Consider the following 57,671-nt stretch of genomic DNA (forward strand, 5'->3'; position numbering starts at 1 on the left):
ATCATTCGCGGCGGATGAGCGCTGCCTTGACCGACGCCGAGGAGGCCGCCCATTCCTTGCTCGGCTGCCGTGAATTCATCGATAACCTCAATATCCAGCTCCAATTCCGCCGCAAGCTCTTCCGCATAGGAAGCCAGCCTCTCCGGGGTCAGTTCATTGCCTGGCATATGAACCAGATCGCGCGCGTAGCACACGCTATCCGCAAGCAGGCTGCCGTGTCGGATGCCTTCCTTCCATGCTTCCTCATCCCCGAGAGCTCCGTTCTCCCGCTCCTCGTCCGACACAAACAGTACGTCGTCAAGCTCGAATCGAACGCTCTCCTCGCGCTTAAGCGGCTTTCGGTCATAAAGTGCAAGACGCATCCCCTCGACAAGCGCTTGAGCGGATGCCGAAGCTCCTGTCTCTATGAAGTCTGCGCCTAGCAAATCCTCCCGAAGCACCACGACGGCTTGCCGGGCTTTGATTGACTTCAGCGCTTTCGCAGCCGCAGAAGCCGCGATTCTCAATCCGGCAGCGCCGGCGCCCGGCTCATATCCCGCAAAGACGAGATAGGCGGCAGCATACCTTCCGAGCGTTGGTAGCACATAGATTTGCTCTTCTTTCCCGACAAACACGCCCTTCTCGCATTCGCTTCTAAGTCTATCGCGAATTTCAGGCTGTTCCGCGAATTGTTCATACGCCTTGCCTTCCTTAAGCTCAGCTTCGCCAACCAAAATGACCATCGCTTCATAGCCTTGGTCCTTCTTCCATTTGCCATATGTAAATGATGTCATCTTCCGTTCCTCCCGCTTCAAGAAAAATAAAAAACCGGGGCAATTAACCCCGATTCGATTCTAAACCTTTATTCGGCCAATGGCAAATAAATGACAAATTCCGTGCCGCTTCCAACCATGCTGTCGACGCGTATCGTTCCGCCGTGATTTCGTATAATGCGATAGCTGACGGACAAGCCAAGTCCCGTTCCCGCTTGCTTCGTCGTGAAGAACGGATCGAACAGCTTGCTCATGGTAACCTTGTCCATTCCTTTGCCGTTGTCCCTTATTTTAATCTCAACATACTGTCCGTCGCTGTTCAGCGAAATATCGATTTTGCCTCTTCGCTCGGCCTGCACCTCTTCCACCGCGTCCAGAGCATTCTTGAGCAGATTGAGAATCACTTGTTTCACTTGCTTAATATCGATAGACACGATAGCTTCCGATTGGAACGACTCGACGCCGATTTCGCAATTGCGCAGCAGAGATTCGCTTTCGGTGAGCATAACGACCTCTTTGATCAGATGCTGAATCGAGGTGGATTGCTTCATTGGCGCGGACGGCTTGGAGGAGTTTAGAAACTCATAAATAATATCATTCGCCCGGTCGATCTCGGTAAGGATAATTCTGGCATACTCTTCTTTCCCGACCTCCAGGAGATACGGCCTGAGAAGTTGAATGAAGCCGCGAATGCTTGTAAGCGGATTGCGAATTTCATGCGCGATAGCCGCCGCTATCTTTCCTAGCATCGCAAGCTTGTCATTCTGCAATGCGCTCTGTTCAATATGCTTGTATTCCGAGACATCCTTCACGCTGAACAGAAAGTCTCCATCGAGCTGATCGCCGTAGGTTACAGTTGCCAATAAATGTTTTCCGTCCTTCTGCTGAAATTCATAATAACGATTCCGCTTCAGAAACATCTCTTTGTACAAGCGCAATATCGTTCTTTTCGTCGACAAGCCAAGCTGCCCATGCAGCAATATTTCGCGAATATTGCAGCCAAGCAGCGTCTTGCGCGGAATGTCCATCAGTTTCGCCATCTGCACATTAATGAAAGAGAGAATGCCCTCGCTGTCGAATAAAGCAATCCCGCTGTCCATATGCTGAAGCACGTTCTCATATTTATTCTTAACCTTTTCGAATGAAAGATTCGATTTGAAGAGCATTTCTCTCATTTCCGAAAAACGCTGTTCTTCCGCAGACTTAACCATTTCTCCATTTGCGGCTACTTCCATTTTGAAACGACAAGCAACCATCAGTTCCATAAGGAAAACAAAAGAACGATGGTAGATTTGAACGGCCTCTTTGGAATTCACGTTCGCTGCCAGCGCTTGTATGCAATCTTCGTGAACAGCAATGATATCTTCAGGATTCATGCCTTGCAATTGCTTTCCCAGTTCGTTTGCTTGATGAAGCGACGCATCCTTTCCACCCCGGATGTAATCGGCAAGCGCCGGGAAATAACGCTTTCGAATGGCTTGCATTGCATACTCCTCCCCGGCAACAGCTACGGCGACAGCCATTTGGATCTCCATAATTAATCATAGTTTTCAATTGTAAATTCTGTCAATCGGAAATCCTGTCGAAATTTGAAAGGTTGCGCCTGATATTTGCCGTTTGGGAAGAGGAGCACTAATTTCATGACCGATTAAAGGAGTTCGGCCAGTTTCCCCGGCTTCCGGAGTCGTTTCTCCCCGAGTCGTCCTCCTTTTTTCGAGATCGATCATCGCTGCCGGTATTCGCTTTCCACGGATATCTCTGACTGTCTTCGTCATCCCATCGCGCTTGATCCGGCTTCCTTGACTCATTCGATTTATTATTATTGCTTTTATCATCATTGCTCTTATTGCTGCCATTGTTTATGTTTCCTTTATTGCCTTTATAATCCTCTTCCTTTTCGTCCGCCTTCTGATTCTCATCCTTTCTTTGCTCGTTGTATTGCTTCCATTGATTTCGAGCTTCTTCAAGCTTTTCTTTTATTTTTTGCTGCAGCTCTTGTTCCATGCTTTCTTTATTTTGTTCCCAATCCTTGGCGTAGGACTGCCATTGCTCCAAAAAGTCTTCAGAATTTCCGCCAAATTGCCATTGCCGATCATCATCGCCGCGGCCATTGTCATTCCCTTTGCCGTTGCCTTCAGGCTTTTTACTTGGCTTTAACGAAGCTCCAGGTGTGATGCCTGGCTTTAAACTTGGAGCAGTACCGTGCTTGTCCGTCGGACGAATCGTCGGCGACGCGGTCGCCGGTTGAGTTGGCTTGCCCGATGCTTTGCCAGGATTTTGCGAAGCATTTGTCTGGCCGTCCTTCTCCTGATCCTTTTCTTTTTGCGCCTCCTTGGCTTCCTTCTCCTTCTTCTCTTGCTCCAGCAGCTTCTGAAGCTTTTGTTTGATATCCGAATCATCCGATTGCTCGATCAAGGTTTGAACACCGCCGATGCTTTCCGTTACGGTATCGATGGATTGTTCCTTAAGCTGATCGAGCGTAATGCCGTAGCCCTCGCTTTTGGCCATGAGATAGACAGCCATCTTCCCGGAAGAAATGCCATAGGCGTCAGCTTCCGCGCGCAGCTCCTCCGGAACGGACAAGCTTGTAATCGTAATATTGCTCGCAGAAGAAGCATGTCCGCTCAGCCACTCCTTAAGATACTGATTCAGATTTTCGGTCAGCAGATTGTCAAAGTCGGGCGCGCTGCTCTCCAGCATCAATCTCGTAATGACGATATCCCGGTTCGGCGTCTCCATGTAATGCGCTTCTCTTGCGGCTTCGAACAAGTCGGTTGTAACCGTTTCTACACGCTTCCCCTTATACGTCATGTCTTGAATCAGCTTTAGCCCGTCATCATTCAATCCTCTAAGCTCAACAACGCGTTCGGAGCTGTCAACGGCGATTTCGACGCTTGGATTGATATCGAGAGTCACATAAGCCACCACCGGATTGCCTCTATTGAAGGCGTACAACAAACAGCCTATAAGCATGATCATGACAATGGCCGCAATACTGGCGTAACGGTAGGAGAGTTTATGATAGCGCAGCTGAGGTCGCTGCTCCTCTTCGAACAGCAGCTCTTCGCCAATCTGGGCCGCACCGCTTAGCGGCGCCTTCAGGAATTGACCGTCAGACGTCATAACTACTGCATGATTCTCTTGTATGCTCATTACAATTCCGCGCTTCATTTGCTCACCTCCCTTACATTCGCGGAAACCTTGCGATCAATCCGCAAATAATCATTCATGAACGGATAGGTTCCGGATAGAATTACCGCAATCGAAATAATATATTTGCGATTTCGTTCCAACGTTTTACGGGAAACGCCGCAGGCTTCCATCAGTTCCTTGATCGGCAGTCTCTTCTTCTGTTTCACTTGTTCCATCAAATCTACGCTCCCGGCAAGCTCTTGCGCGATGGAAATAAGCATCTGCCTCGAGTCCGAGTGCTTTGGGGAGTGCTCGACCAGCTCGGCGAATGTAATTTCGTATCGACTTAATTCTCTGCTGAGCTCTCCAATTTCCATTCGTCGTTCATAATCCGTTTTCTCGAGCTCATGCGCTTCGAGAGCTTGCTTCGTCTCCAGAATATTGTATTCGGATTGATCATCCGTTTCAGAGTCGAAGGAGCTGTAAGGCACGGCTTGCAGATGCCTTTGTTCTTTTCGGACATGATCAATAAGCCTACGTTGCATCACGGTTTTGGAAAATCCCAGGAATGATGCGCCAGCCCCTTCATCGAAGCCGTCGATCGCTTCGTTAAATGCCAGCAGCGCAATACTGAATTCATCATCAATTCCCGGCTCTATGTACCGTTTGCAAAATTTGCTTGTTTGTTTTGCGATATATGGATAATACTTGGCAATCAGCTGCTCTCGCAGTTCATCGTCGCCTTGTCTAATGCGGGAAATCATCTGCTCAGGTCCCAACTCAGCTTCCCTTGAGCGTTTCTCAGCGGGACCTGGTTTGTGCAGAAATCGTTTGAATAGGATCAGCAGCAACTGTTCCACCTCACTACTCATAAATTCGTATGTATCCTTCGAGATTGAAGGGGTGTATATTAAAATATTTTAATGGTAAAAAAAGAAAGCCCCCGCAAGGGAGGCTTATATAAACGTTAAACGGATGATCGGCGACCAATCAGCTTATTTCGTCTGCTGTTCAAGATTTGAAGACGTTTCTTGAGTACCAGCTGCCATTCCTTATCCCCTATTTGCTTGGCAAAGCTGAGCAAATCAAGCGCCATATCAATCTGACATCCCACAACTTCCATCGGATCTTCATTCTCATGATTCACACAATTCTCAATTAACGCGAGCTCATCTTGATCGACGTAATCCTCGAAATCAACCTCTGTCGCCCCGTCTCCATGTGCATAATCAGCCAGAATATCATATTCGCTCTGAGCCAAATAATGAATATTCACGCTGTGGCATACGGGACAAAACGTAATTGGAACATTGTGGATATTTGTCCGATAATGCTTTAACGTCCCCTTCGTTCCAATCATGCTCGCTCCACAACAAAAGCTCATCGCGATAACCTCCTGTCCTATGACCATAGTGGCATATCCAAGGTGAAACGGCTGCGCCGTCCTTTGGCGGGTTACATTAAATCTATTCGCTATGCCAAGACCAAATTCCTGCTTGGAATAAATGTTAGCTTATGCTTAAAACGAATTTTGTCGAAAAAAGCATAAAAAAGACAAACCCGCCCATAAAAGGGAGAGCTTGTCCTTCTCATTGCCGGATGAAAACTGTAAACCAGCTTATTTCGCTACAAGATGACTTTGACCTGGCTTCCAGTTAATCGGGCAAAGTCCGCCGGACTGAAGCGCTTGAAGCACGCGAAGCGTCTCTTCAACGCTGCGGCCAACATCATTGTGGTTAACCACTTGATATTTCACTTCGCCTTCCGGATCGATGATGAACAGACCGCGAAGCGCGATTCCTTCTTCTTCGATCAGAACGCCATAATCGCTTGCAACGCTCTTCGTAATATCCGCCGCAAGAGGGAAGTTCAATTGACCAAGCCCGTTATCGTTAACCGGCGTGTTGATCCATGCGCGGTGGCTGTGCATGCTGTCAATGCTGACGCCAAGAATCTCTGTATTCAAATCCTTGAACTGATCCGCGGCCAGGCTAAGCGCCGTAATTTCAGTCGGACATACAAAAGTGAAGTCCAGCGGATAGAAGAACAATACCAACCATTTGCCTTTATAATCGGAAAGAGATGCCTTTCCGAAACCCTTTCCGTCACCTGTCGCGGTATCCATCGAGAAAGCTGGAGCCGGACGACCTACCAAACGTTCTGCCATAATGAATTTCCTCCTTCATTCCATCGATTGAAATATGATGAATTGTCACTTTGTCCTTGTGACTTACTAGTAAATAGTATCATCACTTAATACTAAAGTCAATTTAATAATAAATATTTAATGATAATAATTATAAACTACTTCTTCATCGCATTAATAATTAAATCGCCCATTGCGGTTGTGCCAATCGCCTTGCTCTTGTCTACGGCGATATCTCCGGTGCGATGTCCCGCATCGAGCACTTCCTTGACAGCCGCTTCGATGGAAGCCGCCGCTTCATGATAGCCGAAGGTCAAACGGAACATAAGAGCTACGGAAAGAATCGTAGCAATTGGATTGGAGATGCCTTGACCGGCGATGTCGGGCGCAGAGCCATGAACCGGCTCGTACAAGCCGAAGCTTCCTTCGCCAAGCGATGCTGAGGACAGCATGCCGATCGAACCTGTCAGCATGGCGGCTTCATCGCTCAGAATATCGCCGAACATATTCTCGGTAACGATCACATCGAAGGAGGACGGACGGCGGAGCAATTGCATCGCGCAATTATCAACGAGCACATGCTCCAGCTCAACCTCCGGATATTCGACAGCAACGCGGTTCACAACCTCGCGCCATAAGCGGGAAGTCTCGAGTACATTCGCTTTGTCCACGGAAGCAAGACGCTTGCCGCGAGTCATCGCGATATCGAAGGCTTGGCGCACGATGCGTTCAACCTCTTGCACGTTATAGACGCAAGTATCCACCGCTTCCTCGCCTTGCGCGCCCTCACGACGGAATTTCTCGCCGAAGTAAATGCCTCCGGTCAGCTCGCGTACGACGATTAAGTCCGTGCCTTCCAGAACTTCAGGCTTAAGCGTGGAAGCTTCCTTCAAGCAGTCGAACACGGTAGCCGGGCGAATATTGGAGAAAAGTCCAAGCGCCTTGCGGATGCCCAGCAGGCCTGTCTCAGGTCGAAGCTCCTTCGAATTATTGTCCCATTTCGGACCGCCGACAGCTCCGAGCAACACCGCGTCCGCGTTTTTGCACAGCTCCAGCGTTTCCTGCGGCAAAGGAGTTCCCTTTTCGTCGATGGCGATTCCGCCGAACAGGCCGCTTTCGGTTTCGAACTGATAACCGAATAACTCCTCGGTTTTCTTAAGTACCTTTAGAGCTTCTCCAACAACCTCAGGGCCGATACCGTCGCCGCCGAGGACTGCGATTTTTTTCACTTCCGCTGTCATCTTCTTAACACTCCTCATTATCATTCTCAGTCTATTATCATTTGTACCATAAATCTGACGCTAACACAAAGATATAAAATCTATGAGCTTTATAGGTTTCAACTATACTATTATTATTGAAGAATGAAGAAATGGCAATTGTCTCCGCAGAGACAATTGCCATCCATGATCAGGACAAAAGCTGAATTACTTCTTGATCCAGTGCATCAGCTCGCGCAGTTGCTTGCCTGTTTGCTCAATAGGATGAGCGGCTTCGTTGCGGCGAGTAGCCGTAAGCATAGCGCGGCCGGATTGATTCTCAAGAATGAAGTCGCGTGCGAAACGGCCGGATTGAATATCCTCCAACACCTTCTTCATTTCCTTCTTCGTCTCGTCGGTAACGATACGAGGTCCCGTTACATAGTCGCCGTATTCGGCCGTGTTGGAGATGGAGTCGCGCATTGTCGCAAGTCCGCCTTCATACATCAGGTCAACGATCAGCTTAAGCTCATGCAAGCACTCGAAATAAGCCATTTCAGGTGCATAGCCAGCTTCAACCAATGTTTCGAAGCCCGCTTTAACAAGCGCGGATGCGCCGCCGCACAGCACGGCTTGTTCGCCGAACAGATCCGTTTCTGTTTCTTCTTTGAAGCTTGTTTCGATAACGCCGGCGCGTGTGCAGCCGATGCCCTTCGCATAAGCGAGACCGATTGCTTTCGCATTGCCGGTAGCGTCTTGATGGATAGCGATCAAGCCCGGCACGCCGAAGCCTTCTTGATACGTGCGACGAACCATATGTCCTGGCGATTTCGGAGCAACCAGGAATACGTCCTTGTCCGCGCTAGGCACGATTTGTCCGTAGTGGATGTTAAAGCCGTGCGAGAACATAAGCGCCGCGCCTTGCTTCAGGTTTGGCTCGATTTCTTCCTTGTATACTTTCGCTTGCGTCTCGTCCGGAAGCAAGATTTGTACGACGTCTGCCACTTTTGTCGCTTCCGCAACTGTCAAAACCTCGAAGCCGTCTTTTCTTGCTACGTCAGCCGATTTGCCTTCGCGAAGACCGATGACAACCTTGAGTCCGCTGTCGCGAAGGTTTTGCGCTTGCGCATGTCCTTGGCTTCCATAACCGATTACTGCGATTGTTTTGCCTTGCAGAACGCCTTGTTCAGCGTCTTTCTCATAATACAATGTAACTGCCATGATTATTATTGCCTCCTTTAAGTTAACCCATTTGAGCGGGTGTTTAAGCGGAGAACGGCTTGCCAGAGGTTGTTCAAAAAATCCACTTTTGATCATGAACGGACTATTTGAAAACGAACTATTGGCGGCATTCCCCTCTTAAACTCCCGCTCAAAGACGGGATTTTATCCTATGGATTCGTCAATTCCAATCTATCGCTATTGCTTCACGTTGCCGCGATTAAGCGCCGTAACGCCGGTGCGTGAAAGCTCGCGGATACCGTAAGGCTTAAGAAGCTCGGCCATTGCGTCAATCTTCTCCGTATCGCCGACAACTTGAACAATCAACGAATGCGTGCCGATATCGACAACGGCGGCGCGGAAGGTTTCCACAACGCCCAGAATCTCGGGACGGGAAGCCGGCTCCGCTTGCACCTTGATTAGCGCGAGCTCGCGGGCGACCATTGGATTCGAGCTGATATCCACAACCTTAATAACATCGATAAGCTTGTACAATTGCTTCGTAATTTGTTCAAGCGTATGGTCATCGCCGGAAGTGACGATAACCATACGGGACAAACCTTGCTCTTCGCTGGTTCCTACCGTAATGCTTTCAATATTGAAGCCGCGGCGCCCGAACAGACCTGATACACGCTGCAGAACGCCTGGCTGATCATTCACCAGCACGGAAATCGTATGCTTCTTCATTCTGCATCCCCCATGATCATTTGATCGATAGTGCTGCCCTGAGCAACCATCGGATAGACATTCTCGTCGCGTCTTACCACGAATTCGACGACTGCGGGTCCCGGATGCTTCAGCGCTTCCTCCCATGCCGTACGAGCCTCTTCCTTGTTCGTCGCGCGGAAGCCTCTTACGCCGTAGGCTTCGGCCAGCTTTACGAAATCCGGACTTCCCGCCAGATCGATGTGACTGAAGCGATTCTCATGAATAAGCTCCTGCCATTGTCTAACCATGCCGAGCACCTGATTGTTAATAATCGCAACCTTGACCGGAATATTGTTGATTGCGCATATCGCAAGCTCCTGCGCGCACATCTGCATGCCGCCGTCGCCATTAATCGATACGACTACGCGATCGGGATTGGCCATTTGCGCGCCGATTGCGGACGGGAAACCAAAGCCCATTGTTCCGAGTCCGCCCGAAGTTACCCACGAACGCGGTTTGTTGAATTTATAATATTGCGCCGCCCACATCTGATGCTGACCGACATCGGTCGTTACGACAGCATCGCCGTTCGTTGTATCATGAATCATCTCAATGACCCATTGCGGCTTCAGCTCCGTCTCGGAATCGATATACGTGAATGGGTATCGCGCTTTCGATTCTTGCAGACTCGCTCTCCACTCGTCAGCCTTATCCGCTCTTACCGCAATCTTGTTCACAAGCTGAAGCACGGTCTTCACATCGCCGACGATCGGAATGTCTGTCGGCACATTCTTGCCAATCTCTGCCGGATCGATGTCGATATGCACGATCTTGGCATGAGGCGCGAATCCAGCCAGCTTCCCGGTTACGCGATCATCGAACCTCGCGCCGATATTAATGAGCAGGTCGGCGCCCTGCAGCGAATTATTCGCCGTATATGTGCCGTGCATGCCCGGCATGCCGAGCCAAAGATCATTGCCGCTTGGGAAGCCTCCGAGTCCGAGCAAGGTTGTCGTGATCGGAATTTCCGTCTTCGTAACGAATTCAAGCAATTCCTCATGAGCTCCCGAGTATACGACGCCGCCGCCGGCGAGAATAATCGGCTTCTTCGAATCCCGAATCGCTTGAACCAGTTTGTCAAGCTGAAGCTTATTAGGCGTTACTGTCGGATTATAGCCGCGAACATTGACCGCTGTCGCAGGCTTGAACAACGTTTTCGCCGCCGACACATCCTTCGGAATATCGATCAAGACCGGCCCTTTGCGGCCTGTATTCGCGATATGGAAGGCTTCGTGAATAATGCGCGGGAGCTCCTCCACATTCCGCACCAGGTAGCTGTGCTTTGTAATCGGCATCGTGATGCCCGTAATATCCGCCTCTTGGAACGCATCTGTGCCGATCAGCGTCGAGATAACGTTTCCTGTAATGACCACCAGCGGAACCGAATCCATGTAGGCCGTAGCGATCCCCGTAACCAGGTTCGTCGCTCCCGGACCGGATGTCGCGATGCATACGCCTACCTTGCCGCTCGAGCGGGCATAACCGTCCGCCGCGTGAATCGCTCCCTGTTCATGTCTCGTAAGCACATGATTGAAGTCCGGATTGCCATGCATTGCATCATATATATAGAGAACCGCTCCGCCCGGGTAGCCGAAGACACAATCAACATCTTCGAGCAATAAGCTGCGAAGCAAGATCTCCGAGCCGGAAATCACCTCGGGCTTTGCGAGCTTCTCCATTAATTGTTCCTTAGACTTTAGATCAATACTTTGTGTTGTTGCCACTGCAGATTCCTCCTCTCAAGGTGAAACGGCGGTTGTCGCCGAAAGAGCGACTCGCGCGAGTTTCATTCCGGAACATTTGAATTGGACATTCAAGCTTAGCAGCCATTCAAATGCCGAAAAAACAAAAAAACCTTTCGATCCCTCAGCTTATGCAAGCTGACAGGGACGAAAGGTATATCTTCCGTGGTACCACCCAGATTCGTTATACATTTCGCAATGTACAACCTCCATAGGTAAGAACGCTGTGCACATATCGACGTTCCACCATTGGCACTTTAACGCTTGCCCTGCGATGCTTCCTAATAGGCAACAGAATTGCTTTTCAGAAGGATAGCTCCGAGGTGAGCTCGTAGAAAAGGGGTATTGGCGTCGGTTGCAGCTGTTCCGAGCGCTCTCTGAGCAACATGGCCCTTAACACTTCGTCCTCATCATTGCTGATTACATAATAGATACGACTTTTCATTATTATATTCCCAAACTTCACATCCGTCAAGAACCATAATCATGACAATCGCTTTAAGCGCGAGAGCAATATTCCCTCTTGCAACATAGAATAGTGTAGCCCTATTCGGGCAATCTCATGCAGGCGATGACAGTTCATCTCTGCGGAAAGGGATGCTGGACATGATTCGAGCAAGAAATTCCCGAATTGACGATAAGGAGATGGTTCGCCTCATTCAAACGGAGCTCATTCCGATGTCGCATACGGCAAGGCCGCTTGACGCGCACATGATTAGCGAGCTCCCGAGGCGCTTCAGGAGAGGCGTTACTTATGTAGTCTCCGAATCCAGGCAGTCCAAGCCGGTCGCTTTCGTGCATCTGGAGAAATGGGGCAGCGAGTTGCTTATTGACATGCTGGTGACGCATCCGCAATATCGCGGCATGCATTACGGCAGCGCGTTAATGGCTAAAGCGGAAAGCTACGGCAGGTCTCAACAATGCCTCTCCGCCCGGCTTTATGTCGATGACATCAATGACAGAGGCCTCCGCTTCTACACGAAGCTCGGCTATCTGACAACGGGTTATATCGCCGGGCTAAGATGCTATGAATTAATCAAGCCGCTCGTCCCGCGGCCGCAGCAGCTTTTCCGATACGAGGGAACCGCCCTTTCGCGACGCTCAGATGGATTTGCCGCGCCGTTCCCACACTTGCCCTCTGCAGTTTCCTTGATGGAATTTGATTTTCTCCGACCTTGGGATTCTAACGAAGACTCATAACGTTAAACGCCTGAATCTCAGGCCTGCATGTATCTAACGAAAATGGGTATCGTTATTTCATCAAAACGAGCATGTTCGCTACCCGAAACCATGAAATAAGACGATAGATCTTCGATAGCTTGGCATAGGATGCCTTTTTAGGGTCTTAACGTTATCAGGCTTCGTTAGCGCTCCGCCTGTCTCCATCAAAGCCGCTTATCGAGATCCTTCCGTGATAATCAACCTGCAGCTTTGTAAGCATCTTATAGCTTATATCGCCTAAAAAGTCATGTTTTCGTTACTCAAAATAGTATACGCTGTACTTGCAAAAAAGCCTCTTCCGGCTCCGCTTAAGCTGCGCGGATTCGGAAGAGGCTTTATGCTGCGCGCGGCATGCGACGATGCTACGCGTTGATTTTTTGTTTGGCGATGCCTGCCAGGGAATTGAACGAAGTCAGATCGTTCACTGCCAGATCAGCCAGCATCTTGCGGTTCACTTCAACGCCCGCAAGCTTGAGGCCGTGCATGAATTTGCTGTAGGACAAGCCGTTAATGCGAGCAGCCGCATTAATACGAACGATCCATAATCTGCGAATGTCGCGCTTCTTGTTGCGACGATCGCGGTAAGCGTACATTAAGGATTTGCCTACTTGCTCCTTTGCCGTTTTAAACAGACGGTGTTTCGAACCGAAATAACCTTTAGCCAGCTTTAAAATTCTTTTGCGACGACGAGTGCGGACAAAGCCGCCTTTGACTCTTGCCATGAGTGGAAACCTCCTGTAGGTTGATTATTCTTATCTTTACGATTTATTTCATGTTGGAAAGGCCTTGCTTCAAACGGCGAACATCGCCCGCTGCCATAAGCGGCTGTCCGGCAAGAACGCGCTTTTGGCGGCCGGATTTATGCGAAAGCAGATGATTTCTGTAAGCTTTGTAGCGTTTCACTTTACCCGTACCGGTAATTTTGAAGCGGTCTTTCAGACTGCTGTGCGTTTTCATCTTTGGCATTTCAGTTATCCTCCTTATTGTTTATCCGCTAGTGCTAGGTGTTGCTTTTGGGTGCCAAAATCATAATCATGCTCCGGCCTTCCAGCTTTGGAGCGCGCTCGACATTGCATATTTCGGCAACTTCCTTGGAGAGACGATCAAGAATTTTCTGTCCGATCGAAGCATGGGTAATCTCCCGGCCCCGGAAACGGACGGATGCTTTGACTTTATCGCCCTCGTTCAAGAACTTAACAACATTCTTGTACTTGACTTGATAGTCATGCTCCTCAATATTGGCGCGGAACCATACTTCCTTCAGATCCACGATCTTCTGATTCTTGCGCGCTTCCTTCTCTTTCTTCTGCTGCTCGTAACGGAATTTGCCGTAATCCATAATCCGGCATACCGGCGGCTTCGCCGTCGGCGCAACGTTCACCAGATCCAGATTGAGGTCAATTGCAAGCTGCAACGCTTCTCGAATGGATTTAATGCCGATTTGCTCGCCTTCCGCGCCGACCAAACGAACCTCTCTGGCCCGGATTTCATCATTGACTTGATGTTCTCTGCTAATAACGTGCCACCTCCAAATGGGAATACTTGCTTATACACACAAAAAAATGCGGATTCTCACGAACCCGCATCTCATAACCGCTCATTGATTCTGCTCATGTCAATCCATACGATTGATCAGCATACCATTTCGATTATCGCAAACCAGTCAGCAAAGCCGAAAGGTGAGAAGCGGGTGCTTCTTCTTAAGCGTTAATAAACATAACACTAAACGACTATACCATATGCAAATAGGCAATGTCAACAGCAATCAGGTTTGTTTGCTTTGCACTTCTTCAATCCGAACCACTCGCGTATGCTGCGTATGGCTCCATGTCTTGTTATTCTGGGTGAAGAAAGCGTAGAACGTAATCGGCCACCAAGATACAAGGAAGAACGGCAGCGTCAGGAAATGCGCGTACATCTTCCAGGATTTCACTCTCTCGATGATCAGCGCGGCAGGGAATTGCAGTACGGTCGCGGCGGCGGCAACAGCGATCAGCCAAACGGGCAAATAGCTGTAAAGCGAATGAATGGAATCCCCCGTCGGCAGCGCCATATCGACCCACATCACCGCGGTCAGCACGAAGCCGAGCAGCGTGTTGTAGACCGAGAACGAATAAATAGCGGCGTCGAATTTCACAAGATTGCGCTCCTTGATGCTCGCCCACAGCAGCGGAAAGAAATAATTGCGCGCCACGTTGAAGTGGCCCTGCATCCAGCGCAGCCTTTGTCTGGCCGAAGCTCTGAACGAAACCGGCTTCTCGTCGTACACCTTCGCGTCGTAATTCAGTATGGGATTAATGCCGCGCTTGATACAACGCATCGAGAACTCCAAATCCTCCACCAAGCTAGTCGCGCCCCAGCCCATCTCCTTCAGCAAACCGGACTCGAGGCACATGCCGGTGCCCCCGAGGAAATTGCTCATCTTCAAATTCGTGCGCGAGAGCTGCCATAAGCGGTTGCAATACCAATACGTAATCGCGTATGCGGCAGTAACCCACGAATCATCCGGATTTTTCGTATCGAGATACCCTTGAATCACTTGATGACCTTCGCACAGATCGTCATTCATCAGCGACAGGAAATCGGTGTTCACCAAATTATCGGCATCGAACATGACGACCGCGTCGTACTGGCGCGGCATGCCCCACAGCTCCTTCAGCATCCACTCAATAGCGTAGCCTTTGCCGCGCAGATGATAATCTGTTCTCTCGCAGGCGTGAACGCCCATGCTCCGGGCGATCGATGCCGTTCCATCCGTGCAATTGTCGCAGATGACGAAGATATCGAAGAGCTCCTTCGGATAATCCAGCCTCTTCAAATTCTCGATCAGCGCCCCGACAACCTGCTCTTCATTGTGCGCCGCGACAAGCACGGCGAAGGACTTCTGCGGCGCATGACGTTTCCGGCTCTTGTTCTTCATGAATCCGAACATCGACAAAGCGAATTGATAGACGGCGACTGAAGCGAGAACAACCTGAAACATAATAAACACAATACTAAACAACATTCGGTGATGCCCCCTTTTTGAAACCCTTTTTAACCACATAAGAATTTATACGTTTTTTCAGGAAACGAAACATAAATTCCTATTGGCGGTAAACCTCCCGCTGCGCGGTTTTCTTTTCCGGCATCTGCTCTCGCTGACTTAGATCCCGCGAGGCGGCCGATTTTTTTAGTTAGTTATGCGGGATTCAATTCACTGATTTTCCTCTGAAACCCATTCTTTTGTCAAAATCAGAAATTGACTCAATAGCGCTTAATTCCGTCGGAAAAACGCTTGTATGAACGGAAAGGAATCATTTCCCCTCCTTTTGCTTCTCTTCTTTCTTATTCTGAGCCAAATCCTGCATTTTTAGCACAATCGTCCCGCATTCTTCCCCGACTATTAATTTTATTTAATTTGTCGCATATCCGTATGGCTCTTGCGCCAGCCGGAAGGCTGACAAGAACGAACGCAAGCCGCAAGGAGCTCCTCGAAAATTCGGCTCCAGGATTGCTCCAAGCTGTGCGAATGGGCATTTCGTCCAAGCTCAAGCAGCTTTGCCGGATGTTTGTACGCATCCTCCAGCGCGGCGCTGAAGCTTTCCGCATTGCCGGTCTTGCACAAATAGCCGTTCCAGCCGTCCTTCACCGTGTCCAGCACACCTCCCCGATCCGCGCAAATGACAGCTGTGCCGCATGCCATCGCTTCAAGCACGACATTGCCAAAGGTCTCCGTAGGAGACGGGAACAGCATGACGTCGGAAGCAGCATACCAGCGTTGCAATTGCTGCGGAGACGCAAAGCCGACAAACCGCGCATCGATCCCTTCTCTTCGACATTTCTCCTTCAAAGCCGGAGCCGAAGGACCGTCTCCCGCAATAATCAGCACAGCCTCCGAACATGTCGATTGCTGGAATCGGCGAAACGCATCAAGGGCAGTCTCGACATTTTTCTCGGGAGCGAGCCTCCCCGCATAGCTGACCAAAAACGGGCAATTCCCGAGCCCGTGCTGCTCCAATTGCTCCTTTCGATTCACAAGCGGGTGAAAGATGGTTGAATCGACGCCCCTGCTCCAAATGCCAAGGCGCTCGATGTCCCAGCCGCGCAGCGCCAAATCGCTGAACGTATTCCGGGAAGGAACGAATATTGCCCTGCAATCACGATGAAACCATTCCATATACCTCCATAACAGCTTTTCCATCCATTGCAGATTGTAAAACGACAAGTAGTGATCAAAATTGGTGTGATAGGAGGCAATAAGCGGTATCTGATATTTGCGGGCGTAGTGAATGCCGCATAGACCGAGGTTGAAAGGAGTGGCCACATGGATAAAATCCGGCTTGAACAATTGAAGCTCCGTGCGAATATGTCCAAGTCTCGGCAACGCAAGCCGACATTCCGGATACAGAAAGAAGGGAAGGCTCGCAAATCTCTCTACCGGGCTCGCTTGGGGAGTCCTCTGCCCCGATGTCGCAGGCTCGGGCGCGAATACCTTGCACGCAATGCCTTGACTCTGCAAATAGTCCGTCCATCTGCCCAGCGTTCTCGCAACGCCGTTGACCTCCGGCGCGTACGTATCCGTAAATATCGCTACTCTCATCTTTTTCGCCTCCGATTCGCCGGGAGCGCGCTTCTCGCGCAGATCTCCGAAGCTGATAGCTTCATCATAGGGGGCATATGTTTTCCGGATATTATCCGTTTATGAAGCATTCATTAAGAGGGATTGTTTAATATGGATTTATTGCTGCGTTAACTCTCCCGCAATAAATCCATGTTACAATGAAGGCAAGAGAGAGAGTCATTCAAAACTTCAGGCTTCAACACGGGGAAGGATGATTGATTATGGATCGAATGATCTCATGGATGAGAACGAGGGAGCAGCGCATGCTGATTTGGGCCAATCGCAGATTGCCGGGCCGCAGATGGCATCGCGTGACCGATAAATGGCTGAGCACGGTAACGCATATGGGCGGAGCCACCTTCACCTTGCTAAGCGCAATGCTGCTCGCACTGCTGGCTCCCGCTCCATGGAGCACCGCTGGCTGGCAATGTTTGACCGCGGTCATCATCAGCCATATTCCGGTCGCCATCGTGAAGCGTCGATTTTCCAGACTTCGGCCTTATCAGGCTATCCCGCAAGTGAATACATGTCCGAAGCCGCTTCAGGATTCTTCATTCCCTTCCGGACATACTACGGCTATTTTCGCATGGACCGTCCCGCTCTTGCTCTCGGGAGCGATGATGCTGGCTTTGCTGGCTCCGATTGCAGTATTTCTTTGTTTGTCGGTTGGATGGTCGAGAATGTATCTCGGCCTGCATTATCCTTCCGATGTCGCCGCGGGCGCGATCGTCGGGTCTTTAACGGCCTATGCCGTCAAATTTTTCTGGATGGCGCCATCCGCGCTCTAAGGTGCAGCAATAATAATCATTCTATTACAAAAAGAAGGAGCGATAACCGACTCTGCTCGGCATCGCTCCTTCCCTCTGTACGGGCTCTCCATAGGGAGGAGACCGCATTCAGACTTGCTCTTCCTCCGGTTGCGCGTCATGCCGATCGGCTTCCGCTTCTTCCTCACGCGACGCGTTCTGCTTTCCTTCACGATGCCGTCTCAACGCCTCTTCTCCGATGACGGCCTCCACCCGATAAATATTCTCTCCCCGCTCCATGAACTTCATCTCGTATTCGGTGAACACCAGATCCTCACGCGGAGCATCCTTATGAAGATGAAGCGAGATATTCCGCATCACAAGCTCCATGTCCGCAAAGCTGTTCAGCGAAAATTCAAACAAGGACTGTGAGTCCGTCTTGAAGTGAATTTCGCCATTGCCGTTTAGAATCTCCCTGTATTTGGTCAAGAATCGCCCGTGAGTCAATCTTCTGCGGGCATGCTTGGCCTTCGGCCATGGATCGCTGAAGTTCAGATAAATACGCTCCAGCTCCGCGGGCGCGAACATGCTCTCAATGCCTTCGATATTCGCGCGAAGCAGCGCCAGATTGGGCGGCGAATCCACGCCCTTCTCTTCCCAGGCATCGCGCGCTTTCTCGCTTGCCCGGCGCAGCAATTCATCGTACATATCGACGCCGATGAAGTTAATATGGGGATTTCGCACGCTCATCTGCGAGATAAACCTTCCCTTACCCATTCCGAGCTCAACATAGATGGGATTGTCGTTCCCGAAGAACGCGCTCCATTTGCCGCGATGCAGCGTCGCGTCCAGCACAACCAGCTCCGGCTGGCCCTCCAGACTCTCGCGAATTCCTTTTCTTCCTCTTAAACGCATATTTAATAGCTCCTCCGTGTTTCGATCACTGTCCTTCAACCTAATCAGTCCTTATTGTGCCCAACTCGCCGCGAATTGTAAAGAGCAAACTGCCCAGGATTGATTCCCGCTTCTTGCACGCAAAGAAAAAGCCGCAGTCCCGCAGACCGCAGCTTCGTTATGTTCGCATCTTATCTCTGATGAACTAGTTAAGCAAATCGTATGGAATCGGCCCGTCATCGTTCAAAGCCTCGCGCTTGTATGCATCCTCGAGCACGGAATTCAGCTTCTTCTTCGCGGATATTCTTATCTCATGGCCGGCATAGAAGTGCAGCCCCGACAACGCCATTAATTCCTTCACAGTCAGCTCAACGGTTACTTTCTCATCGCCATGCGGAACCTTTGTTAAATTCATCTCACATCACCTCATCGATTTGATAGTTTGAATTTCCAATTAATCGACATTTCATGTGTGCGGTTACAAATAGGCTATGTCAGGTATATTCATTAATTTGTCGCACTTTTAATTTAACACATCATGTTAGGTATTGCAAGCCCAAAGCTTATATTTTAATATTTGATTTCCAGTTTTCCCGGATTCCGAACAATCCTTAACGACTTATCGAGAAAACATGGCTTTTCACCTTCATTTTCGATAAAATGAAGGTTGAATGTTTGGAAAGAAGGGAAATTCATGATTGTGCCAAATGCTTCATCTTCGCCAGATAAGACCCCCCTCCTCTGGGGAGACAAAAAATTTCATACATGGAACTACGAGATGCGCGAGCAATTCGGCGGAAAGGTGTTCAAGGTCATGCTTGACGCCGGCTTTACCTGCCCGAATCGAGACGGCTCCATCGCCAAGGGGGGCTGCACGTTCTGCAGCGCGAGAGGATCGGGAGACTTCGCGGGCCGCAGACGGGATGATCTCGTAACGCAATTCAACACGATTCGCGACAGACAGCATGCGAAATGGCCGCAGGCGCGATATATCGGCTATTTCCAGGCCTACACGAACACCTACGCGCCAGTCGAAGAGCTTCGCGAGTATTATGAAGTCATTCTGCAGCAGCCGGGCGTTGTCGGCTTATCCATCGCCACCAGGCCCGATTGCCTGCCCGACGATGTAATTGACTATCTTGCCGAGTTGAACGAACGAACCTATCTCTGGCTTGAGATGGGGCTGCAAACCGTACACGAATCCACCTCCGAGCTGATTAACCGCGCGCATGACACCGCCTGCTACGAGGATGCTGTAAGAAGACTGCGGAAGCGGGGCATCCGCGTCTGCACGCATATTATCCACGGCTTGCCGCAAGAGACGCATGAGATGATGCTTGAGACGGTGAAGGCCGTATCGCGTATGGACGTGCAGGGTATCAAGATTCACCTGCTTCATCTCATGAGGAAGACGCCGATGGTGAAGCAATATGAGGCTGGGTTGCTGCGCTTCCTTGAACAGGATGAATACGTGAAGCTTATCGTCGATTCGCTCGAGCTGCTGCCGCCCGAGATGATTGTTCATCGCTTGACAGGCGACGCCCCGCGAGATCTTCTGATCGGCCCGATGTGGAGTCTGAAAAAATGGGAAGTGCTGAATGCGATCGACGATGAGCTTAATCGCCGCCGCACCTGGCAGGGCCGCCTCTGGCAGGGGGAGGCTTAGGGCCTATGGGATTCTTATCGGTGCTGAGCATGGCGCATAAGTGGATTGCGGAGCGCGTCGCGGCGGGAGACGCCGTCATCGACGCCACGGCAGGCACCGGCGTAGATACGCTGAAGCTTGCCGAGCTTGTCGGCGCGAAGGGAACGATCTACGCCTTCGATGTCCAGCAGGAGGCGTTGGAGCAGACAAAAGCCAGACTGGACCGGCAGTTGGAGCCGGACAAGCATCCGCAGCTTTATCTGCTGCTGCGCGATCATGCCCTTATGGTGGAAGCGTTGGATGACGCGCTGTTCGGGAGAATAGCCGCCGTCATGTTCAATCTCGGCTACCTTCCGGGAGGCGATGCATCCATTATGACGAAGCCGGCCTCTTCGATTCAGGCGCTGGAAGCGGCGTTGACGCTTCTGCGAGCCGGGGGCATCGTCACCTGCGCGCTCTATCCCGGACATGCGGGCGGCGATTCGGAGGCCGCCGCCGTTGAGGCATGGGCGGCAGCGCTGCCCTCGGACAGAGGGCAGGTCGTGATGTATCGGCAATTGCAGCGAACAACCGCGCCGTATCTCATCGCGATCGAGAAGCGAGGATGACGGAGCGCGAACAAACCATTATTTTTTTCAAAATTGGAGAGGAGAATGAATGATGGCCGTAAGCAAAATTGAGCATCTGGGCATTATGGTAACCGAACTGGAAAGGTCGATCGCCTTCTACACAGAGGTGCTCGGCATGGAGCATACCTACACGCTTCCTCATACGAACGGCGTGATCAAGCTCGCCTTCCTGTCCTTCCCGGGCAGCACGGAAACGGAAATTGAACTGATTGAGAATTACAACGGCAATCTTCCCGCGGAGGGGAAGGTACATCATGCTGCGTTCACGGTGGATGATATCGAAGCCGAATTCGAGCGAATCCAATCGCTTGGAGTTCCGCTGAGGGATACGGAGATTACAACTTTGCCTAACGGCGCAAGATATTTCTTCCTATACGGACCCGACGGCGAGCTTCTGGAGCTGTTCCAACCCGGCAACAAAAAATAGCTTCATTCAAAAAACAGATAGAATGGGAGAGAAACGCGATGACAATCAAGCCTTATCCATTGCAGTTCAAAGCGGAAATGAAAGAAAGAATCTGGGGAGGACGCGCGCTCGAGCAATTCGGACTGGAGCTGCCCCCTGGCGTGATCGGCGAAGGCTGGATGATCGGCGATCATCCGAACGGCATTACGTCCGTGATGAACGGCCCCCTGTCAGGGAAGGGACTCGATGAAATCCGCGAGGGATTCGGCAAAGAATGGTTCGGCGAGAACGGTTATAAGGAGAACGGACGATTCCCGCTGCTGATCAAGCTGCTCGATTGCAACGACGATCTGTCCATTCAAGTGCATCCTACGGACAGCTATGAAGGCTTGCCTCCAGGAGAGCTTGGCAAGACAGAAATGTGGTATGTGCTTGACGCAAAGCCCGGCGCGAAGATCATCTACGGCTTGAAGGACGGCATCGACCGCGGCGCCATGGAAGAGGCGATTCGCGAAGGCAGGGTCATGGATACGATGCAGGAGGTTCCCGTTGAAGCAGGCGACGCCTTCTACATCCCCGCCGGCACCGTTCATGCGCTTTGCTCCGGCGTATTGGTAGCCGAAATTCAACAAAATTCGGATACAACGTATCGGCTGTTCGATTATAACCGTCCCGGACTGGACGGCAAGCTGCGCGAGCTGCATATCGAGGATTCCTTGAATGTCATCGCATACGAAGGCGCAGGAGCGGCCCGCATGAAGACCGATGGCGTGAAGCCTGGCGAATGGCTGACGATCGCCTCCTCTCCGTATTTTATCGTTGAAAAGGGCGTTGTCGAAGGAAGCTTGAAGCTGTCTACAGCAACGGATAGCTGCGTCATTCTGGTTATCGCGGAAGGCGAAGGAAGCTTGAACTGGGAGGGTGGCAGCCAGACTGTGAAAGCAGGAGAATGCTTCCTCCTGCCTGCGACGCTCGGCGCGTATGAATTAGACGGAAGCATGACCGTTCTTCGGAGCGTCATTCCTTCCCCAACTGCGTAACCCGCATCCTCCGGCGAACAGCCGGGTTGCTTCATGAAAACAGAGAAGGCTGCGCATCATTCCGGCAATCGGAAGATGCGCAGCCTTTATATTTGATTTGCTAAGAGGATTTTGAATTTGCTCCGGGTTCGTTTTGCATGCTGTAGAAGAACTGCGTGTAGCGTTGAAACCACATCCGCCACTCCTTCTCTCTGGATTCCAGTTGCCCGCCGTCCAGCAGCGTTCCAATCACATCCAGACATACATGCCAACCGGCCAAATCCTTCGGCGTATGATCGGTAATCTTGTCAAGCTTCTCGACGAATATCAGATGACAGCCCGCTTCTCTTCCATATAACTCGAATCTCACCAGATCCTTATCCCAAGTGAATTCCAGCAGGGAGCCCTCCGCATAATCGACGATATCCATGTTCATGGAGGTGCCGTCCTGCATCTGGAAACGCATTGTCCCGCCCTGCTTCAGCTCCATGGCGCGAAGCTCGGGAAACCACCGCGACAGCTTGTCATTGACCGTCAACATCGCCCATACCTCTTCGGCGGAATGCTTGAAATCTCGTTTCATCGTTGCGGTATAACCGGTATTCGTCTGTTCCACTACAGCCAACATAGGAATCCTCCTCATCTCATAGGGATCTCTCTATCATAGCATCATGCGGAGCGTTGCGCATCTTATTGCCCCTGCGCCTTCGGGTCATAAGCGTGAAGCGGATTTCCTTTCATAATGTCCTCAACCTCTTCAAATCCTTCCGGGAAGGCAAAATTATAACGAGCAGGCAGCGCGAATACATAGTCGGAATTTCGACCAAGCTCGCTTGGAATAATGGGCGCCGCTCCTATATAAAGCTTATCATCCTTCACCATGTCCCACTGCTCACGCGTAAGAATCATAATCGGAATATCCTGTCTCGGCACATCCTTCGTCCATTCCGGATGCCTGATGGAGAGAAGAGGACCTGTTCCTGTGTCTATCGTTTCGAAATCGTCATTGACAATATTGCCTTCCCATTTATCCTCCACGATCGTGTAGCCCTTCCAGCTGTCGGGAAGCGAGAATTGGAAGCCGTATTGCGAATTATCGTAAGAAACCTCCTGCGAATCGGTCATATATGCAATATGATCCTCGGCAACCTTAAGCGGAATAATCAATTGATGCTCCGCACTACCATCCTTGGCGCTTGTTGTGTACAGAATCAAGGTCATATTCTCCTGCGAGGCTTTGTCAAAGCTCACCTGAAAGCTGAACGCGCCCCAAGCCGGCGCCCCGCCATCCGCCGTTTCATGGCCTTCAGCCAATATCGTATGTCCGTCCTCAAGCGACCAATTGAACGCCGCCTCGAACACTTTGGCTTCGCCCTCTACCGTAAAGCTTGCATTCATAACCGTATCCGGTTTTGGCGCGAATACGCGAAAAGCTTCATTCTCGGCTAAAGTATCTTGCGTGATTTCGCCGGTAGCGGCATCTATCGCAACGCTGACAGGATTGTCCAGATAGCCGTTCGCGACGAGCTCAACACGCCAGCGCTGATTCGCTTCGTCCAGCTTCGCCTCCTTCACCGACCATACATCGTCGATTTCCGTCTGAGCCTCGAGCGCCGTGCGTACGGCCTGCGTACGGCCAATCAACTCCGAAGAGCCGCTTTGATCGTCCAGAAGGATAAGCTTTGCGGCATCGGCCTGCGCAGGATAGGATTCTCGAACCGGCCCCGTCGTCCACACCTCTACCTGGGAGCCGACCGGGAATCGCTCCTCTGTCAGCGAGGCCCCGCTTGCGTCCAGCCACTGCGTTTCGTCTGTAGTCGCAAGGGAATACGCATCAATCGACGCTACTTCGTCCTGCTCTTGATAGGACGTAATCAGCAAGCTGCCGTCATTCCGTTCCACAACCACGCCTCTGTCCAAAGCTTTCGCAATTGATTGTTCGGAGGCATCTCCATTCGATGCCGATGGGCCGCTTCCGTTTGATTCTGCATCCAGCTTGTTGCCGCACGCGGCCAGCATTGCCGTCATTACGATCATTATTGTGATTTGCATCAGTTTGCTTTTTTTCATATTCGGAATAACCCCTCTCTGCTCGTGATGATAGGAAGCCAATGGTCCCAGCTATATTCTTTCTTACCCTTATTGCATTAAACGTAATCGGAGATGCATTTGTTTCATGGAAGTCATGTCCTGATTTGCGTACAGATGCGGGACATGCCGAAGGCTGCTTCCACGGCATATGAACATCGCCTTGGAAACAGCCCATTTGTTAAAGATCGCTCGGAAGCTTTTTTTCGGTTTTTTCGGTTCATTTTAACTCACTTTAACCATGGGACATGCTTCAGAATATTTCGCTTCCACTTGCTTCGAGGGCCATCAGATAAGGAACCGGCTTCGGCTTCGCATTCTTCTGATCCAGCGCGTAGAGCATTATAAGCAAGGTAGGAGCGCTTGCATCGCGTTCGCCGCTTGCCAGCAATCGCTCCAGATTGAACGGGAGCTTCTCGATAACCGCATGCTTATGCAGCTCGCGTTCGCTCAGCTTCAGCTCCGCGAACGCCGGGGACACCTTCTCCGGAGCATCCGCCAGAAGTCGCATCCATCCCGTCCATTCCTGCTTGTCCATCCCGAATTCCCACCACGTCTTGCGAGGCTTATAGTGATGTCCCAGGAAATAATCATACTTCATTAGACCCAGAACATAGTCGAGCTCGAGCTTTGGATGCTTCGACGCATCGAGCGATTCAAGGAACGCCCATAGCCGCGCATACAAATCCTCCAATTGATGCCCGATCTTCTGCCAGCCTTGATTCTCCCAGAAATCGCCGAACAACTGGAAGAAGTCGAAAGGCGACGGGAAGACATGATCAACCAGGAAGAGCAGCGTATGATCCATGCGATGCGCGTTCCAATATTTCTCGAGCACATCCTCTACCCGCTTGATCCGGACAATATCGGAGAAAGGCATAAGATCATTGCCGAGCATCTCGTATGGAGCATGATCCATATAGATATAGCCCCATTTCTCCGCGTCGATTCGCAAGCCCGTGCCGCGCAGCATCTTGAGAAATCCAAGCTGAAGCTCCTCCGGTCGCAGCTCGAACACATCATTGAACGTGCCTCGGAACGTATCGTAATTCTCAAGCGGAAGTCCGGCGATAAGATCGAGATGCTGATCGATCTTGCCCGAGTCCTTCACCTTCGTCACCGTCCGCACAAGCTTGTTCCAATTCTGCCTGCGCTGAACGGCGAGATTCGTCGGATCATTGGTCGACTGCACGCCGATTTCGAAACGGAAGACGCCCTTCGGCGCATGCTCCGCAAGATAATCGAGCACCTCGGGACGCATAATATCGGCCGTAATCTCGAATTGGAAGACACATCCCTGATGATTTTCGATCAGGAATTGGAAAATTTCGAGCGCATAGTCGCGCTTAATATTAAAGGTGCGGTCGACGAACTTAATCAGCTTCGCTCCGTTCTCGATGAGATACAGAATATCCGATTTCGTTCGCTCCATGTCGAAATATCGAACACCCACCTCGATGCTGGACAGACAAAACTGGCAACTGAACGGGCAGCCTCTGCTCGTCTCGAAATAGACGACCCGGCTGCCAAGCTGCGGGATATCCTCCTCGAACCGGTGCGGCGAAGGGAGCTCGTTCAGATTAAGCTTCGGACGCGGCGGATTCATGATAACTTCCACCGCTTCCTCGCGCCGCTTGCGATAGGCCAGACCGAATACCAGATGGAACTTGCGGTCGCCTTCCAGCTCCGTCAACAAATGATGGAAGGTCTCCTCACCTTCCCCCATCACGATAAAATCGACATCTTGAAGGCGATTCATCCAATAGTCGGTATCATAGCTGACCTCGGGACCGCCAAGCACGATTTTGAGCTCCGGCTTTATTTTGCGAAGCATGTTAATAACGACAATCGTCTCTTCAATGTTCCAAATATAGCAAGAAAAGCCGATCACATCCGGATTTCTCGAGAAGAGATCCGACACGATATTCATCGCGGGATCCTTGATCGTATATTCAGCAATATCGATATCGAATTGCTGCCCGCTGTAAGCCTTCAGACAACGAAGCGCGAGCGAGGTATGAATGAACTTTGCGTTTAACGTGGACAGAACAACCTTCATAAATGCATTACCCTCTCTTGGTCATACCCATTCTTCTCGCAAACTGGCTGCAAGCTGCTTCCATTGTATCGAACTTCCGCGAAAAAAAGAAGAGCGGCGTCTCTCCTCATGCGAGAGCGCCGCTTCAAAAGAAAGGCTATAGCTTAAAACCTGGATGTAATATACATATCATCCCCAATTTGCATATCGATAACTTTGTAATTCACGCGCCACTTGCCGTTGCCCGAGGAAGTCACCTCTCCGCTCGCAAAGCCGCGCGCCATGAAGCTGTATTCCTTATTGAAGGAAATCGCAAGATCAATCCGCTCGTTCGGAAGCATGCGATGCAGCTCATAGCCTAAGTTAATCGACCAGTTGCGAATCTCGTTCTCGGAGTCGAACCCGTAATACAAGTAAAATACCGGATCGATAACAGCCGTCACGTTAAGCCAGCCTTCGGAGTCTCGAGCCGCCTTCCAATCGGTGAAGGCTGCCATTCCGTCAGAGGTTTGCACCGAGCCGAATTGATCCTTCAACAGCTCTTCAAGCTTCGACAGAGGCGCTCCGACCAATGTATCCGGCAAACTAGGCGGCAAGAACGCGGCCTTCGCGATTTGCAGCTTCGTCACGCTGTCCAGCAGTTCGTCGGCCTGATACGCCGACACCGCGAAGTTGATGGAGGCATTCGTCTTCTCCACGCCGGAGGTTGTAATGCCGATAAATTCGCCGTATTCGTTGAACAAAGCTCCGCCCGAGCTGCCGTGGCCGATCGGCGCGTTGAACTGCACATAGCTGACGCCGGCTTCATATAACAGATTGCCGATAATGCCGGTCGAAATCGTATTCTGGAAGCCGTCCGGGCTGCCAATCGCATAGATACGCGCGCCTTTGGCCGCATAATAATCCGATGTCAGCTCAACTGGCGTCAAACCGGTTGATTTCTCGGTGCGAATAATGGCCAGATCCGCGTCTTCATCGCTGGCAACAACGCCGACAATCTTCAGCTCATCCCCATCGGTCGTGTAGGCGGTTGCCGAGGTGGCGTCCGCCATCACGTGATAATTCGTCAAGATGAGATTATCACCGACTACTGTACCGCTGCCCTGAGCCGCGTTCGTCATAATCATGACGACACTGGCGTCGTACGCATCCGCAATTTCTTCCGGTTCGTACCAATAATAATAGGAGTCATCCTCTTCCCCGGTTGCTCCGTCCACATCCTGGTACCCATCCCAGATGCTTATCGCAATCGCGTTCGCGTCGGCGTCCCATTCCACCTTGGCGCCAAGCTCTTCCGCGACAAAGCGAATCCCCACATACGGAATTCCGTTTTTCAGCATCGGAGCCTCGTCCAGCTCCAATTCCTCATTGTTCACGAATGCTTCCTTGCTCCCGATTTCCATCGTGATGGTCGTTACGCTGTCCCTGATAATGATTTTCCCGGTATCCTTATCGTACACAGACGCCGTCCCGAGCGCATCCAACAAGTCTTGCATTGGCGCGAAGCCCACATCATTCACTTTGATAATAGGGGCGGATAAAACAATCTTCTCTCCGTCTACCAGAATTTGAATATCAGCCGCCGTCTTCGTCGTCGCTGCAGTCGTCACAGCCGCCGCGTACGCAGCCTCCCCTCCCGCCGCTCCAAGAGGAGCGAGCAGCAAGCCTGCTGCAAGAGCAGGGTAGAGCAATAGTTTTGACCAAGTTGAACCCATCGTATAATTACCCCTATTCTACTAAATTATGCCTATCATTCTCACCTAGCTATCCTATCATTTTCATTCCGGTTTTGTCTATCATTTAACACGGAGTTGCTGCGGAGAACTGTTTTTCGTTAATTGCTGACTACGGTATAATGCTTGAAGCTTTTCACCGTATAGCCAACCAGTTCCTCCTGCTTCGGAAGCGGGTCGCCTCTCCCGAATATATACGCCGCATGTTGCTCCGGATGAAGCGTCAAATCGCCGAAGGAATATCTGCCGAACGACTCCACTTGCTGAAACGCGGCTCCAGGATTGCTGTAGACCACCTGGGATAGAAACAGTCCGGGGTCCGTTCTCTCGTAAAACAAAACATAGATATAGGGCATATTCACGCTCGTGGTGATATGAACGTCACCTTGGGTCGATCCCGAAGCGTATTTCACCGCATCCCCGAACGATTCATAGAACAGCGGACTCATTTGCTTCCTGTAATCCGTGTAATAATGCCAGGAGAAGAGGCTGAAAAAAACAATAAAGGCAGGCAGGACGAGAAGCATCGAACGTTCAATATTCCGGGAAATCCACAGGATGCCCGACGCAGCCAGAAAAATAATTGGATAGAAAATAATATTAATGCGATTGATGTTGACAGCGGTCACCGCAGCTACGAGAATGGCCGCAAGCAGCCATAGAACAAGAATCATCCAAGGGAAGCTCTTGTTCTTGAACGCCGTATGAATGGCCGCTAAGAGGCCGATTGCGATAAACGGCAAGGCTATGGAATACAAATAGCCATAATCCCCCAGCACATTCCAGGGAAGGCCGTCATTCTGTGTATACATAAGCTTCAGAAAAGCCTGGAGATGCTCCAAACTGTTTTGAACCGCTTCTCCAGAGAAGACGGAAGACACCTGCTCCGTTCTCGGAACGGTCAGCTTTGGAATCGTGAACAGCCAGGTCGAGACGGAAGCCCCTCCCCCCTTGTTCAGCAGAACAAATAATAGAATAGGAGACGCCAGCACGAATAGAATACCAACGTGAACGAGCAGCGTCAGGGGCCTCATCCTTTTCGTAGCAAGCATATAGACCGCTGTCGCCGCGGCAAATACCGGCACGAAGAAATAGGCCGTTCCGTATGCGTACAACGACAGAGCCAGCATAAGGGTGAAGCCGTAGAGCCACTGCGACCTCTCCATTCCTTTCAAGAGGCAATAGAACGCGCCGAGAACGAGCGTCGGGAACAGATTCGATTCGAGCGCCCATCTCGACATCATGATATGCCATGGGCAGACGACAATGAGGAAAAGCGCCATGAGCGCTCCCTTTTCATTCTGGAACAGCTTTGCCGCGATGCGATAGAACAGCCATAAGGAAACGATTCCCGCCGCCATGCTTACTGCTCGAACCGTCCATTCATTCAAGCCGAACAGCAAAATGAACGGCATCGAGAAATAAGCGTAAAGCGCGTTCTGACCGCTCCCCCACGCGATAAGATGGACGGGGAGATGCATGCCGTTCCTGTCTATGCCGTAATGCAGAATGGCGTAGGCGTCATATCCGATCGAGGCTTCGTCCTGATTCAAGCCGGGCGGGATTTCGCCCGCGGCGGCAACGCGCATGACGATGCCGATCAATAGCAATAGAGCGGCTAAGGGATGATGCGTTAGCCAGCTCCGGAGTGTATGCAGCATGAATTGAATCCTCTCTATGCATGATTCCGCCGACACAGAGAGAGCCTCTCCTGCATGGGAACCATGCTTCAGAGAGGCTCTTGCTGTCAGGACAGGCGGTGCGTGATGACTGTCGTTTATTCTGCCGGAGGCGAGAAGGAGCGTCCGGCAAACTCCGTATCAAGCATATAGAACGCATTGCTGTCCTTGTCGATGCGCTTCAGTTTGTTGATTATGCTGTCGAACAACGCTTCTTCCTCAACCTGCTCGTCGATGAACCATTTCAAGAAATTGATTGTGGCATGCTCGCGATCATTCATCGCCAGATCGGACAGCGCATAGAAGCGCTCCGTATTGGCCATCTCATGCTTATAGCCTTCTTCGAAGGCATGCAACACGGAATCATAGTCGTTATTCGGCTCCGGAAGAGCTTCCAACGTGGCGCGGATGCCGCGGTCGTTCAGGAATTTATATATTTTCATCGCGTGAAACCGTTCTTCCTCTGCTTGCACGATAAAGAAATTGGCGAATCCGTCCAAGCTGTCGCCTGAGCAGTATGCTGCCATGGCAAGATACACATGCGCGGAGTAGAACTCAAAGTTCATTTGTTCGTTAAGGGCTTTAGCCAATGCTTCTTTCATGATTGTGCACCTCACTTTTCTTATTTGTAATTATTCTAACACAATAATAACAATCGGCAAATAGACGATTTTGAACAAAAAAGGTATAATGATATCAAGTTGACGAAGAACGTCCAGCTCATTCGAGAAATGCGCTGGACGTTTTTGCGTTTCTAACGCGTATTTATCCCGCTCGGAGAGAATAATTTTTGAGATTAAGGGATTTGGACCGCATGTCAAGGATATGGACAGAAAGAAGTATTGCAACGAATTAAATCGAGAAACCTTCTTAACCGCAACGGGTTACAAAGTTATTTCCTTCGCCTATGATGATGTCGCTCATCGGCCAGACTTGTGCAAAACCTTTCTCCGCATGTTATTGCATCAATACGACAAATCTGAACTTATTCCTATGAATGAAGTATTGCAAAAGGAAATTATTCGTTTGGCCGCTTCTCTGGCTCGCCCCCTGCGTCCTGTCGATGTAAAAAAATTGCTGGCTGTCAATCACCGCACAATTGTAAAAACACTTCAAATTCTCTGTGACAAAGGAATTTTCAAACCTGAATATGGCAGGTCCGGCAAATACATTGTTCGTTATAGCCTCCTTCAGCTTCCCCTTCAACAATTGACTTAGTCGCTTTGCATTGGGAATGGCGCTTGTAACATCCGATAAAGATATCTCACTCAGCAAGTACTACCCGCGTTTGATTTTAGCGCTAGCCGCGCTTGTTTTTTGGAAAGGTGCTGGCCTTACTGCTTACGGGGTGTAGCAGTAATTTAGTAGCGTCGCTGCTAGCTCCCCCTCTCCTCCATTACCTTCCCCCTCCTCTACTCCATTACCTTCCCCCTCCTCTACTCCATTTCCTCTTTCCTTACTTTCTCCGCCTTTACTTCCGCTCTCTTACATACGCCTCCTTTACTTCCTCCTCTCTCACTTCTTCCCCCCTTACTTCCTCTTCCCTCCCTGTTGCCGTCAGCCCTCTCCTAATGCAAATGTTGTAAATATACAACAAAAAACGACTGATTTCTTGATAAAACGCTGAATTGTTGCATTTATGCAACAAAAATTAATAAAAATTCAGCGAAACGCTTGCGTTAATCGTCAGAATTAGATACACCGCCCATAAACAAAGAGGCGGCAAGTTGCCGCCTCTTCCTATTGTTATTCTCTTCATGTCGTTGTCCACTTCATTCCAGGGACATATCTCCAATTAACCAATCATCTTCTTCAACCGTTTGTATAAGAGATCAGGGGAGGATGCGCTAATAGGCTCTGATTTGATGACGACGAAGCATTCCAGCTTACAGGTTTTGCAATTGCCGAGACAATCGCTCTTCTTCTGCTTAATATCCGGATATCGGTCCTTCATTTCCTTGTAAACCGGCTTCAAGCCATTCTTAAAGTTTCGCTTGCAATACTTGATCTTCTTCAATCATGCCACCCCGCGCTCGCTCGGATTGAAAATCACTCTCAAGGATATGATAATGATTGTCATTACCGTTGTCAAGCAAAACGCAAAGAGAATTACTCTTCGGTTGCCGCCTCCGCCGATGCTTGCTGGGACAGCAGCTCAATGCCCTTCTTCAGCTGCGTGTCCTCCTTAGCCAGCTTCTCGCGAAGCATCTCCACAAGCCGATAACCCGTCTTGTCGTCGAACAAGCCGGTTGCATTCAGCTTCTGATCACTCTGGAACTGCTTCAACGCAGATTCCGTCTGCTTGTCGAACACGCCTTCCTGCGTAGAATATGATGAGTAGCCCAGCACGCTCAGCATCGTTTGCAACGTCTTCACATCATCTCCATAACTGCCCAGCTTTATCTCCGAACCTACGGCCAGCGGAAGCAAATTGGCATAGGATGGAAGATCGACATCATAATCCGGCGATACGCCGACATGATGAATCCATGTCCCATTCGGCGTCTTCCACTGCGCTTCCGTCAAACTGAGTACAGAACCGTCGGAGAATTGACTGAAGGACTGCACAATGCCTTTGCCGAAGGTTTTCTTCCCAACGACCGTCGCTCCCGCCGACTCCTTCAGCGCAGCGGTCATGACCTCGCTTGCGCTTGCCGAATGCTCGTTAACGAGTACGACGATCGGCAGCTTCCAATCCTCTTTTTGATCGGATTTGAAGGTGACGGTCTTCCGTTCATTTTTGTAGACAACATCTAGAATTTTCTTATCCTTCGGAACGAGCATGCTTGCGATTTCAATCGTGGAAGAGAGCAAGCCGCCCGGATTGGAGCGCAGGTCGAGAAGCAATCCCTTAAGCTCGCCTTCTTCCTTCAGCTTTGCGAGCTCGGTCTTGAATTCTTCTCCGGTCTTCTCGGCGAACCGGCTAATCGTAATATGCGCGATTCCTCCGCTGAGCAGCTCGGAGGTAACGGTGTGCACCGGTATTGCAGCTCGCTTCAGCTTGACCACGATCGGCTCCGTTCTTCCCGCTCTTTGCAAGGTCAGAGTCAGTGAAGTGCCCTCGGCCCCCCGAACAAGCTCCAGCAAATCCTGCAGCGATTTTCCTTTCAATTCCTTGCCGTCTACTGCGATAATGACATCATTGGCAAGAACGCCGCCTTTTTCGGCCGGCGTATCCTTGATGACCGATTGAATAACAAATCGTTCATCTTCTTGGCGAAGCTCCGCACCAATGCCGAAGAATTGATCCTTGTAAGACTGTGTATATGCTTCTCCCTTCTCGCCGATCAAATATTGCGAATACGGATCCTCCAGGGAAGCCACCATGCCTTGCGCAGCTCCGTTAATTAGCGTATCCGCCGTCGCTCCGTCCAAATAATCATTCATAATTCGATTATAGGAGGCGTTCAATTGCTTGAACTCGGGCTCCTTCATAATCGGATAGCGATAATGCATCGCTAACAGGCCCAGCAAGTAGCCGGCAACAAGAAGTAGAACAACGCCGATGGCATAGGGCAGCTTTGACTTTTTTTGTGAAATGGTATAGTGGGAATTATCCATAGATTGCTCTCCTTGTATGTAGGCATGATTTTCGCTACAATCAACTTTATTGCATATTGAGATGACGAGGGGGCCCACCGCTAGTATGTATAAGCTGATTGCGATTGATGTTGACGACACATTGCTGACCGACGACCTGATTGTGACGGAAGGCACCCGCAAATCCATGGAAGCCGCGATTGCCGCAGGCGCGACCGTAACTCTGGCCACAGGCCGCATGTTTGCCTCCGCGCAAAAAATTGCCAGACAAATCAATCTTAATGTACCTATTATTACGTATCAAGGAGCGCTAGTCAAAACACTGCTCGACGGTCAGGTGCTCTACGAGCGCAGCGTGCCAAGCGATGCCGCAAGCGAATTACTCGCTTTTTGCTCCGAGCGGGACCTGCATTTGCAGCTATACGCAGATGATCAATTGTACGGCATGGAGGACAACGAAAAGATTCAAGCGTATTCGCAATTATCCAATATTCCTTATCTCATCGAGCCCGATTTCAGCAAACTGATCCACAAACCGCTTAACAAAATGCTCATTATCGACGACCCGCAGCGTCTCGATGAATTGGCGCTCGAGCTTATTCCGCTTATCGGGGATCGCGTGCATATTACGAAATCGAAAGCTCACTACCTTGAGTTTATGCACAAGGAAGGTACAAAAGGACATGCTTTGACGTTTATGGCCGAGCATCTCGGCTGTACGATGGAAGAGACGATCGCAATGGGCGACGCCTGGAATGACCGCGAGATGATTCAAGCCGCCGGTCTTGGCGTTGCGATGGATAATGCAATCGACGCTCTGAAGGAGATCGCGGATTATGTCACATTGTCCAATAATGATGAGGGAGTCAAGCATGTAATCGACAAATTCGTGCTTAATAAGATCGAGGCTTAAGCCAGGGCGTGTTTGCAACCCCATTCGGAGTTAGCAAACACATCCCTAGGCGCAAAAAGCAGTCCCTCCGGCTCTGGATGGATGATCGGGAGAATCAGCCAACGCTTGCCAAGGGACTGCTGTCGGTCTATTCGCGCAGCTTCCTTGTATTTTCAGGAAACGGCTTTGTTTAATCGTTTGCACTCGCTATTGCTGCATTCTTTGTAGGTGCCGGTAAAGTCCAGACGATGATCAAGCACCTTGAAGCCATACTCCTTCTCCAGACGTTCTTCAAGCTCCGTCAACCAATCTTCCTTGATTTCCTCAAGCGCTCCGCACCGCTGGCAAATCAGATGATGATGCATATGCTCATGATCCTCGCCGCGAAGATCGTAGCGAGCCACGCCGTCGCCGAAATTCATCTTGGCTACAATCTGCAGCTCCGCCAGAAGCTCTAGCGTACGATATACCGTAGCCAGGCCGATTTCGGGGAATTTCACCTTCACCAGCATAAAAACATCCTCAGCACTCAGATGATCCTTCTCGTTTTCGAGCAGCACCCGAACAATGATCTCCCGCTGAGAAGTAAGCTTGGAGCCATTCTCCATGAGGCTTCTTTTGATTTTCTCGATTTCTGCCGAAATATTCAACGCTATCGAACCCCCTTGATGTGCATTAGGTTTCCGTATGTTCCCCATTAATTTAGAATTATTCTAATCTAATGGTATTCCATTTTCCATCAGAAATCAATACCTAATTGGACAAGTCGGGGGCTCGGCGGGAATAGGGCTATTACCTCATTGCCGATACAGGATTGACAAGGGGCTCGAAGCCGTCGATTCGGCATTCTGCCGTGTCCCCTTCTCGAATGACGACAGCGCCAGGCGTGCCTGTAAGGATAATATCGCCCGGCAGCAGCGTCATAAAGGATGAATGGAACGCTACCGCGTACATCGGACGAAATTTCATATGGAACAACCTGTTTCGATGCTCCTGCCTGCCATTGAGCGCTGTACATACGTTGATTTGCAGATGATCTTCATATTCATCGACCGTATTCAATTGCGAGCCAAGACTAAGGAAGGTATCATAGCTTTTCGCCCGGGTGAGAAACCGCTGATTTCTGGCATGAATATCCGCTGCCGTCATATCAAGCGAAGCGGCAAACCCCGCCACATAGCGATGGGCGTCCGCCTCGGATACGCCGCGACAAGCTTGGCCGATCACAATCGCAAGCTCGGCCTCGGCAGTAATGACGCCCGCATCGCCTGGAATTCGGATGGAATCCCCGGGGCCGATAAGCGTCGTCGACGGCTTCATGAAGCCAACAGGCTCCTCGTCCGCTTCTTTAAGCGCTAGCTCCGCTTCATCTCGCACATAATTCATGCCGATTCCCCATATTTTCCCCGGATTGCGCAGCAAGGGCGCCTGTACCGCATCCATGAGGGCAATGACCTTCATCCCCGCGAGCTCGTTCACTCCGCCGCCGGTGTACCAAGCCTTCAACTCCTGAAAGGAGCCGCCTTTCAGCAGTTCCTGCACATTCGTTGCCCAGCTTGTCCCAATGGCAGCATTAATCGTCTCCAGTGGTACATACCCCCGGGCTGTCAAGATTGCCGCCTCTTCCCGATCGCCTGTTTTAATTGTCGCCACTTTCATTCGCGATTCCTCCTGTTAGGCTCTAAAGGCCTTTTACTCTATGTCATGTCATATTATATAACACAAAGAAAGGAGATGCTTTCATTTTATTAAAAAAACAAATCAAATAACGAAAATTACTAACAAAATGTAACGTGAAAGGTTATTTTTATTTCATTTTCACTAGGGCGTGTCTGGAAAGCCGCTCGGGGACATCATTCACCGCCTTTCCGCCCCCTGCTTTGTCACTTTTGCTTGATGTACTCCCGGTACGCCTTCACAAAAGTTCCTTGCATGGAACTGAATTCGGAAAAATCTGTTACCCTCGGAGTATTCAGACACGCCCTAGTTCAAACAAAACAACCGCCTGACGGCGTTCTTGGCAAACAGTAACCTGCTCTAACAGACTTTTGGAAGGCTGCCGATTCATTGTGGATCCGTGAGCATGTGGCCATTTGACCAAGGCGTGTAGCGTAACGGTCACAAATGACCGTAAGAAGCCGTAATCACACCTAACGGGTATTTTAACGGTCGCGGATGACCGTAAGAAGAGGAATTGAGGGGTTTCAACCCTAATTTCTGACGCTAACGGTCAAATGCGACCCTTACATTCCAAAAATCGTTGATATCGTCGCGTAACGGTCGCGGATGTCCTTTAAAACCAGCTAGAGGGCCTCGAAAATGTCCGTTACCGGCGCAAGCGTTCATTCCTTCCAAACAAAATTTTATAAATTCTATAATAGTGAGAAAAACGGCTTGAAATCTATCCCAAGATTTCAAGCCGTCCTCTTATTCGCCTTCGATATAATAATTGAGCTCGCCTTCTGTTATCACCGCTTGGCCCTGCGTCAAATCGGTCATCCAGGCAATGAAGGTCTCCGCTTCGTCCGCGGCAGGCAGGCAGCGAACGGAGACGAGCTCGGTGAAGTCTGTTCCGCCGATTCTCGTTCCCCGATTATGCAGCTCATTCTCAAGCTTGCCATACCATGTATAATCGACGGCTACAAGCACCTCTCGATGAAGAACCAACATAATTTCTTCGGCAGCTTCGATCCCCGCGACCGCACCGTCCGTATAAGCCCGGACCAAGCCGCCGGCTCCAAGCATAATGCCGCCGAAATAACGCGTAACGACCACAACAATGTTTTTCAGCCCTTTGTTCTTGATCACTTCCAGGATCGGCTTGCCGGCTGTTCCGCTTGGTTCGCCGTCATCGGAAGCCTTCTGATATTGATCACGCTCGCCAACTACATAGGCTGAACAATTATGCGAGGCGGTTCGATGCATTCGCTTGATCTCTTCAATGAAAGCGACCGCTTCCGCTTCCGTCTCTACGGGCTTCGCATAGCCGATGAACCGGGAACGCTTAATCACGATTTCCTTGCTCGCTTCCCCTCTGACCGTAGCGTATCGACTCAGCATGACGCAAAATTTCCTTTCGCCGAAAACTTACAATCGAGCTTCAAGCTCGGCCTTCTCCTTCTCGAAGCCCGGCTTGCCAAGCAACGCGAACATATTTTTCTTGTACGCCTCCACGCCCGGCTGATCGAATGGATTCACGCCAAGCAAATAGCCGCTGATGCCGCATGCTTTCTCGAAGAAGTAGACGAGATAGCCAAAGGTGTAAGGCGTCATATCCGCGATATTGACGATCAAGTTCGGAACTTGTCCATCCGTGTGCGCCAGCAATGTACCTTCGAAGGCCTTCTTGTTCACGAAATCCATCGTTTTGCCCGTGAGGAAATTCAATCCGTCCAAATCGTTCTCGTCATGCTCGATCGTAATATGCTCCGCGGCTTCCTTCACTTGAATAACCGTTTCAAAAATATTCCGGTTGCCCTCTTGAATGAACTGTCCCATGGAATGCAGATCTGTCGAGAAGTCGACAGAGGAAGGGTAGATGCCTTTGTAATCCTTGCCTTCGCTTTCGCCGAACAGCTGCTTCCACCATTCAGAGACAAAATGCAGGGAGGGCTCGTAATTGACGAGAATTTCCGTTGCCTTGCCTTTGCGATACAACGCATTGCGCGCAGCCGCGTATTGGTAAGCCTCGTTCTCCGCGAGACTTGGATTCGCATAAGTCTTGGAAGCATCCGACGCGCCGTTCATCATCGCATCGATGTCGATGCCCGCCGCTGCGATCGGCAGCAAGCCTACAGCCGTCAATACGGAATAACGGCCGCCTACATCATCCGGAATGATGAAGGATTCGTAGCCTTCCTCTGTTGCGAGCTTCTTGAGCGCGCCCTTCTCTTTGTCCGTCGTCGCATAGATGCGCTTGCGCGCTTCCTCTTTGCCATATTTCTTCTCCAGCTCGGAGCGGAAGACGCGGAAAGCGATTGCCGGCTCTGTTGTCGTGCCCGATTTGGAGATGACGTTAATGGACCAATCCCTGCCTTCAAGAAGCTGCAGAAGATGCGTCACATAGGTCGAGGATATATTATTTCCCGCGAACAGCACCTGAGGCGTCTTGCGCTGTTCTTTCGTTTGAATGTTATAGAAGGAATGCGACAACATCTCAATCGCGGCGCGCGCTCCCAGATAGGAACCGCCGATTCCGATGACAATCAGAACCTCGGAGTCCGATTTGATTTTGTCGGCTGCTTGCTTGATTCTCGCGAATTCTTCTTTATCGTAATTCGTCGGGAGGTCAATCCAGCCCAGATAGTCGGAGCCAGCCCCCGTTCCGTTATGTAATTGATCATGCGCCACCTTCACTTGCTCGGACAGATTATCGATTTCATGCTGACCGATGAAGGTCAATGCCTTGCTATAATCAAAATGTACCGTTTTACTCATGCTTTGTATTACCTCCCAATTGATTTAATATCACCAACAGAAACGAATTCATCGTCCTAAGAATAGCCGATTTAGCTCTTTAACACAACCGTTTGAGCGCCGGAGAAGTCATCAAGATATTTGATCAAACGCATAACCAATCCTTAATAATACGGAGAGATCATCAAATAAACGATAACGCCGGTGAGACTGACATAGAGCCAGATCGGCATTGTCCATCTGGCAATGCGGCGATGCTTCTCCACCTGCATCTTGAGGCCGCGAATAGCCGACAGAAGCGCCAGCGGCACGATAACAATCGCAAGCAGAATATGCGTAATCAGCACGAAGAAGTACATATATTTCAGCGCGCCGTCGCCGCCGTAAGAGGTAGATTCCGTCAAGTAATGATAAGTGACATAGCAGACCAGGAACAGCGTTGTGGTCAGGAAAGCCATGCCGATAAATGCGCGATGCATGCGAATGTTCTTCCGTCTGATGGCTGTCAAAGCCGTTAACAGGAAGAGAAAGGTGAAGCTGTTGAAGATTGCATTCAGCATGGGGAGCAGCTTAACGTCAAAGCCCACTTCGCCGTCATAGGCGGGCAAGAAGAACAGTACGGTCACCAGCCCGACAATAACGACTGTCAAGACCGCGACGAGCGGCGTATAATTTCTTTCTTTCATCAAGGATTACCTCCATCTCATTGCCATTCGAATTGGACTAGCTATCCCTACTGTAGCCGATTTGCGCATACGAAAACAACAGGATAGCGGCTTCATATGTCACAATCTCTCGACGATTTGCCCGACCGCGCGAAAAAGGGCTGGGACGCCATGCGCCTCAGCCCTCTTCTTGCCTTGCGAATTATTCGTATTCGTACGAACAGCAATAATCCGTTACTTCAGCCACTTGAAGCTTGAACTTCGTGTTCGCCGGCACTTTGAATTCGCCTTCACCTTGAATATGCAGCCATTCGGTTTCACCGGGAAGCAGCACCTTCAAGTCTCCTGCCAATATCTCCATAATTTCGAGGCAATCCGTTCCGAATTCATAATCGCCCGGAAGCATGATGCCCAGCGTCTTCTTCGTTCCGTCCGGGAACAGCACAACACGGCTTGTTACTTTGCCGTCGAAATACACATTAGCCTTCTTAACCACTGATACTTGATCAAATTGCGACATGAGCGGTTCTATCTCCTTTAATTGAAGAAATCTTCATGCTGAATATGCTGAATACAGCAGACTTAAGCTTTTCTATCGATTACAGCAAAGCTTTGACTTTGCTGACCACATTCTCAACTGTAAATCCATATTCCTCGATAACGCGGTTGCCCGGCGCAGAGGCGCCGAAGCGATCAATCGCCAGGATGTCGCCTCCATCGCCCGTATAACGCTCCCAGCCGAACGGATGCGCCATCTCGATGGCAAGACGAGCTTTAACCTCGGGAAGAATGACGGAATCTCTATATGACTTGTCTTGCTTCTCGAACAGATCCCAGCTTGGCATGGAGACAACGCGAACCTCAATGCCTTCCTTGGCTAAAGCAGCTTGCGCGGCTACTGCGAGTTGCACCTCGGAGCCTGTCGCCAGAAGCTGCGCTTGCGGCTTGCCGTTAGCGGCATCGGAAATCACATAGGCGCCTTTGCGAACATTCTCGCGAGCGCCGGAAACGGTGCCTGCAAGAATCGGCAAATTCTGACGGGTCAGCACCATCGCCACCGGATTGCCTTTGTTCTCGACCGCATAAGCCCAAGCTGCGGAAGCCTCGTTGCCGTCGGCGGGACGGATGACTGTCAGGCCAGGAATGATGCGGATGGATGCCAATTGCTCAATCGGCTCATGCGTCGGGCCGTCTTCGCCAACAGCAATGCTGTCATGCGTAAGCACATAGATAACCGGCAGATTCATAAGAGCGGCAAGACGAACCGCGGGACGCAGATAGTCTGTGAACACGAAGAAGGTTCCGCCGAAAATTTTGATGCCGGTATGCAAGGCGATACCGTTCATTGCTGCAGCCATCCCGAATTCACGAACGCCGAAGTAGATGTTGCGGCCGTCATAGCTGCCCGGCTTGAATTGCGTCAAGCCTTTCAAATGTGTCATTGTCGAGCTCTCGAGGTCGGCGGAGCCGCCTGCAATGCTCGGCACATTCTTCGCGAGACCGTTGAGCGCGTTGCCGGAAGCCACGCGAGTCGAGACAGCTTTGTCTTCCGTTGTGTAAGCAGGAAGATCCGCATCCCAGCCTTCAGGAAGATCGCCGGAAGTAGCTTGCTCGAATTGCTTAGCCAGCTCTGGATGTGCTTTCTTGTAGGCTTCGAACAATTCATTCCAAGCCGCATTCGCCTGCTCGCCTTTGCTTTTCACATCCGCAAAATGTGAGCGCACTTCGGACGGCACATGGAATTCCTCACCGGTCCAGCCGTAGAATTCCTTCGTCAGCTTCGCTTCGTCAGCGCCGAGCGGCGATCCGTGAGGACCCGCATGTCCGCCTTTGCCGCCCTTGTTCGGGCTGCCGTAACCAATGACCGTCTTCACTTCAATCAAGGTCGGCTTCGAGGATTCCGCCTGCGCTTCCGCGATCGCTTTCTCCAAAGCATTCAGATCATTGCCGTCCTGAACGCGAAGAACCTGCCAACCGTAGCCTTCAAAGCGCTTCTGAACCGTCTCGGAATAAGACAGATTAAGCTCGCCGTCCAGAGAGATATCATTGGAATCGTACATGACAACAAGCTTGCCAAGCTGCAGATGACCCGCCAGAGAAGCCGCTTCATGCGAAATGCCCTCCATCAGGTCGCCGTCGCCGCAGATGGAGTATGTGAAATGGTTCATAACTTCGTATTGATCCTTGTTATAGACAGCGGCAAGATGAGCCTCGGCCATCGCCATGCCGACTGCCATGGCAATCCCTTGTCCAAGCGGTCCCGTTGTTGCGTCTACGCCGGCCGTATGTCCGAATTCCGGATGCCCGGGAGTCAGGGAGCCCCATTGACGGAAATTTTTGAGCTCCTCCAGCGGAAGATCATAACCGGAGAGATGAAGCAGAGAATATAACAGCATGGAGCCATGACCCGCCGACAATACGAACCGGTCGCGGTTCACCCATGCAGGATTCGAAGGATTATGATTCATCGCTTTCGCAAACAATTGATAGCCCATCGGCGCTGCGCCCATCGGCATGCCTGGATGCCCGGATTTCGCTTTCTCGATCGCGTCAATTGCAAGCGTGCGAATCGTATCGATGGAAAGCTGATCTACTGATTTCTGTGTAACAGTCATTTCTCGTTCCTCCTAAAATTGTCTGTTATTACGACATAAATGCTTTGAATATTGTAACACTGAGATTCAATTGAACACAACTGTCTTATTCTGATGTACCAGGATTCGATCCTCGGTATGCCACTTCACGGCGCGTGCGAGCACAACGCGTTCAATCGTTCTGCCAATGCGCTTAAGCTCATCGACATTGTCCCGATGGCTGACGCGCTGCACATCCTGCTCGATGATCGGCCCTCCGTCAAGCTCTTCCGTCACATAATGGGCGGTCGCTCCAATAATTTTCACACCTCGGTTATAGGCTTGTGCGTAAGGCTTGCCCCCGACGAACGCAGGCAGGAACGAGTGGTGAATATTAATGATGCGATTCGGAAACTGTTCAATAAATTTCGGCGAAATAATTTGCATGTAGCGGGCAAGCACGATCAAATCCGCCTTGTCGGCCACAACCTCAAGCTGCTTTCGTTCTGCCTCCGCCTTCGTGTCCGGCGTCACCGCAATATGATAATAAGGAATGCCGAACATTTCGGTCGTCTCCCGCATATCGGGATGATTGCTGATGACCATCGCGATATCCGCGTTAAGATCTCCTGAGCGCCATTGCCACAGCAGCTCCAGCAGACAATGATCCTCCTTGGACACGAAGACGGCGATACGCTTCTTGCGGCTTGCCCGGAAGGTATGCCACTTCATCTCGAAGCGATCGGAGATGCGCGAGAAATCCTCTACGATAATCGGAAGCTCGCGATCGAGATCCTGCAGCACGAACTCGAATCGGATGAAGAACATTCCGCCCTTCGGATCCATCGTGTATTGATCCGACTGCACAATATTCGCGCCGTGCTCATATAGAAATTGCGATACTGCCGCTACAATGCCGGAACGATCCGGACATGCAATCAGCATACGCGCGCGTCCGCTCTTCGCTTCACTGAGAGGCATATCTGTAATGATCTTTGAATCAGATGACATGAATTTCAATCTTCCTTTTCGTATATATTGTCAATCAATTCCTCGAATGGGGTCTTCTTCGCTCCGTCTACGCTCTTGCCAGCACTTTCTCGCCGGCGAACCAAGCGGTCAATCGCTGATTCACCTGTTCCTCGGTCAGCTCTGAGGACAAGGCGCCTTCAGCCAGAATCAAGTCGTACAGCCTCTCCATCGGCTCGCGCGGATCGGCTTTCTTCGCCTTCGCGTCATTCTTGAGCAGTGTCCAGGTATCCGTCACATAGCTTCTGCGGTCGATCTCATGCTTGCGGAAAAACTGCTGCAGCTTCTCCACATCCTCCAGGAATGGCGCGCCCAGTCGTTCTTCCACATCGCCGCGAAGCAGCGCAATTTCAGCCTCGTACATCGGCCGCTCCTGCTTGTCGATCTTGCCGATCCATGGTGTCTCCAGGATGAACGGCCTTCCGGCAAGCGACTCGTGATGCACGACCGAATGAATCGTATCAAAGCCAAGCCAGCCCGCGCCGATCGGAGCATGGCGGTCCTTGCCCGCGCCCCTCGGATTCTTGCTGTCGTTAATATGAACGACAGCGACGCGGTCCAAACCGACTATGCGGTCGAATTGCTCCAGCACGCCGTCCAGATCTTGAATCAAATCATAGCCCGCATCATGCATATGGCAGGTGTCCATACAGACGGTAAGACGCTGGTTGTCTTGAACCTTGTCCATAATAGAAGCAATTTCCTCGAAGCTGCGACCGATCTCCGTGCCCTTGCCCGCCATCGTCTCAAGCGCGATATTCACCTTCGTGCCGCTCGTTCCGGCAAGCACCTCGTTCAAGCCCTCCGCGATACGGGCGATGCCGTATTCCGCGTCCTTGTCCGTAAACGCTCCGGGATGAAGCACGATATTGCGCACGCCGATATAATCGGTTCTGCGGATTTCCTCTTGCAGGAAGCTCACGGCGAGCTCGAATGTATTATCCTTGTAGGAGCCTAGATTAACGATGTAGGGAGCATGCACCACGATCTCCTCGATGCCCGCCTTCTCCATTAACGCTTTGCCTTCTTCGATGTATAAGCTTTCAATCGGCTTGCGCCTTGTGTTCTGCGGCGCGCCAGTGTAAATCATAAATGAGCTGGAGCCGTACGATTCGGCTTCGTTCGTTGCGGTCTGCAGACCCTTGTCCGAGAAGGACACATGGGAACCGATTTTCAACATAACATTAAACGCCCCTTTCCGTTGATCAACCTTTATTTTACAAGGAATGTCGAAATAAATCTAGGAATACGCTATAATTCATTTGAGGTGAAAAAAGGATATGGGCAACGCGCCAAATTGGTTTATGTATTTCATCGTATTCTGGGCGGTCGTTATGGTGATAGCGATGGCAATCGGCGGCTTCTTCATGTTCCGCAAGTTTCTGAAGGTGCTTCCGATGCGCGACGGCAAATCCAAGCTCGACTGGCAAAACTATTGGGTTGAACGCAGCCGCAGCATGTGGACGGAGGAGTCCAAGCAATTTCTCGAAGAATTGGTATCTCCCGTTCCGACGGCTTTCCGGGATATAGCCAAGCATTCCATAGCAGCAAAGATCGGTCAAGTAGCGATCGAGCGCCATGCAGATACCGTTACACGCGAGCATTGCATCGAGGGCTACATCAAAGCAACGCCAAAACGGGATTACCGCAGTCTGGTCAGCTTCCTCGAACGCAAGGGAATCGACTATTCCAACTATCAGAATATGCTGAACAAATAGGCGGAGCTGTCCCGGGGCAGCTCTGCCGTTCTTGTCTATGCCGCAAAAAATGTGCAACCATTTCCACAGTCGCAACGTTACATACCTACAGGAGGTGGATCATCTATGATCAACTTGAAGAAGAATCGCAAATACATTGCAGCCACTAGCGCGGTTATGCTCGCGCTGATGCTGACCATGTCAGCTTGCAACGACCCTGACAACGAGAACGGCAACGGCAATGCCTCGGCGACGCCGGAAGCAACCGACAACCAGACGGAAGTGCTGCCAAGCGACAGCGGAATTATGGATCCCGGCGGATTGTCTACGGATAATGAATCGGATGGGGAATCCCACAGCAATAACGGTGAAAATAACAAAGAAGAGGATACGGAAACCCAGCCGGCAGATGTAATGACCGGCGAAGGCGTCTATACCGGGCAAATCGATCCCAGCTCCATTGAAATCAAAGTAAACGGCGAAGCGCAGCCATTCCGATATAATACAGCCTTGTCCGCTGTAATCAACCAGCTTCCCACGGATGCGAAGGTTACCTTCTCCTATACGGAGAAGGTCATCGACAGCGAAAGCAATCTCAAGCAGCTTTGGCTGACGAAAATCGAAGAAGCGAAATAGCACCGCAGTATTGTTCCCAGTTCTCAAAAAAAGGATAGAGGAGAGATGAATGATGCGCATAGCGGTTGCTGGCGGGACAGGCTTTATCGGCAAGGCGTTGACGAAGGCGCTTATGAAACGCGGGGATGCAGTGACTGTCATTACGCGAAGCAAGCCAAGCGACGCCGCTGCATCAGCATACACCCCTTCCTATCTTACATGGGACGAGCTGCGAGACAGCGTGCAAGCGCTGGAGGGCATTGACGCTGTTATTAATCTTTCCGGAGAATCCATCAATCAGCGATGGACAGGCGAAGCCAAAAAGCGCATTCTTGAATCTCGCATACAAGCTGCCGAGCGTACCGCATCCATCGTTCATCGATTGGAGACAAAGCCCGAGGCAGTCATCAATGCTTCAGGCATATCTGCATACGGAATCTCGGATAGCCGTGTTTTCGATGAAAGCAGCCCCACGGCTGTTACCGACTTCTTGTCCGGCGTAGTCCGTGAATGGGAAGCCGCGGCTGATTGCATTCATGGAACCCGGCTTGTGAAAATAAGAACCGGCGTTGTGCTTGATGCCAAGGAGGGCGCTTTCCCGTTAATGGCGCTTCCCTATCGATTATTCGGCGGCGGAAGGATCGGAAGCGGCAAACAAGGGCTGTCCTGGATTCATTTGGAAGACATGGTCGGTCTGCTTCTATTTTGTCTTGATCATAAAACGATGGAAGGACCGGTTAACGCTTCTGCGCCTGATCCCGTCTCAAATGACGGGTTCGGGAGAGCCGTCGCCAAAGCGATGAATCGCCCGCATTGGTTCCCGGTCCCGTCCTTCCTTATGCGCGCCGTATTCGGTGAAATGTCTACCTTGCTGCTTGATGGACAGCGGGCATTGCCGAAAAAGGCGATGGAGCATGGCTTTGAATTCCGCTATCCCTCCGTAGACAGCGCCATGCGGCAATTAGTCGGGAAGAATTAACCGCATTTCAACTCGTACATCGGGCCTTTGTCGCCGGCAAGATGAATCTGATCTCCTTCTCCGAACGGGTAGCTCTTGTACGGAATCATCAGCTTTCCGTTCAGCAAGCTCCCGTTTCGGGATCCGAGATCCTTTACTTGATAATGCTGCTCCACTATGGCAATCTCCAAATGGAGCCGGGATACTCCCTCAGCGATTTCCTCATAACCCACGCCTTCGTTCGCTCTGCCGATTTTAAAGCAGTCCTCCTTCAATTCGATTCTTTCTTCCTTTCCGTTCCATTGTCTCTGCAGCCAATAGGTCATGCCAACAGGTTTAACGTCGCCTTCATCCCCCTCTGTCTCCGATGCTCCGAGCAGCATGGTTGGCGGAACCATAGCCCTTCCGCGGGTAGCATTGGACATGCTGTCGTCCATTCTGGCCGGAGGTACGGAATAGGTTCCAATCGAGTCTGTCGTATTCGGTTCGATAGAAGAACTGTTGACCGAAGGCCAACTGCTGCTCGGCAACGGACCGGAATGCAGCTCGAACAGCTCCTCGTCAACAGGCTCGGCAGACGTCATAAGCAATTGCGATCTTCTTCGCCATAAATAGACCAGGCTGGCCAGAAGGATTAAGGATAACGCAAGGCTGAGCAGCATCCTTTGATTCGTCGGATTCGAAAGATAGAGGAAGCGCCAGATCAAGGCGGCTAACAAAACGTATAAAGCGCCTGCAACCCATGGACTTCTCGCAGGCCGTTGTTGCTCCTCCTCTTCCGGCTCGCCCCAATAACGCGGCGTCTCTTCCTGATCCTCTTCGGTGCGAGCAGGACCGGATATCCGAACGGCGTCTAACGAATGCTCTGATTGCGAGACTATAGGTGTCTGCAACTCCGCTTGAGCTTCCCTGAGGGAACCGGATCCAGCCCCGACTATCCCGGCTTGTTGCTCAGGTATCCCAGCTTGTTGCTCAGCTTGACCTGCAGTCTTGGAAATGAGCTTAAGCAAAATATCTCGCAGCCGGGTCAGAGGAAGGTTGCCGGCGTTGAACGCATGCAGCAACTGCTTCAGCCCCGATCCGTCCAGCGGCTCTACATAGGCCGTCCATCTGACAATAAGATTCATCAGAGAATTGTTCGCTTGCGATGTTGAATCAATCCCGGTTTTCAGCGGAATATAGGCGAGTCTTATATCCTCAAGCCGTTCGCCGACGAAGATGTATTGATCATCCAACAAACAGCATTCGGGTCTTAGCATATAATCCTTGCATTCCATAAGGGCGTCCGTAAGACTTAGAAGCAAGCTGTAATAGTGCTTCATGGACAAGGTGTCCTGCTGCAAACGATGAAGAAGCAGCTTGCTGCCGTTAATGGCGTAACGGAAAGTAACCTTCCCGTCCAACTCATACCAGTCCCAAGACAGCAAATAAGGAATTGATCTCTGTCGAAGCATATTCAGCTCAAGCTCGTCCAGTTCATGCCGCTCGATCGGCGGCTTGCGGTCGATCAGCATTTCATGGCCGCGGTTCATGGCGAAATCAATTCTCAATTTCTCCAACAATCATCACCCTCTTCATCTTCAATAAGAAATAGCGCATCTTGGCCGATTACGGTAAGAGTGTCAGCGAAAGCGCAATCGCCGCGGGAGCAACCGCGAGCATGAACGGGAACTCGTTCCGCTTCCCCTGCCCTTCCTTCAAAGCCATAGCGCGGCTGCGGACAAGCGGAGTCCTGTTTGCCAAGCTTCTTATGGCGCTTCGGATCCAAGCCACTCTGGCTATAAGCAAAAGGACGCCAATCATCCCTGCGAACAGAATTGAGTACATGAGCAGTTGAAGCGTAATAAGCCAACCCAGCCATGCGCCTATTGCTCCGAACAGCTTGACATCCCCCGCTCCGATCCCCTTCATCGCGTAGAGCAGCAAGAGCGGCAAAAATCCGCTTGCCGCGCCGATGAATGATGCCGTAACTCCTTGTGTTCCAAAACTTATAAGCTGGTAGACGACGCCCGATACAAAGAACAGAAGCGTCAATCTATTGGGAATCATCCGCTTCCTGATATCGGTTGCAAATGCCGCTGCAATTAAAGCCGTAACGGCTAAATAACTGATAATCATAAGCTGCCCTCTCTTCCCGCAACCACAAAATATCTAGCGTCAATGCCGTCCCCTGCCGCAGCCGAGGCCTCGAGCTTCCAAATCCCCTTCGTCGTATTGCCGGATACGAGCCAAGTCCATGCTACAAAGCCTTCCTGATCGGCGGTCGCATCTCCCAAATGCTTGGCTTTGCTGGCACCGCTTTTATAGAAAACCTTTAAAGAAATGACCGCTCCGGGGTTCGTTTTCGCGATAACTGTTGCTTTATTCCCTTTCAAAACAGGCGTCGGAGAAATCGATACGATCTGAATCGGCACGGCGCTCTCTGTATTGGCAGTCTGAGGATCATAAGCCGGCGCTGCATCGTTCACCCATACCCGTTCATAGGATTTGGCTCTTAATCGAATCGGTTGATCCGTGAAAGGAATGCGGATTCGGTATTCATACTGCAGCTCGATGCCAAGATAAGGCTTCTCCTTCGTCTTCAAGTCCGGCAGCGACAGTCTGCTAAGCTTGACACGCTCCCCGTCTAGCAATCGTTCATTAACGAATTTTCGGACGAAAGGTTCAATGACACCACTTCCCAGCTCGGTTGCCGCCACATCTACCACAGGTTGCCAATCGCCTGTCATCACCGACTCCGCAAGCTCGCCGGCCGGCGCGGGCAGCCAATTCGCCGCCTCTGACGCAAGCTCGCTCCAGCTTGGAAGCTCAGGAGAGGAAGCAGGAAGCTTCTCCAAGATTCCGCTTGCTGTCGATGCTTCCAACTCGTAGGATTCCTTCGCCTCCGCCCCATGCGCCTGAAGCTGCGCTCTGGCCAGCTCTACAGGTCTGATATAGGCCGCAAGCTGACGCGTGCTTTGCAGAGCGACGTCATTCAGCGCCATTTGAGAGGTGCATAAGGAGATCATCAAGGCAAATATCATCAGCACGATCAGCACCAGCGGGAGCACGATAGCCGCTTCCACGACAATGGAGCCTCGCTCGCAGCCGCTCACAGCGGACATTTTGCGAATCCTAATAAGAAGATCCGATCGTTGTCGTTGCTTCATATCTCCCTCCCGTTACCTTGCCTTTGAGAAGATCGAATCTCTCCAGTTGCTTCATTATCCCGGGAAGAAACCATAGCTTTATCGAAACGGCGGCTTGTCCAGTAACGCCTGCCGGGACTGTGCTCAGAGTGACTTGATTCTCTTGCTCAATGACCGCGATCATGCGGGACAAGCGTTTCGAATCGGCTCCGCCGTGCATGAGCATGAATAATCGCAAATAATCCGCATAGGAAAGATTCGCCTTCACGTATTTGGATACGGGTGCCTCCCCCTTCTCCGCGAACGAAAGCATATCTTCAATCGTCTTCTCCAGCCCATAGATTAATGCCGCCGATAGAACAAGCAGCGGATGGCCCAGTGATCGACTCTCTATAAGCCCTTCCATCGTTCGAATAGCCAATCGTACTCCGAACAGTTCGCTATAGGCTGCCATAATGTTGCCCAGAGGATGATCAAAGCCGTACAGCACATATTCAACCTCCTGGTTATAGAAGGAAGCTGCTTGTGCAATCTCGCCCGGATCTCCGCTTTCATAGAAGGAACGCATACGCTGCGGCTCGAAATAGGAGAATCGACTTGCCGAATATTCGCCGAAATATAAAGCATTTCGGCTATGCTCCAGCATGCCGGAAAGCCCCGAGAAGAGACTATCCGTAAGCGAGGAGGATTGCTCCGCCGCTTCATGCGCATTATCGGGCGAAATGCCCGACTCTTCAACCCGCGCCTGCTCATCAGCCACTGCGATTTGACGATTGAAGGAGAGATTTTGCTCATAACGTTTCTCTACTTCATGAAATAACGCCTGATATTCGTCATTGTCCTCTGCGAAAGAGAGGCCGTTCAACATTTTCCCGGCAGTCTTCCACAAGGAACGCGTCTGCGCTTCCTGCTCCTCCAGCTTGTCCTTGATGCCATCCTCCAGCAATGCCTCTCGCTTCTGCAGCGCCGATGCCGGATTGACATAATTCATCTTGTAGGGGCCATAGGATGACTTCGCTTCATCGATATTGCTGCGGATAGAGCCGTCGTAGCTCCTCTCGCGTCTTATCTTGGATAAACTAGCGTTCATTGCAAGCAGAAGCTTCTCCATACGATTCGTAAACGAAGACAATTCTGTTCCTTGCCCGTTGATTTCATTCGAGTAAGCTTGAAACCAACTCGTTTCGCGAAGCAGCCGCTTGCCCTCCTCGGTCCAATCCTTCGCGCTTGCCTCATCCAGTTCAGAAGCTTCAAAGCGCTGGGCTCCCGGAACCTCCTGCCTATTCACGCTGTCGTAGCTTGCCGCTGCAGCCTGCTCGCTTTGTTCCAATACTCGCTTCATCTGCGAATTAAGCTGTTCAGCTCCTTCCAGCTTCCGATTGGCCTCGGCTAATCTCTCATTATGGGATTGTTCAAGCTGATTAATCTCCTCCCTCACCTTCTGAGAGAAAAGAAGCAACTCATGCTCGAATGCGGCCATTTCGGCGGAAATCGCTTGCGATTGTAACTGGAGCTCCTGAATTTTATGCTTAATAGAAGCCATATCGCTATTCTCGTCCGTCGCTTCACCGTCATCCGCTTGCTTTGCTTGCGAGATCGCTTCCTCTGCATGCAGTTGATCCGACAGCTCTAGCAGCGCAGCAGAAACCTCCGAAAGTCGAGCTGCTAGTTTCGCATATTCCGGGAATCCGGCTTCCAGGTCTGCCGCAGATCGTGAGCCCTCTTTGATGCCGACTGCGGCAAGCAAGAGACTGTCCGAGGACAGCTCAGCAGCTAGCCGCTGCTCCTTCAAAGCTTGCTCCAGCAACGCTTCCCGCTCTTCATAGAGCTTGCGGAGCTGCTCCAGCGTTCGAACTTCATTCGTAGAGCTTTTCAAAGAGGAAGCGAGCGGAACGAACTTCGAGATCACCTCCAGGGTCAAATCCACAGGCGCTTTGTACTTCTCCTCCTCAAGCACCTCTCTGGCGAATACCGCATGCTCGCCGAGCATCGACGAAGGAAGCAGTTCCGTGCTTTCTACCCTGGTCGATAAAATTCGGAAGGCATTCTTGTCTGAAATCGCATCAGTTCCGCGATTGCCCTCCATTACCCCCGCGAATATTTCGCCTCCCTCCGTGCCTCCGCGACCGAACAAGCCATATCCTTCGTACAAGCCTTCGTCGTATGCCGATAATACGGAGCGAACGGCAGATCTTGCAGCATTCTCCGTCATGGATTCCATCGCCGCGATTCTCGCATAATCAATCAGCACGGCGAAGAACAGAAGCAGGGAAGAGAGAACAACAACCGCGAAGATTGTCACGGACCCATTGTCTCGAAGCATCACATTTTTACAGAGCTTGCACATATCCTCATTTCACCTTCTTCGCTTCATAAGAGGACAGAATTTTGCCGGCATTCTCTGCAGCCTCTTTCTTCCCCGCCGGAGAATGAAGAAGCCTGTCTGTATAGTATCGCATCAGATCCACCGAACGAATAAACGCAACAGGATCAACGACGAGACTCTCCGACGTCAATTGGGTTGCCGAATCGGATTGCCAAGGAAGCATCCGCATGCCTTGATTCAATCGAACCGTGACAAAATCCGTCATCAGCTTGTTCGTAAACGACGCCTGACCAACATTTGATATCCCAGCTTGCTTCATCCATCCCGCCGCTCGCTCAAGCTTCTGCTCCGGAGAGCCATTTGCGTTTTTTGAAGCTGCGTTATTTCCCTCGGAGTCAACGCCAGCTTCCCCGACAGGCAGATTGATCGCAGTGGAATCCTTCGAATGATCTCCCAGTAGTCCGAACAAGCTTCCCAGCACGCCATCATCTCCGAGATTTCGATACAGCCCGTCATATTCAGGCTTCAGCAGAATGCCGCTGACCGGGTCGCGGTTGCTGTTATCCCAGCCGAAGGCAGCGCGTTCAGAGGTTGCGGAGGCGGAATAATAGAGCAAATTTTTCTGATAGAGATACATACCGAGCATGATGAACAAGAGAATGATGCTCAGCACGATTGGAAACACGAAGACGGATTCGATTGTAAAGCTGCCTCGTTCATCCCTCATTCTGTTCCACTTATGCTTAATCAAAGATACTGTTCGCCTGATCATCAGCCTTGCCCATCAAATCTTTGACTAATTCAATGATCCAGCCTTTGAACAAAAGCGCAATCATGATGACGACAGCGATAATCAAAATAATTTCCAAGGTTCCAAGCCCTTTCTCATTTTTCCAGAATTCAACCAGCTTCGTATAGCCCTTCATGCCCAGAGTATTCATTGTTTTCACCATTGTCCGACTTCCTCTCTCGTTTTCTCTTCAATCTTGTATTGCAGTTATGCCTGCAGCCATTCTACTTCATGCTCAAAAAAGCGGGTGCTGCCACTATCACCATCATAATCAGCAAGATGCCGACGAGGGGAAACACAAGCTTGGAGGAAGCTTCTTCTCCGCTTATGCGGGCAACGGCCTTCCGCTTCTCCCACAAGGTGAAGGAAAGCTCTCGAAGAGCGAGCACGAAATGATCTCCGCCTCTTCGGTAATTAAGCAGCATCGCGGTCGTGAACACCGCCGTCTCCTGAATCGCGCAGCTTCGATGAAACCGCTCCAGCACAAGCGCGAAGGATTGGCCATTTCGCAGCGCTGCCGCAGCCAGCTTCCATTCTCGTAATAGAGGATGCTGCCCGCTATCCCCTTCCGCGCATCGCAGAAACGCTTGCTGTACCGTTTCTCCCGCCCCCACCAGCAGCATCAGCTTGCTTATGAGCTCCGGCAGCGCGGCAATCATTAATCCCTTCCGTTGCTCCAGCTTGCGAGATGCTTCTGCATATCCGCGAAGCAGGAAGAGGAGGGAGCAGAGAAAGCCGAGACCCAGCAGCGCGAGCTCTCCGCTTATCCACGCGACGTATGCGCAAGCGGTCAAGAGCGCATAAGCATAACCGATCGCCGTCGCCGCTTCCTTCTTCGTTTGCTCTACAGTCCACGACGCGCCGCGCAAAATATAGAGCTTCATATGATATTGCGTCATGACCATTTGCATCGCTTCCCATTTGCCGCAAGCATCGAGAATGCGCTGGAACGGATGGAGAAGCAGGAGATTGCGGTATGTGAAGGAAGCCTTCTTATTATTTCGCAATTGAATTTTAAGCGCCCAGCCCATCCTCTTCATCGCTTGCATTCCGATGAGATAGAGCCAAAACAGCGAGAGCGCAGCCGCAACCGTGACACTCATTTGCTTCAACTCCTAAATCTCGATTCTCATCATTCGATTAATCAACCAGAAGCATGCCAGAAGAAGGATTAACGCGCCCGTCAGCAGCACATAACCGAAACCACTGTATAACGGGGCCATATAATCGGCCGCCGCAAATCCAAGAAAGCCGAGGAAGATGAAGGGCACCGTCATCATAATATGCGCTTCTAGCCTCTTCTGGGCAAGCATGACGGCAATTTCTCCTTCAACGCCAAGCTTCTCCCCGATAATCGTGGAGGTTCGCTTCATCACCTCCAGCAAATTGCCGCCCGTCCGCTTGCACACAGAGAGAGTATCCGCGAAACCCGAAATCTCTTCCATTTGCGCTCTCTCGGCAAAATCGCTCAATGCCTGCTCAAGCGAGTCGGAATTTTCAAGCCGGTAACAGATGATTTGAAATTCATGAAGAATATCTGTTCCCGGATCGGTATACAGCAGCCTGAGATCCTCCAACGTGGCGCGAAACGCATTTTCAAGCGATCGTCCCGCGGCAAGCGACGAGGTAAGCGAGAACAGCGCCTCCTTGAACTGCAGCTTCAGCCTCTGCCTGCGCTTTTTCAGCAATGTTCGTTTTCGAAAGCGAGGAGCAACAAGGCCGAGCCCAGCGAACAAGCATGAAACGGCAACCGAATGGTAGAACAAGTATATGGCGGCATACAGCGCGCTGCTCCCCGCGACTACGGCAATGATCATTTCCCTATTATTCAATTCATATGCCGTATAACAGGCTTGGCCGGCATCTCGCCGATCGGCTGCAGTCTCAACAGAACCCCCGCTCGCCCAGCCGCACCACTCCATTGCTTTATGCCATGTCAATCTCCTCGATGCGCTTCCTAACATCGTTTGCTTCAAGCCATAACTCCTTTCCCCGCGGCTTCCAGTTTTTCTGTTCTGACAAGCCTTCGCTCCGTCCGCTTCAATTCGCCTTTCACCTTCCCGTTCCAATCGCCCTCGTCCTCGAATTGGAATAAGGGAGCGAGCTGCACCTGGCCATCCGCTACGCCGATGACTTCACTGATCTCCATGATCTTCCGAGTACGATCTCTGCTCCTGGTCAAGTGAACGATAATATCGATGGCCGTTGCGAGCTGCTGCCTGATGACAGACAGCGGAAGCTCGGCCGCGCTTAACACCATCGTCTCCAGCCTGCTGAACATATCCTTGGCGCTGTTGCCATGGCCGGTGGAAATCGATCCTTCATGGCCCGTGTTTAACGCCTGCAGCATATCAAGCGCTTCGCCGCCGCGCACCTCGCCGATGATGATGCGATTGGGTCTCATTCGAAGCGAGGCGCGTATCAAATCGCGAATCGTAATTTCGCCCTTTCCTTCCGTGTTGGCGTTACGGGTTTCAAGCGAAACCAGATTGGGAATCGAACGCAGTTGCAATTCCGCGGAATCCTCGATCGTTACGATTCTTTCATCGCTTGGAATATAGCCGGACAACGCATTGAGAAAGGTGGTTTTGCCCGTGCCCGTGCCTCCGCTGACGAATATATTGAATTTCGCTTCCACCAGCTCGCGCAAAAATTGATCCGCCTCGGCGGTAAGCGTCCCTTTCTCGATGAGATCCCCCATCGTCAACGGCTTCTCGGGAAATTTGCGTATCGTCATGCATGGTCCCTTGAGCGCTACAGGAGGCAGAACGATATGAACGCGCGAGCCGTCCTTCAATCTCGCATCGACGATTGGAGATGATTCATTCACAATGCGATTCACGCCGGAAACCACGACTTGGATCAAATCCTCCAGCCTTTCCTTGCTTTCAAAGCAGATTGGAAGCAGGCTCAGAACGCCGCCCCTCTCTATGAAAACTTCAGAATGGCTGTTAATCATAATTTCGCTGACATCGGGGTCATCCATTAACGGCTGCAAGATATCAAGTCCGCGAAAGGAATAAAACAATCTGCGAACCAGCTTCACCTTCTCAAGCGCGGTTATCGAATGCTCCTTGCACCACTCGAATACTTTATCCTCTGTTTTCCTCATAAGCTCCTCGTCGCTTAGCGAGCCGCTGAAATCAATCGATGCTCTAATCTGCGCGCGAAGCTCCGCAACCTGAATCTCATCGAGCAAGGCTTAGCCTCCTTCTCCGCTGACATGCGCATACAGCGCATTTGCCGCTGCGCGGAAGCTGGACGAGGTCAATAGCTTCGCCCCTGCTTCATCCTTCCATTCTGCCGCCCTCGGCAAAGCTTCAGGCGCAAGCTTCACCTTCTCTTGCAGCAGCGGAATGCCTTTAGTCGCAGCAGCTCCGACATCATTTCGCACAAGCTCCGTTTTCTGCAGCACCTCTTCAAAGGCTCCGCCCCACCTTTGCTTCCCGTACTGCCACGCCTGCTCTTGCTTTCGAATGATTGCAGGATCCAATGTGACGAGACTCAGAATGCGATGGGAACGCTCCAGCAGAGCAAACGTCAACTCATCCATCGACGCGTCCAAATCAATGATAACCGTCCGATAGCGGCCCGAGCCCGCGACAGCGTCCACCATAGCAAGGCCGTCCTCCGGTTCCAGAGACATTCGGTCCTCCAAATTGGCAAATCCGGGCAAGAAATCCGCTTTCATGACAGGATGAAGGATGGAATGCTTCGCCAGCCAATGCCTCCCCTCTCCCGCATTTGTCTTAATCACGTACAGAAAGTCCGATAGCCCCGCTTGCTTCAACGCGGTCTGTTCCGTTGCGCCCATTCGCATTTCGGCTGTATTCCATCTTTCAAGATTGAAGTAGAACGTCCGCTTGCCTTGCATTGCTGCCGCATGCGCCAAATGCAGCGCAAGCGCCGTCTTCCCTGTTCCTCCAGCAGCCGAATGGACGGCAATAATCTGCAAAGATGAGCTCTGGCTGACATCAGCCGAAATTTTGACAGTCAACTCGGAATGCTTGTCGTACAACCCGGTCAACTCCTTCAAAAGCTGCGGCAAAGCCTGATATTGCATAACCTCAGGCTGAACTTCACTCTCTCCCTGCGATTTCACAAGACAGGCGCAAGCCTGCTTGGGAAGCCCCTTCATTATCCCGGACAGCATAGCCGGAGAAGCCGCGATGAAATCAATGGAATAGCCTTGCTTCACATAATGAAGACAAGCGTCCGCCGAGGTAAATGCAATGATCTGCCATTGATCGCCATAGCTGCTATCGCGCACATAATCCGCAAGCCGCTTCATATATTCAGGCTCTCGGACGGCTATTGCGAGTTGCTTGCGAGACAAGTTCATTCCTCCTTTTTCGGAAAACAAAAAAGCACCGTAAAGGCACAGCAATTTGCTGTCCTCTACGGTGCTTCCGTAATCGCTTATTTATTACAGTAAAATTTACCACATCGATTGAAGCTCGTCAACCTGGTTTTTAGCCAATCCAGTCTGCTACCGAAAGTACATGCCAATCTCGCGCTCAGCATTCTCGTCATTATCCGACCCGTGAACAATGTTGCTGGCTACGTCCATCGCATAATCTCCTCGAATCGTTCCAAGCGCAGCTTCTAAAGGATTGGTAGCGCCGATAAGCGCTCTGGCATTCTTCACGGCATCCTTCCCTTCCACAATCATCGCAAATACAGGACCGGAAGTAATAAAAGCGACTAGCTCGCCGAAGAAAGCTTTGGCGCGCAGATGATCATAATGCCGTTCTGCCTCCAACTGATTTAACTGCATCAGCTTGGCTGCAGCGATTGTAAATCCTTTCTCTTCAAATCGAGTGACAATCTTCCCTATTAAGCCTCTAGCAACACCATCCGGCTTGACCATAACAAATGTTCGATCCATCGAAGCACCTCCGTTATATTGGTATCGCCAAATATTTCTAAATCCATTCACACATTATAGCGCATATGCGAACAGGTCGCTATGGTTTGATTGCCTTAATTCTTAAGCGCCTATAGTCAAGCTGCCATTTGCCGTCGCGAAGCAATGACTTTCGGGCTTTTTGAGCTATTTTACTGGCCGCTCGCGCTCTCTCTTCCGTTGGAATTGCTTTGAAAAAGCTCTCCGCAAAGCTGTCTAGCCAGTGCGTGATGCCTTGTTCGCCATCCGGCAGCTCCGTCGGACGATCGAAATGCTCGGCATAAGCAACTCGAAAGCCTTGCTCTTCAAGAAGCTTACTGTATTCTGCAATGCTCGGAAAATACCAAGGATGAAGCTCCGCCGCATCGACCTGATAGTCCTCCCGCAGCACCTCGCCTATCGCTTCAATGACCGTGTCGACATTGCCCTTTCCGCCCAACTCCGCAACGAAACGTCCGCCGGAGTTCAGCGAGTTCCACACGCATGCAATGACATCGCCAGGTCTCTTCATCCAGTGCAATGCCGCATTCGAGAAT

The 57,671-nt window shown here is 51.0% G+C and carries 57 protein-coding genes (2 of these 57 cut by a window edge); 11 read left to right on the forward strand and 46 right to left on the reverse strand.

Annotation, left to right across the window (positions count from 1 at the left end; translation table 11 throughout):
- From HFP08_RS12965 to ilvB, 10 genes are all read right to left on the reverse strand, one after another.
- A protein-coding gene (locus HFP08_RS12965) for a leucyl aminopeptidase (protein WP_168121020.1) crosses the window boundary here: on the reverse strand, positions 1-773 show its 5' portion. It extends 748 nt beyond the left edge of the window; 773 of the gene's 1,521 nt are visible here — the first part of the coding sequence; it begins with the start codon at positions 771-773; the stop codon falls past the left edge of the window.
- A 68-nt stretch (positions 774-841) separates the two neighbouring features.
- Complete coding sequence (locus HFP08_RS12970) at positions 842-2,236, reverse strand: ATP-binding protein (protein WP_168121021.1); 1,395 nt, start codon at positions 2,234-2,236, stop codon at positions 842-844.
- Positions 2,237-2,390: 154 nt separating this feature from the next.
- The gene (locus HFP08_RS12975; RefSeq protein ID WP_168121022.1) at positions 2,391-3,923 is read right to left on the reverse strand and encodes an anti-sigma-I factor RsgI family protein; all 1,533 of its coding nucleotides are present in this window, start codon (positions 3,921-3,923) and stop codon (positions 2,391-2,393) included.
- Entirely contained in the window at positions 3,920-4,756 is an 837-nt protein-coding gene (gene sigI, locus HFP08_RS12980; protein WP_240941355.1) for an RNA polymerase sigma factor SigI, read from the reverse strand. The genes HFP08_RS12975 and sigI overlap by 4 nt, the downstream gene beginning before the upstream one ends.
- A gap of 95 nt (positions 4,757-4,851) precedes the next feature.
- Positions 4,852-5,268, reverse strand: a complete 417-nt coding sequence (locus tag HFP08_RS12985) for a hypothetical protein (protein ID WP_168121023.1) — start codon at positions 5,266-5,268, stop codon at positions 4,852-4,854.
- Positions 5,269-5,502: 234 nt separating this feature from the next.
- Positions 5,503-6,051 (reverse strand): peroxiredoxin, encoded by a 549-nt coding sequence (locus HFP08_RS12990; RefSeq protein ID WP_168121024.1) that lies wholly within the window; start codon positions 6,049-6,051, stop codon positions 5,503-5,505.
- Between the two features lie 137 nt (positions 6,052-6,188).
- A complete protein-coding gene (gene leuB / locus HFP08_RS12995) occupies positions 6,189-7,271 on the reverse strand; it encodes a 3-isopropylmalate dehydrogenase (RefSeq protein WP_168121025.1) in 1,083 nt (360 codons plus the stop codon).
- A 186-nt stretch (positions 7,272-7,457) separates the two neighbouring features.
- A complete protein-coding gene (gene ilvC / locus HFP08_RS13000) occupies positions 7,458-8,450 on the reverse strand; it encodes a ketol-acid reductoisomerase (RefSeq protein WP_168121026.1) in 993 nt (330 codons plus the stop codon).
- Positions 8,451-8,647: 197 nt separating this feature from the next.
- Positions 8,648-9,136: an acetolactate synthase small subunit gene (gene ilvN, locus HFP08_RS13005; RefSeq protein ID WP_168121027.1), complete on the reverse strand. Its 489-nt coding sequence runs from the start codon at positions 9,134-9,136 to the stop codon at positions 8,648-8,650.
- Entirely contained in the window at positions 9,133-10,836 is a 1,704-nt protein-coding gene (gene ilvB / locus HFP08_RS13010; protein ID WP_168121142.1) for a biosynthetic-type acetolactate synthase large subunit, read from the reverse strand. Before ilvB ends, ilvN begins: the two co-directional genes overlap by 4 nt.
- A gap of 669 nt (positions 10,837-11,505) precedes the next feature.
- Between ilvB and HFP08_RS13015 the strand changes: the two genes are divergently transcribed.
- Complete coding sequence (locus HFP08_RS13015; protein WP_168121028.1) at positions 11,506-12,099, forward strand: GNAT family N-acetyltransferase; 594 nt, start codon at positions 11,506-11,508, stop codon at positions 12,097-12,099.
- Positions 12,100-12,482: 383 nt separating this feature from the next.
- Here HFP08_RS13015 and rplT read toward each other — a convergent pair whose 3' ends face one another.
- The 5 genes from rplT to HFP08_RS13040 form a co-directional block, all read right to left on the reverse strand.
- Positions 12,483-12,842 carry a 50S ribosomal protein L20 gene (gene rplT / locus HFP08_RS13020; protein WP_168121029.1) on the reverse strand — a complete coding sequence of 120 codons (360 nt, stop codon included), beginning with the start codon at positions 12,840-12,842 and terminating at the stop codon, positions 12,483-12,485.
- 43 nt (positions 12,843-12,885) lie between these two features.
- On the reverse strand, positions 12,886-13,086 hold the full coding sequence (gene rpmI / locus HFP08_RS13025) for a 50S ribosomal protein L35 (protein WP_168121030.1): 201 nt from the start codon (positions 13,084-13,086) through the stop codon (positions 12,886-12,888).
- 34 nt (positions 13,087-13,120) lie between these two features.
- A complete protein-coding gene (gene infC / locus HFP08_RS13030) occupies positions 13,121-13,636 on the reverse strand; it encodes a translation initiation factor IF-3 (RefSeq protein ID WP_168121143.1) in 516 nt (171 codons plus the stop codon).
- Positions 13,637-13,885: 249 nt separating this feature from the next.
- A complete protein-coding gene (locus HFP08_RS13035) occupies positions 13,886-15,124 on the reverse strand; it encodes a glycosyltransferase family 2 protein (RefSeq protein ID WP_168121144.1) in 1,239 nt (412 codons plus the stop codon).
- A 387-nt stretch (positions 15,125-15,511) separates the two neighbouring features.
- Complete coding sequence (locus HFP08_RS13040) at positions 15,512-16,702, reverse strand: glycosyltransferase family 4 protein (RefSeq protein ID WP_168121031.1); 1,191 nt, start codon at positions 16,700-16,702, stop codon at positions 15,512-15,514.
- Between the two features lie 242 nt (positions 16,703-16,944).
- Here HFP08_RS13040 and HFP08_RS13045 point away from each other — a divergent pair, with 242 nt between their 5' ends.
- Positions 16,945-17,511, forward strand: a complete 567-nt coding sequence (locus HFP08_RS13045) for a phosphatase PAP2 family protein (RefSeq protein ID WP_168121032.1) — start codon at positions 16,945-16,947, stop codon at positions 17,509-17,511.
- A gap of 108 nt (positions 17,512-17,619) precedes the next feature.
- Here HFP08_RS13045 and trmB read toward each other — a convergent pair whose 3' ends face one another.
- Both trmB and HFP08_RS13055 read right to left on the reverse strand, forming a co-directional pair.
- On the reverse strand, positions 17,620-18,384 hold the full coding sequence (gene trmB / locus HFP08_RS13050; protein WP_168121033.1) for a tRNA (guanosine(46)-N7)-methyltransferase TrmB: 765 nt from the start codon (positions 18,382-18,384) through the stop codon (positions 17,620-17,622).
- Positions 18,385-18,568: 184 nt separating this feature from the next.
- Positions 18,569-18,778: a hypothetical protein gene (locus tag HFP08_RS13055; RefSeq protein WP_168121034.1), complete on the reverse strand. Its 210-nt coding sequence runs from the start codon at positions 18,776-18,778 to the stop codon at positions 18,569-18,571.
- Between the two features lie 279 nt (positions 18,779-19,057).
- Here HFP08_RS13055 and mnmL point away from each other — a divergent pair, with 279 nt between their 5' ends.
- The 4 genes from mnmL to HFP08_RS13075 are packed head-to-tail and all read left to right on the forward strand — an operon-like array spanning position 19,058 to position 22,083.
- The gene (gene mnmL / locus HFP08_RS13060; RefSeq protein WP_168121035.1) at positions 19,058-20,029 is read left to right on the forward strand and encodes a tRNA modification radical SAM protein MnmL/YtqA; all 972 of its coding nucleotides are present in this window, start codon (positions 19,058-19,060) and stop codon (positions 20,027-20,029) included.
- Positions 20,030-20,034: 5 nt separating this feature from the next.
- Positions 20,035-20,616: a tRNA 5-(aminomethyl)-2-thiouridylate-methyltransferase MnmM gene (mnmM, locus tag HFP08_RS13065; RefSeq protein WP_168121036.1), complete on the forward strand. Its 582-nt coding sequence runs from the start codon at positions 20,035-20,037 to the stop codon at positions 20,614-20,616.
- A gap of 52 nt (positions 20,617-20,668) precedes the next feature.
- The gene (locus HFP08_RS13070; RefSeq protein WP_168121037.1) at positions 20,669-21,064 is read left to right on the forward strand and encodes a VOC family protein; all 396 of its coding nucleotides are present in this window, start codon (positions 20,669-20,671) and stop codon (positions 21,062-21,064) included.
- 38 nt (positions 21,065-21,102) lie between these two features.
- Positions 21,103-22,083, forward strand: a complete 981-nt coding sequence (locus HFP08_RS13075; RefSeq protein WP_168121038.1) for a type I phosphomannose isomerase catalytic subunit — start codon at positions 21,103-21,105, stop codon at positions 22,081-22,083.
- Between the two features lie 100 nt (positions 22,084-22,183).
- On the opposite strand, the gene HFP08_RS13080 is transcribed toward HFP08_RS13075, so the two are convergent.
- The 6 genes from HFP08_RS13080 to HFP08_RS13105 form a co-directional block, all read right to left on the reverse strand.
- Entirely contained in the window at positions 22,184-22,690 is a 507-nt protein-coding gene (locus tag HFP08_RS13080) for an SRPBCC family protein (RefSeq protein WP_168121039.1), read from the reverse strand.
- Between the two features lie 62 nt (positions 22,691-22,752).
- Positions 22,753-24,132, reverse strand: coding sequence for a Gmad2 immunoglobulin-like domain-containing protein (locus HFP08_RS13085; protein ID WP_168121040.1), 1,380 nt, complete (start codon positions 24,130-24,132; stop codon positions 22,753-22,755).
- Positions 24,133-24,403: 271 nt separating this feature from the next.
- On the reverse strand, positions 24,404-26,209 hold the full coding sequence (locus HFP08_RS13090; RefSeq protein ID WP_168121041.1) for a B12-binding domain-containing radical SAM protein: 1,806 nt from the start codon (positions 26,207-26,209) through the stop codon (positions 24,404-24,406).
- A 143-nt stretch (positions 26,210-26,352) separates the two neighbouring features.
- Complete coding sequence (locus HFP08_RS13095; RefSeq protein ID WP_168121042.1) at positions 26,353-27,903, reverse strand: trypsin-like peptidase domain-containing protein; 1,551 nt, start codon at positions 27,901-27,903, stop codon at positions 26,353-26,355.
- 119 nt (positions 27,904-28,022) lie between these two features.
- The gene (locus HFP08_RS13100) at positions 28,023-29,582 is read right to left on the reverse strand and encodes an ArnT family glycosyltransferase (protein WP_168121043.1); all 1,560 of its coding nucleotides are present in this window, start codon (positions 29,580-29,582) and stop codon (positions 28,023-28,025) included.
- A gap of 116 nt (positions 29,583-29,698) precedes the next feature.
- Positions 29,699-30,202: a ferritin gene (locus HFP08_RS13105; protein ID WP_168121044.1), complete on the reverse strand. Its 504-nt coding sequence runs from the start codon at positions 30,200-30,202 to the stop codon at positions 29,699-29,701.
- A gap of 223 nt (positions 30,203-30,425) precedes the next feature.
- Here HFP08_RS13105 and HFP08_RS13110 point away from each other — a divergent pair, with 223 nt between their 5' ends.
- Entirely contained in the window at positions 30,426-30,818 is a 393-nt protein-coding gene (locus tag HFP08_RS13110) for a hypothetical protein (protein WP_168121045.1), read from the forward strand.
- A gap of 577 nt (positions 30,819-31,395) precedes the next feature.
- Here the strand turns inward: HFP08_RS13110 and HFP08_RS13115 are convergent.
- Together HFP08_RS13115 and HFP08_RS13120 are read right to left on the reverse strand one after the other, a co-directional pair.
- Positions 31,396-31,617, reverse strand: a complete 222-nt coding sequence (locus HFP08_RS13115) for a DUF1450 domain-containing protein (RefSeq protein ID WP_206109240.1) — start codon at positions 31,615-31,617, stop codon at positions 31,396-31,398.
- A gap of 92 nt (positions 31,618-31,709) precedes the next feature.
- Positions 31,710-33,161, reverse strand: coding sequence for a S41 family peptidase (locus HFP08_RS13120; RefSeq protein WP_168121046.1), 1,452 nt, complete (start codon positions 33,159-33,161; stop codon positions 31,710-31,712).
- Positions 33,162-33,246: 85 nt separating this feature from the next.
- On the opposite strand from HFP08_RS13120, the gene HFP08_RS13125 reads away from it, so the two are divergent.
- Entirely contained in the window at positions 33,247-34,053 is an 807-nt protein-coding gene (locus tag HFP08_RS13125; RefSeq protein WP_168121047.1) for a Cof-type HAD-IIB family hydrolase, read from the forward strand.
- Positions 34,054-34,205: 152 nt separating this feature from the next.
- Here the strand turns inward: HFP08_RS13125 and fur are convergent, their stop codons facing one another.
- The 9 genes from fur to HFP08_RS13170 form a co-directional block, all read right to left on the reverse strand.
- Positions 34,206-34,676 carry a ferric iron uptake transcriptional regulator gene (fur, locus tag HFP08_RS13130; protein ID WP_168121145.1) on the reverse strand — a complete coding sequence of 157 codons (471 nt, stop codon included), beginning with the start codon at positions 34,674-34,676 and terminating at the stop codon, positions 34,206-34,208.
- Between the two features lie 148 nt (positions 34,677-34,824).
- A complete protein-coding gene (locus tag HFP08_RS13135; protein WP_168121048.1) occupies positions 34,825-35,691 on the reverse strand; it encodes a fumarylacetoacetate hydrolase family protein in 867 nt (288 codons plus the stop codon).
- A 768-nt stretch (positions 35,692-36,459) separates the two neighbouring features.
- Complete coding sequence (locus tag HFP08_RS13140; RefSeq protein WP_168121049.1) at positions 36,460-37,092, reverse strand: YigZ family protein; 633 nt, start codon at positions 37,090-37,092, stop codon at positions 36,460-36,462.
- 27 nt (positions 37,093-37,119) lie between these two features.
- Positions 37,120-38,469, reverse strand: a complete 1,350-nt coding sequence (locus HFP08_RS13145; protein WP_168121050.1) for a glucose-6-phosphate isomerase — start codon at positions 38,467-38,469, stop codon at positions 37,120-37,122.
- A gap of 143 nt (positions 38,470-38,612) precedes the next feature.
- Positions 38,613-39,134, reverse strand: coding sequence for a DUF420 domain-containing protein (locus HFP08_RS13150; protein WP_168121051.1), 522 nt, complete (start codon positions 39,132-39,134; stop codon positions 38,613-38,615).
- 181 nt (positions 39,135-39,315) lie between these two features.
- Positions 39,316-39,633 (reverse strand): pyrimidine/purine nucleoside phosphorylase, encoded by a 318-nt coding sequence (gene ppnP, locus HFP08_RS13155; protein WP_168121052.1) that lies wholly within the window; start codon positions 39,631-39,633, stop codon positions 39,316-39,318.
- A 79-nt stretch (positions 39,634-39,712) separates the two neighbouring features.
- Complete coding sequence (gene tkt, locus HFP08_RS13160; protein ID WP_168121053.1) at positions 39,713-41,728, reverse strand: transketolase; 2,016 nt, start codon at positions 41,726-41,728, stop codon at positions 39,713-39,715.
- A gap of 66 nt (positions 41,729-41,794) precedes the next feature.
- Entirely contained in the window at positions 41,795-42,697 is a 903-nt protein-coding gene (purU, locus tag HFP08_RS13165; protein WP_240941359.1) for a formyltetrahydrofolate deformylase, read from the reverse strand.
- 67 nt (positions 42,698-42,764) lie between these two features.
- On the reverse strand, positions 42,765-43,895 hold the full coding sequence (locus HFP08_RS13170) for a deoxyribonuclease IV (RefSeq protein WP_168121054.1): 1,131 nt from the start codon (positions 43,893-43,895) through the stop codon (positions 42,765-42,767).
- 100 nt (positions 43,896-43,995) lie between these two features.
- Between HFP08_RS13170 and HFP08_RS13175 the strand changes: the two genes are divergently transcribed.
- The 3 genes from HFP08_RS13175 to HFP08_RS13185 all read left to right on the forward strand — a co-directional run bounded on the left by HFP08_RS13175 (position 43,996) and on the right by HFP08_RS13185 (position 46,006).
- Positions 43,996-44,433 (forward strand): DUF2621 domain-containing protein, encoded by a 438-nt coding sequence (locus HFP08_RS13175; RefSeq protein WP_168121055.1) that lies wholly within the window; start codon positions 43,996-43,998, stop codon positions 44,431-44,433.
- A gap of 105 nt (positions 44,434-44,538) precedes the next feature.
- A complete protein-coding gene (locus tag HFP08_RS13180; RefSeq protein ID WP_168121056.1) occupies positions 44,539-45,048 on the forward strand; it encodes a hypothetical protein in 510 nt (169 codons plus the stop codon).
- A 49-nt stretch (positions 45,049-45,097) separates the two neighbouring features.
- Positions 45,098-46,006 (forward strand): TIGR01777 family oxidoreductase, encoded by a 909-nt coding sequence (locus HFP08_RS13185; RefSeq protein ID WP_346768733.1) that lies wholly within the window; start codon positions 45,098-45,100, stop codon positions 46,004-46,006.
- Here HFP08_RS13185 and HFP08_RS13190 read toward each other — a convergent pair.
- From HFP08_RS13190 to HFP08_RS13245, 12 genes are all read right to left on the reverse strand, one after another.
- Positions 46,003-47,544, reverse strand: a complete 1,542-nt coding sequence (locus HFP08_RS13190; RefSeq protein ID WP_168121057.1) for a DUF6382 domain-containing protein — start codon at positions 47,542-47,544, stop codon at positions 46,003-46,005. The two genes, HFP08_RS13185 and HFP08_RS13190, sit on opposite strands and share 4 nt — an antisense overlap.
- Before the next feature lie 49 nt (positions 47,545-47,593).
- A complete protein-coding gene (locus HFP08_RS13195; RefSeq protein WP_168121058.1) occupies positions 47,594-48,103 on the reverse strand; it encodes an A24 family peptidase in 510 nt (169 codons plus the stop codon).
- Positions 48,100-49,134 (reverse strand): TadE/TadG family type IV pilus assembly protein, encoded by a 1,035-nt coding sequence (locus HFP08_RS13200; protein ID WP_168121059.1) that lies wholly within the window; start codon positions 49,132-49,134, stop codon positions 48,100-48,102. Before HFP08_RS13200 ends, HFP08_RS13195 begins: the two co-directional genes overlap by 4 nt.
- On the reverse strand, positions 49,100-51,415 hold the full coding sequence (locus HFP08_RS13205; protein WP_168121060.1) for a coiled-coil domain-containing protein: 2,316 nt from the start codon (positions 51,413-51,415) through the stop codon (positions 49,100-49,102). Before HFP08_RS13205 ends, HFP08_RS13200 begins: the two co-directional genes overlap by 35 nt.
- 49 nt (positions 51,416-51,464) lie before the next feature.
- Positions 51,465-52,190 carry a TadE/TadG family type IV pilus assembly protein gene (locus tag HFP08_RS13210; protein WP_168121061.1) on the reverse strand — a complete coding sequence of 242 codons (726 nt, stop codon included), beginning with the start codon at positions 52,188-52,190 and terminating at the stop codon, positions 51,465-51,467.
- Positions 52,183-52,392: a Flp1 family type IVb pilin gene (locus HFP08_RS13215; RefSeq protein ID WP_240941360.1), complete on the reverse strand. Its 210-nt coding sequence runs from the start codon at positions 52,390-52,392 to the stop codon at positions 52,183-52,185. Before HFP08_RS13215 ends, HFP08_RS13210 begins: the two co-directional genes overlap by 8 nt.
- A 61-nt stretch (positions 52,393-52,453) precedes the next feature.
- Positions 52,454-53,332, reverse strand: a complete 879-nt coding sequence (locus HFP08_RS13220; RefSeq protein WP_168121062.1) for a type II secretion system F family protein — start codon at positions 53,330-53,332, stop codon at positions 52,454-52,456.
- A 12-nt stretch (positions 53,333-53,344) separates the two neighbouring features.
- The gene (locus tag HFP08_RS13225) at positions 53,345-54,205 is read right to left on the reverse strand and encodes a type II secretion system F family protein (RefSeq protein WP_240941361.1); all 861 of its coding nucleotides are present in this window, start codon (positions 54,203-54,205) and stop codon (positions 53,345-53,347) included.
- Complete coding sequence (locus HFP08_RS13230) at positions 54,202-55,428, reverse strand: TadA family conjugal transfer-associated ATPase (protein WP_240941363.1); 1,227 nt, start codon at positions 55,426-55,428, stop codon at positions 54,202-54,204. The genes HFP08_RS13225 and HFP08_RS13230 overlap by 4 nt, the downstream gene beginning before the upstream one ends.
- Before the next feature lie 3 nt (positions 55,429-55,431).
- Positions 55,432-56,565: a P-loop NTPase family protein gene (locus HFP08_RS13235; protein ID WP_168121063.1), complete on the reverse strand. Its 1,134-nt coding sequence runs from the start codon at positions 56,563-56,565 to the stop codon at positions 55,432-55,434.
- A 153-nt stretch (positions 56,566-56,718) separates the two neighbouring features.
- Positions 56,719-57,117, reverse strand: coding sequence for a nucleoside-diphosphate kinase (ndk, locus tag HFP08_RS13240; protein WP_168121064.1), 399 nt, complete (start codon positions 57,115-57,117; stop codon positions 56,719-56,721).
- Between the two features lie 79 nt (positions 57,118-57,196).
- Positions 57,197-57,671, reverse strand: partial view of a class I SAM-dependent methyltransferase gene (locus tag HFP08_RS13245; protein WP_168121065.1) — the 3' portion only. Its footprint extends 293 nt past the window's final position; the window shows 475 of its 768 coding nt (coding positions 294-768); the start codon falls outside the window, past its right edge — the gene reads right to left on this strand; its stop codon occupies positions 57,197-57,199.

It is taken from the genome of Paenibacillus sp. HB172176 (assembly GCF_011947265.1).
Taxonomy (GTDB): domain Bacteria; phylum Bacillota; class Bacilli; order Paenibacillales; family Paenibacillaceae; genus Pristimantibacillus.

Bases quoted from the DNA above. Each gene is read 5' to 3' on its own strand.
- HFP08_RS13100 (WP_168121043.1), bottom strand. From the start codon at position 29,582: ATGCTGCATACACTCCGGAGCTGGCTAACGCATCATCCCTTAGCCGCT.
- ilvC (WP_168121026.1), bottom strand. From the start codon at position 8,450: ATGGCAGTTACATTGTATTATGAGAAAGACGCTGAACAAGGCGTTCTG.
- ilvB (WP_168121142.1), bottom strand. From the start codon at position 10,836: ATGGAGAAGCTCGCAAAGCCCGAGGTGATTTCCGGCTCGGAGATCTTG.
- leuB (WP_168121025.1), bottom strand. From the start codon at position 7,271: ATGACAGCGGAAGTGAAAAAAATCGCAGTCCTCGGCGGCGACGGTATC.
- HFP08_RS13195 (WP_168121058.1), bottom strand. From the start codon at position 48,103: ATGATTATCAGTTATTTAGCCGTTACGGCTTTAATTGCAGCGGCATTT.
- HFP08_RS13215 (WP_240941360.1), bottom strand. From the start codon at position 52,392: ATGGTGAAAACAATGAATACTCTGGGCATGAAGGGCTATACGAAGCTG.
- HFP08_RS13135 (WP_168121048.1), bottom strand. From the start codon at position 35,691: ATGAAAGTGGCGACAATTAAAACAGGCGATCGGGAAGAGGCGGCAATC.
- HFP08_RS13200 (WP_168121059.1), bottom strand. From the start codon at position 49,134: ATGAAGCAACGACAACGATCGGATCTTCTTATTAGGATTCGCAAAATG.
- HFP08_RS13185 (WP_346768733.1), top strand. From the start codon at position 45,098: ATGATGCGCATAGCGGTTGCTGGCGGGACAGGCTTTATCGGCAAGGCG.
- HFP08_RS13175 (WP_168121055.1), top strand. From the start codon at position 43,996: ATGGGCAACGCGCCAAATTGGTTTATGTATTTCATCGTATTCTGGGCG.
- tkt (WP_168121053.1), bottom strand. From the start codon at position 41,728: ATGACTGTTACACAGAAATCAGTAGATCAGCTTTCCATCGATACGATT.
- HFP08_RS13070 (WP_168121037.1), top strand. From the start codon at position 20,669: ATGGCCGTAAGCAAAATTGAGCATCTGGGCATTATGGTAACCGAACTG.
- HFP08_RS13150 (WP_168121051.1), bottom strand. From the start codon at position 39,134: ATGAAAGAAAGAAATTATACGCCGCTCGTCGCGGTCTTGACAGTCGTT.
- HFP08_RS13110 (WP_168121045.1), top strand. From the start codon at position 30,426: ATGGACAGAAAGAAGTATTGCAACGAATTAAATCGAGAAACCTTCTTA.
- HFP08_RS13220 (WP_168121062.1), bottom strand. From the start codon at position 53,332: ATGAGTGTCACGGTTGCGGCTGCGCTCTCGCTGTTTTGGCTCTATCTC.
- ppnP (WP_168121052.1), bottom strand. From the start codon at position 39,633: ATGTCGCAATTTGATCAAGTATCAGTGGTTAAGAAGGCTAATGTGTAT.
- HFP08_RS13085 (WP_168121040.1), bottom strand. From the start codon at position 24,132: ATGAAAAAAAGCAAACTGATGCAAATCACAATAATGATCGTAATGACG.
- HFP08_RS12975 (WP_168121022.1), bottom strand. From the start codon at position 3,923: ATGAAGCGCGGAATTGTAATGAGCATACAAGAGAATCATGCAGTAGTT.
- HFP08_RS12990 (WP_168121024.1), bottom strand. From the start codon at position 6,051: ATGGCAGAACGTTTGGTAGGTCGTCCGGCTCCAGCTTTCTCGATGGAT.
- HFP08_RS13140 (WP_168121049.1), bottom strand. From the start codon at position 37,092: ATGCTGAGTCGATACGCTACGGTCAGAGGGGAAGCGAGCAAGGAAATC.
- HFP08_RS13090 (WP_168121041.1), bottom strand. From the start codon at position 26,209: ATGAAGGTTGTTCTGTCCACGTTAAACGCAAAGTTCATTCATACCTCG.
- HFP08_RS13040 (WP_168121031.1), bottom strand. From the start codon at position 16,702: ATGAGAGTAGCGATATTTACGGATACGTACGCGCCGGAGGTCAACGGC.
- ilvN (WP_168121027.1), bottom strand. From the start codon at position 9,136: ATGAAGAAGCATACGATTTCCGTGCTGGTGAATGATCAGCCAGGCGTT.
- HFP08_RS13075 (WP_168121038.1), top strand. From the start codon at position 21,103: ATGACAATCAAGCCTTATCCATTGCAGTTCAAAGCGGAAATGAAAGAA.
- HFP08_RS13045 (WP_168121032.1), top strand. From the start codon at position 16,945: ATGGATCGAATGATCTCATGGATGAGAACGAGGGAGCAGCGCATGCTG.
- HFP08_RS12970 (WP_168121021.1), bottom strand. From the start codon at position 2,236: ATGCAAGCCATTCGAAAGCGTTATTTCCCGGCGCTTGCCGATTACATC.
- HFP08_RS13145 (WP_168121050.1), bottom strand. From the start codon at position 38,469: ATGAGTAAAACGGTACATTTTGATTATAGCAAGGCATTGACCTTCATC.
- rplT (WP_168121029.1), bottom strand. From the start codon at position 12,842: ATGGCAAGAGTCAAAGGCGGCTTTGTCCGCACTCGTCGTCGCAAAAGA.
- ndk (WP_168121064.1), bottom strand. From the start codon at position 57,117: ATGGATCGAACATTTGTTATGGTCAAGCCGGATGGTGTTGCTAGAGGC.
- HFP08_RS13105 (WP_168121044.1), bottom strand. From the start codon at position 30,202: ATGAAAGAAGCATTGGCTAAAGCCCTTAACGAACAAATGAACTTTGAG.
- trmB (WP_168121033.1), bottom strand. From the start codon at position 18,384: ATGCGTTTAAGAGGAAGAAAAGGAATTCGCGAGAGTCTGGAGGGCCAG.
- mnmM (WP_168121036.1), top strand. From the start codon at position 20,035: ATGGGATTCTTATCGGTGCTGAGCATGGCGCATAAGTGGATTGCGGAG.
- HFP08_RS13180 (WP_168121056.1), top strand. From the start codon at position 44,539: ATGATCAACTTGAAGAAGAATCGCAAATACATTGCAGCCACTAGCGCG.
- sigI (WP_240941355.1), bottom strand. From the start codon at position 4,756: ATGAGTAGTGAGGTGGAACAGTTGCTGCTGATCCTATTCAAACGATTT.
- HFP08_RS13015 (WP_168121028.1), top strand. From the start codon at position 11,506: ATGATTCGAGCAAGAAATTCCCGAATTGACGATAAGGAGATGGTTCGC.
- HFP08_RS13055 (WP_168121034.1), bottom strand. From the start codon at position 18,778: ATGAATTTAACAAAGGTTCCGCATGGCGATGAGAAAGTAACCGTTGAG.
- HFP08_RS13080 (WP_168121039.1), bottom strand. From the start codon at position 22,690: ATGTTGGCTGTAGTGGAACAGACGAATACCGGTTATACCGCAACGATG.
- purU (WP_240941359.1), bottom strand. From the start codon at position 42,697: ATGTCATCTGATTCAAAGATCATTACAGATATGCCTCTCAGTGAAGCG.
- mnmL (WP_168121035.1), top strand. From the start codon at position 19,058: ATGATTGTGCCAAATGCTTCATCTTCGCCAGATAAGACCCCCCTCCTC.
- HFP08_RS13170 (WP_168121054.1), bottom strand. From the start codon at position 43,895: ATGTTGAAAATCGGTTCCCATGTGTCCTTCTCGGACAAGGGTCTGCAG.
- rpmI (WP_168121030.1), bottom strand. From the start codon at position 13,086: ATGCCAAAGATGAAAACGCACAGCAGTCTGAAAGACCGCTTCAAAATT.
- HFP08_RS13125 (WP_168121047.1), top strand. From the start codon at position 33,247: ATGTATAAGCTGATTGCGATTGATGTTGACGACACATTGCTGACCGAC.
- HFP08_RS12985 (WP_168121023.1), bottom strand. From the start codon at position 5,268: ATGAGCTTTTGTTGTGGAGCGAGCATGATTGGAACGAAGGGGACGTTA.
- HFP08_RS13120 (WP_168121046.1), bottom strand. From the start codon at position 33,161: ATGGATAATTCCCACTATACCATTTCACAAAAAAAGTCAAAGCTGCCC.
- HFP08_RS13095 (WP_168121042.1), bottom strand. From the start codon at position 27,903: ATGGGTTCAACTTGGTCAAAACTATTGCTCTACCCTGCTCTTGCAGCA.